This window comes from Ruegeria sp. G2, from assembly GCF_056533505.1.
In genome coordinates, this window is sequence record NZ_JBQFON010000006.1 from 165063 (window position 1) to 222733 (window position 57671).

General features: G+C 56.7%; 49 protein-coding genes and 2 pseudogenes (2 of these 51 cut by a window edge). 35 read left to right on the plus strand and 16 right to left on the minus strand.

All coding sequences use genetic code 11. From position 1 onward, the window contains the following. From ACR0DU_RS12945 to nusG, 7 genes are all read left to right on the plus strand, one after another. Positions 1-658 carry the 3' portion of a LysR family transcriptional regulator gene (locus tag ACR0DU_RS12945; RefSeq protein WP_480875088.1) on the plus strand. The gene continues 218 nt to the left of window position 1, outside the view, so only the last 658 of its 876 coding nucleotides appear in the window; its start codon lies beyond the left edge, outside the window; its stop codon occupies positions 656-658. 102 nt (positions 659-760) lie between these two features. Further along, positions 761-2188, plus strand: coding sequence for a cytochrome c oxidase accessory protein CcoG (ccoG, locus tag ACR0DU_RS12950; RefSeq protein ID WP_480875091.1), 1428 nt, complete (start codon positions 761-763; stop codon positions 2186-2188). A gap of 2 nt (positions 2189-2190) precedes the next feature. After that, on the plus strand, positions 2191-2649 hold the full coding sequence (locus ACR0DU_RS12955) for a FixH family protein (RefSeq protein ID WP_480875092.1): 459 nt from the start codon (positions 2191-2193) through the stop codon (positions 2647-2649). Between the two features lie 4 nt (positions 2650-2653). Continuing rightward, a complete protein-coding gene (locus ACR0DU_RS12960; RefSeq protein ID WP_480875094.1) occupies positions 2654-4831 on the plus strand; it encodes a heavy metal translocating P-type ATPase in 2178 nt (725 codons plus the stop codon). A gap of 5 nt (positions 4832-4836) precedes the next feature. Continuing rightward, on the plus strand, positions 4837-4995 hold the full coding sequence (gene ccoS, locus ACR0DU_RS12965; protein WP_010440972.1) for a cbb3-type cytochrome oxidase assembly protein CcoS: 159 nt from the start codon (positions 4837-4839) through the stop codon (positions 4993-4995). Positions 4996-5074: 79 nt separating this feature from the next. Next, positions 5075-5272, plus strand: a complete 198-nt coding sequence (secE, locus tag ACR0DU_RS12970; protein ID WP_010440974.1) for a preprotein translocase subunit SecE — start codon at positions 5075-5077, stop codon at positions 5270-5272. A 199-nt stretch (positions 5273-5471) separates the two neighbouring features. Further along, entirely contained in the window at positions 5472-6005 is a 534-nt protein-coding gene (gene nusG / locus ACR0DU_RS12975; RefSeq protein WP_010440977.1) for a transcription termination/antitermination protein NusG, read from the plus strand. 53 nt (positions 6006-6058) lie between these two features. Here the strand turns inward: nusG and ACR0DU_RS12980 are convergent, their stop codons facing one another. From ACR0DU_RS12980 to ACR0DU_RS12990, 3 genes are all read right to left on the minus strand, one after another. After that, positions 6059-7243 (minus strand): adenylate/guanylate cyclase domain-containing protein, encoded by a 1185-nt coding sequence (locus tag ACR0DU_RS12980; RefSeq protein WP_480875097.1) that lies wholly within the window; start codon positions 7241-7243, stop codon positions 6059-6061. Positions 7244-7511: 268 nt separating this feature from the next. Further along, complete coding sequence (locus tag ACR0DU_RS12985; RefSeq protein ID WP_170780781.1) at positions 7512-8387, minus strand: alpha/beta fold hydrolase; 876 nt, start codon at positions 8385-8387, stop codon at positions 7512-7514. Between the two features lie 303 nt (positions 8388-8690). Then, the gene (locus tag ACR0DU_RS12990) at positions 8691-9908 is read right to left on the minus strand and encodes a peptidoglycan-binding domain-containing protein (RefSeq protein ID WP_480875100.1); all 1218 of its coding nucleotides are present in this window, start codon (positions 9906-9908) and stop codon (positions 8691-8693) included. A 381-nt stretch (positions 9909-10289) separates the two neighbouring features. Here ACR0DU_RS12990 and rplK point away from each other — a divergent pair, with 381 nt between their 5' ends. The 4 genes from rplK (at position 10290) to ACR0DU_RS13010 (ending at position 15352) form a co-directional block, all read left to right on the plus strand. Continuing rightward, a complete protein-coding gene (gene rplK, locus ACR0DU_RS12995; RefSeq protein WP_010440985.1) occupies positions 10290-10739 on the plus strand; it encodes a 50S ribosomal protein L11 in 450 nt (149 codons plus the stop codon). Position 10740: 1 nt separating this feature from the next. Then, entirely contained in the window at positions 10741-11439 is a 699-nt protein-coding gene (gene rplA, locus ACR0DU_RS13000; protein WP_010440987.1) for a 50S ribosomal protein L1, read from the plus strand. Between the two features lie 172 nt (positions 11440-11611). Continuing rightward, the gene (locus ACR0DU_RS13005; RefSeq protein ID WP_480875102.1) at positions 11612-13252 is read left to right on the plus strand and encodes a glycosyltransferase family 32 protein; all 1641 of its coding nucleotides are present in this window, start codon (positions 11612-11614) and stop codon (positions 13250-13252) included. Between the two features lie 243 nt (positions 13253-13495). Next, the gene (locus tag ACR0DU_RS13010) at positions 13496-15352 is read left to right on the plus strand and encodes an SLC13 family permease (protein WP_480875247.1); all 1857 of its coding nucleotides are present in this window, start codon (positions 13496-13498) and stop codon (positions 15350-15352) included. A 9-nt stretch (positions 15353-15361) separates the two neighbouring features. Here ACR0DU_RS13010 and ACR0DU_RS13015 read toward each other — a convergent pair whose 3' ends face one another. Then, positions 15362-16462, minus strand: a complete 1101-nt coding sequence (locus tag ACR0DU_RS13015; RefSeq protein WP_480875104.1) for a Gfo/Idh/MocA family protein — start codon at positions 16460-16462, stop codon at positions 15362-15364. A gap of 12 nt (positions 16463-16474) precedes the next feature. Continuing rightward, positions 16475-17185, minus strand: coding sequence for a GntR family transcriptional regulator (locus tag ACR0DU_RS13020; protein WP_480875107.1), 711 nt, complete (start codon positions 17183-17185; stop codon positions 16475-16477). A 105-nt stretch (positions 17186-17290) separates the two neighbouring features. Here ACR0DU_RS13020 and ACR0DU_RS13025 point away from each other — a divergent pair, with 105 nt between their 5' ends. Genes ACR0DU_RS13025 through ACR0DU_RS13050 form a run of 6 tightly spaced genes read left to right on the plus strand, consistent with a single transcriptional unit; the run spans position 17291 to position 22863 of the window. After that, positions 17291-18445, plus strand: coding sequence for an LLM class flavin-dependent oxidoreductase (locus ACR0DU_RS13025; RefSeq protein ID WP_480875109.1), 1155 nt, complete (start codon positions 17291-17293; stop codon positions 18443-18445). After that, a complete protein-coding gene (locus tag ACR0DU_RS13030; RefSeq protein WP_319545358.1) occupies positions 18445-19335 on the plus strand; it encodes an aldo/keto reductase in 891 nt (296 codons plus the stop codon). Before ACR0DU_RS13025 ends, ACR0DU_RS13030 begins: the two co-directional genes overlap by 1 nt. Next, complete coding sequence (locus ACR0DU_RS13035) at positions 19335-19850, plus strand: flavin reductase family protein (RefSeq protein WP_480875112.1); 516 nt, start codon at positions 19335-19337, stop codon at positions 19848-19850. The genes ACR0DU_RS13030 and ACR0DU_RS13035 overlap by 1 nt, the downstream gene beginning before the upstream one ends. 53 nt (positions 19851-19903) lie before the next feature. After that, the gene (locus ACR0DU_RS13040) at positions 19904-20491 is read left to right on the plus strand and encodes a TRAP transporter small permease subunit (protein WP_170780772.1); all 588 of its coding nucleotides are present in this window, start codon (positions 19904-19906) and stop codon (positions 20489-20491) included. After that, positions 20492-21781, plus strand: a complete 1290-nt coding sequence (locus tag ACR0DU_RS13045) for a TRAP transporter large permease (RefSeq protein WP_170476074.1) — start codon at positions 20492-20494, stop codon at positions 21779-21781. Positions 21782-21801: 20 nt separating this feature from the next. Beyond that, on the plus strand, positions 21802-22863 hold the full coding sequence (locus ACR0DU_RS13050; RefSeq protein ID WP_480875116.1) for a TRAP transporter substrate-binding protein: 1062 nt from the start codon (positions 21802-21804) through the stop codon (positions 22861-22863). A gap of 30 nt (positions 22864-22893) precedes the next feature. On the opposite strand, the gene ACR0DU_RS13055 is transcribed toward ACR0DU_RS13050, so the two are convergent. Further along, complete coding sequence (locus tag ACR0DU_RS13055; RefSeq protein ID WP_480875248.1) at positions 22894-23364, minus strand: tetratricopeptide repeat protein; 471 nt, start codon at positions 23362-23364, stop codon at positions 22894-22896. 84 nt (positions 23365-23448) lie between these two features. On the opposite strand from ACR0DU_RS13055, the gene ACR0DU_RS13060 reads away from it, so the two are divergent. Both ACR0DU_RS13060 and ACR0DU_RS13065 read left to right on the plus strand, forming a co-directional pair. Then, positions 23449-24648, plus strand: coding sequence for a cytochrome-c peroxidase (locus ACR0DU_RS13060; protein WP_480875118.1), 1200 nt, complete (start codon positions 23449-23451; stop codon positions 24646-24648). A gap of 210 nt (positions 24649-24858) precedes the next feature. Next, positions 24859-26031 carry an acetate/propionate family kinase gene (locus ACR0DU_RS13065; protein ID WP_480875120.1) on the plus strand — a complete coding sequence of 391 codons (1173 nt, stop codon included), beginning with the start codon at positions 24859-24861 and terminating at the stop codon, positions 26029-26031. A 219-nt stretch (positions 26032-26250) separates the two neighbouring features. Here ACR0DU_RS13065 and gph read toward each other — a convergent pair whose 3' ends face one another. Further along, on the minus strand, positions 26251-26919 hold the full coding sequence (gene gph, locus ACR0DU_RS13070) for a phosphoglycolate phosphatase (protein WP_480875122.1): 669 nt from the start codon (positions 26917-26919) through the stop codon (positions 26251-26253). 220 nt (positions 26920-27139) lie between these two features. Between gph and hemP the strand changes: the two genes are divergently transcribed. Then, entirely contained in the window at positions 27140-27307 is a 168-nt protein-coding gene (hemP, locus tag ACR0DU_RS13075) for a hemin uptake protein HemP (RefSeq protein ID WP_010441016.1), read from the plus strand. Then, positions 27304-27780, plus strand: coding sequence for a hypothetical protein (locus tag ACR0DU_RS13080; RefSeq protein WP_480875124.1), 477 nt, complete (start codon positions 27304-27306; stop codon positions 27778-27780). Before hemP ends, ACR0DU_RS13080 begins: the two co-directional genes overlap by 4 nt. Before the next feature lie 46 nt (positions 27781-27826). Here the strand turns inward: ACR0DU_RS13080 and ACR0DU_RS13085 are convergent, their stop codons facing one another. The 5 genes and pseudogenes from ACR0DU_RS13085 to ACR0DU_RS13105 form a co-directional block, all read right to left on the minus strand. After that, on the minus strand, positions 27827-30892 hold the full coding sequence (locus ACR0DU_RS13085; protein WP_480875125.1) for an aminotransferase class III-fold pyridoxal phosphate-dependent enzyme: 3066 nt from the start codon (positions 30890-30892) through the stop codon (positions 27827-27829). Between the two features lie 105 nt (positions 30893-30997). After that, positions 30998-31870, minus strand: coding sequence for an NAD(P)-dependent oxidoreductase (locus ACR0DU_RS13090; RefSeq protein WP_010441022.1), 873 nt, complete (start codon positions 31868-31870; stop codon positions 30998-31000). 101 nt (positions 31871-31971) lie between these two features. Beyond that, positions 31972-32361: pseudogene (gene cueR / locus ACR0DU_RS13095) on the minus strand (Cu(I)-responsive transcriptional regulator). After that, positions 32358-34614: pseudogene (locus tag ACR0DU_RS13100) on the minus strand (heavy metal translocating P-type ATPase); the annotation flags it as partial. The pseudogenes ACR0DU_RS13100 and cueR, both read right to left, overlap by 4 nt. A 135-nt stretch (positions 34615-34749) precedes the next feature. Beyond that, positions 34750-35382 (minus strand): pyridoxamine 5'-phosphate oxidase family protein, encoded by a 633-nt coding sequence (locus ACR0DU_RS13105; protein WP_480875126.1) that lies wholly within the window; start codon positions 35380-35382, stop codon positions 34750-34752. A 211-nt stretch (positions 35383-35593) separates the two neighbouring features. Here ACR0DU_RS13105 and ACR0DU_RS13110 point away from each other — a divergent pair, with 211 nt between their 5' ends. Further along, positions 35594-36751, plus strand: coding sequence for an acyl-CoA dehydrogenase family protein (locus ACR0DU_RS13110; protein ID WP_480875128.1), 1158 nt, complete (start codon positions 35594-35596; stop codon positions 36749-36751). Between the two features lie 216 nt (positions 36752-36967). Continuing rightward, the gene (locus ACR0DU_RS13115; RefSeq protein ID WP_480875129.1) at positions 36968-37720 is read left to right on the plus strand and encodes a nuclear transport factor 2 family protein; all 753 of its coding nucleotides are present in this window, start codon (positions 36968-36970) and stop codon (positions 37718-37720) included. Between the two features lie 7 nt (positions 37721-37727). Here ACR0DU_RS13115 and ACR0DU_RS13120 read toward each other — a convergent pair whose 3' ends face one another. Further along, positions 37728-38627, minus strand: a complete 900-nt coding sequence (locus ACR0DU_RS13120) for a LysR substrate-binding domain-containing protein (RefSeq protein ID WP_480875132.1) — start codon at positions 38625-38627, stop codon at positions 37728-37730. Between the two features lie 191 nt (positions 38628-38818). On the opposite strand from ACR0DU_RS13120, the gene ACR0DU_RS13125 reads away from it, so the two are divergent. The 3 genes from ACR0DU_RS13125 to ACR0DU_RS13135 are packed head-to-tail and all read left to right on the plus strand — an operon-like array spanning position 38819 to position 43355. Next, on the plus strand, positions 38819-41011 hold the full coding sequence (locus ACR0DU_RS13125; RefSeq protein ID WP_480875135.1) for a dehydrogenase E1 component subunit alpha/beta: 2193 nt from the start codon (positions 38819-38821) through the stop codon (positions 41009-41011). Next, the gene (locus ACR0DU_RS13130) at positions 41008-42042 is read left to right on the plus strand and encodes an ACP S-malonyltransferase (protein ID WP_480875136.1); all 1035 of its coding nucleotides are present in this window, start codon (positions 41008-41010) and stop codon (positions 42040-42042) included. The genes ACR0DU_RS13125 and ACR0DU_RS13130 overlap by 4 nt, the downstream gene beginning before the upstream one ends. Before the next feature lie 41 nt (positions 42043-42083). Continuing rightward, complete coding sequence (locus tag ACR0DU_RS13135) at positions 42084-43355, plus strand: NAD(P)/FAD-dependent oxidoreductase (protein ID WP_480875138.1); 1272 nt, start codon at positions 42084-42086, stop codon at positions 43353-43355. Between the two features lie 3 nt (positions 43356-43358). Here ACR0DU_RS13135 and ACR0DU_RS13140 read toward each other — a convergent pair whose 3' ends face one another. Continuing rightward, the gene (locus tag ACR0DU_RS13140; RefSeq protein ID WP_170780758.1) at positions 43359-44060 is read right to left on the minus strand and encodes an SDR family oxidoreductase; all 702 of its coding nucleotides are present in this window, start codon (positions 44058-44060) and stop codon (positions 43359-43361) included. A 103-nt stretch (positions 44061-44163) separates the two neighbouring features. On the opposite strand from ACR0DU_RS13140, the gene ACR0DU_RS13145 reads away from it, so the two are divergent. Beyond that, positions 44164-45015 carry a LysR substrate-binding domain-containing protein gene (locus ACR0DU_RS13145; RefSeq protein ID WP_480875141.1) on the plus strand — a complete coding sequence of 284 codons (852 nt, stop codon included), beginning with the start codon at positions 44164-44166 and terminating at the stop codon, positions 45013-45015. Here the strand turns inward: ACR0DU_RS13145 and ACR0DU_RS13150 are convergent. Beyond that, the gene (locus tag ACR0DU_RS13150) at positions 45006-45908 is read right to left on the minus strand and encodes a LysR family transcriptional regulator (protein ID WP_480875144.1); all 903 of its coding nucleotides are present in this window, start codon (positions 45906-45908) and stop codon (positions 45006-45008) included. The genes ACR0DU_RS13145 and ACR0DU_RS13150 overlap by 10 nt on opposite strands. A 77-nt stretch (positions 45909-45985) precedes the next feature. Between ACR0DU_RS13150 and ACR0DU_RS13155 the strand changes: the two genes are divergently transcribed. The 5 genes from ACR0DU_RS13155 (at position 45986) to ACR0DU_RS13175 (ending at position 53162) form a co-directional block, all read left to right on the plus strand. Next, entirely contained in the window at positions 45986-49198 is a 3213-nt protein-coding gene (locus ACR0DU_RS13155; protein ID WP_480875147.1) for a reductive dehalogenase, read from the plus strand. 127 nt (positions 49199-49325) lie between these two features. Beyond that, the gene (locus tag ACR0DU_RS13160; RefSeq protein WP_480875149.1) at positions 49326-50192 is read left to right on the plus strand and encodes an FAD binding domain-containing protein; all 867 of its coding nucleotides are present in this window, start codon (positions 49326-49328) and stop codon (positions 50190-50192) included. After that, on the plus strand, positions 50189-50668 hold the full coding sequence (locus tag ACR0DU_RS13165; protein ID WP_170771392.1) for a (2Fe-2S)-binding protein: 480 nt from the start codon (positions 50189-50191) through the stop codon (positions 50666-50668). Before ACR0DU_RS13160 ends, ACR0DU_RS13165 begins: the two co-directional genes overlap by 4 nt. Continuing rightward, complete coding sequence (locus ACR0DU_RS13170) at positions 50668-52920, plus strand: xanthine dehydrogenase family protein molybdopterin-binding subunit (protein WP_480875152.1); 2253 nt, start codon at positions 50668-50670, stop codon at positions 52918-52920. Before ACR0DU_RS13165 ends, ACR0DU_RS13170 begins: the two co-directional genes overlap by 1 nt. Beyond that, the gene (locus ACR0DU_RS13175; protein ID WP_010441051.1) at positions 52917-53162 is read left to right on the plus strand and encodes a MoaD/ThiS family protein; all 246 of its coding nucleotides are present in this window, start codon (positions 52917-52919) and stop codon (positions 53160-53162) included. The genes ACR0DU_RS13170 and ACR0DU_RS13175 overlap by 4 nt, the downstream gene beginning before the upstream one ends. Positions 53163-53173: 11 nt before the next feature. On the opposite strand, the gene ACR0DU_RS13180 is transcribed toward ACR0DU_RS13175, so the two are convergent. Beyond that, on the minus strand, positions 53174-54052 hold the full coding sequence (locus tag ACR0DU_RS13180; RefSeq protein WP_480654210.1) for a LysR family transcriptional regulator: 879 nt from the start codon (positions 54050-54052) through the stop codon (positions 53174-53176). A gap of 100 nt (positions 54053-54152) precedes the next feature. Here ACR0DU_RS13180 and ACR0DU_RS13185 point away from each other — a divergent pair, with 100 nt between their 5' ends. The 3 genes in view from ACR0DU_RS13185 to ACR0DU_RS13195 are tightly spaced (each overlapping or abutting the next) and all read left to right on the plus strand, a layout consistent with a single transcriptional unit that may run on beyond the window. Next, complete coding sequence (locus ACR0DU_RS13185) at positions 54153-55595, plus strand: aldehyde dehydrogenase family protein (RefSeq protein WP_480875154.1); 1443 nt, start codon at positions 54153-54155, stop codon at positions 55593-55595. Further along, positions 55595-56572, plus strand: coding sequence for a membrane dipeptidase (locus ACR0DU_RS13190; protein ID WP_260023193.1), 978 nt, complete (start codon positions 55595-55597; stop codon positions 56570-56572). Before ACR0DU_RS13185 ends, ACR0DU_RS13190 begins: the two co-directional genes overlap by 1 nt. After that, positions 56569-57671, plus strand: the 5' portion of a protein-coding gene (locus ACR0DU_RS13195; RefSeq protein WP_480875157.1) for a hypothetical protein. It continues 583 nt past the right edge of the window; only the first 1103 of its 1686 coding nucleotides appear in the window; it begins with the start codon at positions 56569-56571; its stop codon lies off the right edge, out of view. The genes ACR0DU_RS13190 and ACR0DU_RS13195 overlap by 4 nt, the downstream gene beginning before the upstream one ends.

Here is a 57671-nt window from a genome sequence, read left to right on the forward strand (position 1 = left end):
CTTGCAACTTGGCTTTGGTGCGATCGAGGCTGCGGTCGGCGATCTGTCCAGATCCGGCCTGGATCGCCCAGTTCATGTATCACTGACATCCTCTTTCGCGGCCTCATGGCTGATGCCACGCCTTCCGGCGTTTCGCGAATCCCACCCCGAGGTGAATCTGATCCTCGACCCGTCCGCCGAAGTGGTTGATTTGCGCCCAGGCGGAGTGGACATTGCGATCCGCTACGGCCCCGGAGGTTGGTCGGGGGTACATTCAGAAATGCTGTTGCAATCGCCGGTGGTGATTGTCGCCGCGCCGAAACTTCTGGGGGGTAAGACGTCATTGACCCCGTCGGAGCTGGCGCAGCTGCCGTGGTTGGAAGAGGTTGGCACCACCGAGGCAACGTCTTGGTTGGCCGAGCACGGCGTCGGTCCAGAACGCGGTGCAGGTCGGACTCAGCTGCCTGGCAATCTGGTTCTGGATGGTTTGCGCGCCGGGCAGGGGGTCACGGTGACCGTGCGACATTTCGTCGAGCAAGACATCAAAGCTGGGCGCATTGTGGAGCTCTATGCAGAGCCCGATGCGCGCGGATACCATATTGTGACGGCAAATTCGGCACTTAGGCCTGCTGTCAGAACTTTTGCCGGCTGGCTTAGACGTCAAGCACGTGAAACGTGATAAAAGGTATCTGTACGATGCGCGTTTTGACCCATGTCAAAGTCCCTATGCTTGTGATCTGGAAGAACGCACACTCAGAAGAGCCAGTCCCGGAGCCAGCCTGTGAGCGATTCCAACCCGACCCCCAGCCTTTACGCCGCCAGAGAACCAATTTTCCCAAGACGGGTATCCGGTCCATTCCGGAACCTTAAGTGGATCATTATGGCGGTGACACTGGGCATCTACTATGTAACGCCGTGGATCAGATGGGATCGAGGGCCAAGCCTTCCTGATCAGGCTGTTTTACTGGATCTGGCGAACCGACGTTTTTATTTCTTCTGGATCGAAATCTGGCCGCACGAGTTCTATTTTGTTGCCGGGCTTTTGATCATGGCGGGATTGGGGTTGTTTCTTTTTACCTCGGCACTGGGTCGGGTCTGGTGCGGATATGCTTGCCCTCAGACGGTGTGGACCGACCTCTATATTCTTGTTGAACGCTGGATCGAAGGCGACCGCAATGCGCGTCTGCGCCTGCATCGCCAAAAGAAGCTGGATTTCCGCAAAGCGCGTCTGCGACTGACCAAATGGTTAGTTTGGTTCTTTATCGGGCTGGCAACCGGCGGCGCGTGGGTTTTCTATTTTGCGGATGCCCCAACACTGGCGCGTGATTTGGTCACCGGCAATGCGCATCCCGTCGCTTACACGACAATGCTGATCCTGACAGGTACAACCTTCTTCTTTGGAGGCTTCGCGCGCGAACAAATCTGCATCTATGCCTGCCCATGGCCGCGCATTCAGGCCGCGATGATGGACGAGGATACCCTGGTCGTCGGCTACCGTGAATGGCGGGGTGAACCGCGTGGCAAGGGCAAACGCACCGCTGACAGCGAGCTGGGCGATTGCATCGATTGTATGGCTTGCGTCAATGTCTGTCCGGTAGGGATCGATATCCGCGACGGTCAGCAACTGGAATGCATCACCTGCGCTCTTTGCATCGATGCCTGCGACGACATGATGGCCAAGATCGGCAAGCCACGTGGCCTGATCGATTACATGGCGCTGAGTGACGAAACGCGTGAACGCGAAGGTCATCCGCCCAAGAATGTGTGGAAACACATCCTGCGTCCGCGCACGATCCTTTATACCTCTTTGTGGTCGCTGGTTGGTTTCGCCTTGCTCTTCGCCCTGTTCATCCGGTCGGATATCGACCTGACTGTGGCTCCGGTACGGAACCCGACTTTCGTAACCCTTTCCGATGGTACGATCCGCAATACCTATGACGTACGCCTGCGTAACAAGCATGGCGAGGAACGGGCCTTTAAACTGTCGCTTGCCGGTGATCCGTCGCTGCAGGTCGAAATCGAGGGCGTCGAAGGTGACACTGTAAATGTCACGGCAGATACGGCACAATTGACGCGCGTTTATATTACAGCAGCGAAAGACACCGGGCCCGCAGCGGTTGACAGCACATCAGTTCGCATCTGGGTCGAAGATCTGGAAAGTGGTGAGCGCGCATACAAAGACACCACGTTCAATGGGCGAGGAAACTGACAATGGCAGAGCGTCAATTCACTGGCAAACACGCACTGGCGGTATTTGTCGCGGCCTTTGGCGTGATCATCGCGGTAAATCTCGTACTGGCCTATAGCGCGGTAAAGACGTTCCCGGGTTTGGAAGTCAAGAACTCCTACGTTGCCAGCCAGGAGTTCAACGAACGCTTGCAGGAACAGCAGGCGCTGGGCTGGGATATCAGGGCTGAGTTGACCGGTGGTTTGCTGGTATTGCGTATCACCGATCAGACTGGTTCACCAGTTGAGGTGGCAGAATTGCAAGCCGTAGTCGGGCGCGCTACCCACGTCAAAGATGACTTCTCACCTGACTTCACCTTTGACGGTATCACCTATGCCGCCCCAGCTGCGCTGGGTAAAGGAAACTGGAATATTCGCCTTGTGGCTAAAGCGAAAGACGGTACCGAGTTTGCGCAACGCGTGCCGCTTTATGTGAAGGGTTAGAGGGATGACAGCGCAAGTTACTCCAGCTCGGGCAGCTTGTCCCGGTTGTGTCGCGACCGCGGCGGAACCGGCCCGGCCAATCCCCGAGGACGTGCAAATCGCGCTGTCGCTGCCAGGTATCCATTGCTCGGCCTGTATCTCCACTGTCGAACGCGAGTTGAATGCTCATCCCGGTGTAGAGGGTGCGAGGGTCAATCTGACGCTGAAACGCGCGATGATTAAAGCGACACCCGATACACGTGCGGTTGATCTGATACCAGTGCTGGAACGTGCCGGTTTTGAAGCACACGAACTGGATCCGGGTGCCCTGTCGGCCACGCAATCGGATAAGGCTGGGCGCGATCTTCTGATGCGGCTCGCGGTTGCGGGGTTTGCCTCGATGAACGTGATGCTGTTGTCGGTTTCGGTCTGGTCTGGTGCCACCGATGCGACGCGCGACATGTTCCACTGGATATCGGCTGCGATTGCCTTGCCTGCAATAGCGTTCTCGGCCCAACCTTTCTTTGCCAACGCCTGGAGCGCGCTGCGCGTGCGCCGGTTGAATATGGATGTGCCGATTGTTTTGGCGATCCTGCTGGCGCTGGTCACCTCACTTTGGGAAACCGCGCTCAGCGGTGAACACGCGTATTTTGATGCGGCCTTGACGCTGACATTTTTCCTGCTGGCGGGTCGGTATCTAGATTATCGCACTCGTGCCGCTGCGCGATCGGCTGCCGAAGAGCTTACAGCACTGGAAGTCCCCCGCGCCATTCGTCTGGAGGATGGTTCAGAACAGGAGGTCGCCGTCGCTAACCTGAGCGTAGGTGATCTGATCTTGGTTCGTCCCGGCGGGCGTATGCCGGTGGATGGCGAAATTACCTCGGGCCGGTCCGAGCTGGACCGATCGCTGCTGACCGGGGAAACCCTTCCTGTCTTTGCCGAAGCTGGGCTGCGTGTCAGCGCAGGTGAGGTCAACCTGACCGGCCCTTTGACCATCCGTGCGACCGCCGTCGGCGAGGATACCTCGCTGCACCGTATGGCCGATCTGGTTGCCATCGCAGAGTCGGGCCGGTCACGCTATACCTCGCTGGCGGACAAGGCGGCCAATCTTTACGCGCCGGGGGTGCACATCCTTTCGGCGCTCAGCTTTTTAGGATGGTATATCTATTCCGGTGATATTCGCACCGCGCTGAACATCGCAGCGGCGGTTTTGATCATCACGTGCCCCTGCGCATTGGGGCTGGCGGTGCCAGCAGTAACCACAGCGGCCTCGGGCCGGTTATTTCGGAACGGGATGCTGATCAAACACGCCACCGCCCTTGAACGCCTTGCCGAGGTGGACACGGTGGTGTTCGACAAGACCGGCACGCTTACTTCAGGGACGCCCGAGCTGACCAATCTCGGCGATCATTCCCGCGCTGATCTGGAAGTCGCGCTGGCATTGGCTGCGGCCTCTTCCCATCCGCTGTCGATTGCTCTTGCAAAGGCGGCGCGTGGGGTCGGGATAAAGCCTGCGATATTGCGTGATGTGGTTGAGGTGCCGGGCTATGGCACCGAAGGCATGTATCAGGAACAGCGCGTCCGGCTGGGTCGTGCAGCCTGGGTCGGAGGCAAAGATTGTGAGCAGACCGCAGCTTGGCTGGCCATAGGGTCGCAAACCCCGTTGCGCTTTACATTCACGGATAGCCTGCGCGCGGGTGCCGCCGAAGCCATCGCCGCGTTTCGGAAGGCGGGAAAAGACGTCATCCTGATATCCGGCGACACGCACCCCGCAGTTCAGGCCTTGGCTGACAAGCTTGGCATCCAGAACTGGATCGCACAGGCCTTGCCTCAGGACAAAGCCGCCAAGGTGCAGGACCTGAGCGATCAGGGTCGGCACGTTCTGATGGTAGGCGATGGGCTGAACGATACGGCCGCACTGGCGGCAGCGCATGTATCCATCTCTCCTGCCAGCGCATTGGATGCCGCACGGGTGGCGTCGGATATCGTGCTGCTGGGCAACGATCTGTCTCCGATTGCCGAGGCCTGCGAAACTGCTGTCAAGGCGACGCGCCGGATTCGCGAGAACTTCCGCATTGCCACTGTCTATAACGTGATCGCTGTCCCGCTGGCCGTCGCCGGATTGGCAACCCCTCTGATCGCAGCCTTGGCGATGTCGACCTCGTCGATTACGGTGTCACTGAACGCCTTGCGGCTGAGGTAACCCCGATGGAAGTGCTTGCTTATCTGATCCCGATTTCGCTGCTTTTGGGCGCAGTTGGTCTTATCGCCTTTATCTACACCGTGCGCTCGAACCAGTATGAAGATCCCGAAGGTGATGCGCGCCGCATCCTCAGCGACGAATGGGATGACAAGCCCAAGCCCTGACGCGGTGCCAACAGCCCTTGAAATTGCCGCAATGCCCGGCTATGTCCGGCCCATCCGCAAGCAGAGAGATTGTAGCCTCATGGCAACCACAAACCCGATCCAGTTCATTCAGCAGGTCCGAGCCGAAGTTGCAAAGGTCGTCTGGCCGACCCGTCGCGAGGTGCTGTTGACCACGGTCATGGTGTTCATCATGGCAGCGCTGACTGCTGTGTTTTTTGCACTGGTCGATCTGGGCATTCGTGGTGGTCTGCAACTGGTCCTAGGCGCGTTCAGCTAAGCCCGTTCGGGGCGGGTGGAAACGCCATTGCCCCTTGCACAGCGCGCTGTGTCAGAGTAGGTGACACGGAACTATTCGGAATGGGCGTGCGGCGATTCGAGCTGCGCGCCGCTTTTTATTCCGGGTGACGTGATAGAATTTCAATGACGGTGCTTCGCCTGGTTCGAACGCGCCAAAGGCAAACAAGGACGACAGGTTCATGGCGAAACGGTGGTACTCGGTCAGCGTTCTTTCGAATTTCGAAAAGAAGATCGCAGAGCAGATCCGCACGTCGGTGGCTGAACAGGGCCTTGAGGACGATATCGACGAAGTTCTGGTGCCCACCGAAGAGGTGATCGAAGTGCGCCGGGGCAAGAAGGTTACCACCGAACGCCGGTTCATGCCCGGTTACGTGTTGGTGCATATGGAAATGTCGGATCAGGGCTATCATCTAGTCAACTCGATCAACCGTGTCACCGGTTTCCTGGGCCCGCAGGGCCGCCCGATGCCGATGCGCGATGCTGAGGTGAACCAGATCCTCAACCGCGTTCAGGAAGGCGAAGAAGCGCCCAAGCTGATGATCACCTTCGAGGTTGGCGAGAAGGTCAAGGTCAACGACGGCCCGTTCGAGGATTTCGACGGCATGGTCGAAGGTGTGGACGACGAGGCGCAGAAGCTGAAGGTGTCGGTCTCGATCTTTGGCCGCGAAACTCCGGTCGAGCTGGACTTCACTCAGGTGACCAAGCAGAGCTGATTGGTTTCTTTGAACCACTGGATGGGGTGCCTTATCGGCACCCTTTTTTGCGTTTACGGGCCACTCACCTGCCAAACGGTTTGATCTTCGCCAAACCCCTTAAGTGACACGGTCCCGACCGGTTCGCAGAGTTTTGGCAAAAACGCAGCGGCGGTTTCGGATAGGACGTGATCACAATTCAGTTCTGTCGCCGCCGACACAAGTCTGGCTGTTAAATTGACATCGGGGCCGATGGCCGTGAAGTCCAGCCGATCACCGCCACCTATATTGCCATAGTGGAAACGACCGTGATGGATTGCAGTCCGTACGCCAAGCTTGTGCTGGAAGTCGGCATTGGTCAGCGACGCCAAACCCTCGCGGACTGCTGTAATGGCGGCTGTGATCTGAGTGCTCGGGGTAAGGTCCGAGTTGGTTGGGAAGATGGCAAAAAAGCCGTCGCCCATGAATTTCAGAATCTCTCCTCCCTGATCCATCACCGAAGGAACAAGGCAGTCAAAGCTGTCATTCAGCAGCCTAACCAGTGCATCTCCGGAAACAGAATTTGAAAGATGTGTGAATCCCTTGAGGTCTGCAAACAGAATAACGGCATCGATTGTGCTGCCATCACCGCGATGCACCTTGCCATCGAGTATCTGCGCGCCGCTGTTACGGCCAACATAGGTCGACAGCAGGTAAGTCGCGTCGAGCCGCAGCATATAGGTCTCGGTCAGGCGCGCGAGCGGACCGCGAACCCGGTTCAGGATCGCCAGATCTCGCTCTGAAAACCCACCGGGTGTAGCACTTGACCAAGTGCAGACATGGGTATCGCCATTTAGATAGATCAGCGGCTGCGCCAGGTAGTCCGTGAATCCCTGCTCGCGCAGTTCGCTGACGATAATGTAGTCTTGAGGGCAGTTTGGATCTTCCAGATGGCGACGGATGGATTGCTGACGCTCGATCACGTGCGGCAAAGGGTTATCGGTATAAACAGCCGTAGTAAACAGTTGCGACGGCGCATCGACCCTGTCGACGCTAGCGCCTGCTTTCCACAGGAAACGCCGGCCCATCAGATTGGGGTGCAGCGTCCAAATGAACAAACCGAACCGATCAATGGCCACATCAGCTTCCAGCAGACGCGTGCAGATACCTTCAATAATCTCGACCGCATTTCCAGCTGGTCGGGCTCCGTCAACCATCCACTCGATCAGAGCATCAACCTTGTTCTGTTGCTGGTTCGCTTCGGATGCTGGGGGCAACATAAGCCTCTCGCGATAGAATGCTGGGTCAGGTTCGTTCCGCGTTAGATATAATTGTGGCGGTCTTAGTCCGAGACCGCAAGTAGCACGCGAAGATAGTGCTGTGACTAATGGAATCGACTATCAGGGACTGGTACGTGATCGAACGGGTCTCAAAATCGATCTTTGACCAAATAACCCAAACATATTTGGGTCTCCGTAGGCTGCCGCGCCTGTTCGGGCTCTGCCTGAAAAAATCAAAAGCGGTGCCCGAGGGCGCCGCCTGTTTCTGCTATCGGTTCAGCCATTCGTTCAGACTGGCAAAAAAGGCATCCTGCTCTTCTATGAATGGGTAATGGGCAGATTCTTCGAAAACTACGACTGTGGCGTTGGGCATCAATGCGCCAATTCTTTCGGCCCCAGGACCGGGAGGCGTAATGCCATCATGCTGACCAGCCATGGCAAGAGTCGGCACAGTCACATCAGGCAGTTTATCCAGCATGTTGAATGTGCCCAGAAGAGGGCCAGCGGCATTCCAGGCCTGATACTCATAGACGGTTCGATCATCCAGATCCGCGCCAGTATCTTCAGGATATTGCTTGAAGTAGAGCTTGACGACTTCACCCCAGGTAGACCGCCAATCATCATTGTCGGCCATGGGCTGGCTGAACAACTTCCCAAAAGCCGTCATTTGCTCGTCTGGCCCGGAAATCGTTGGCGCATAGTCAAACGCGGGGACCGTATCGATCAATACAAGCCCCTCCAGCCGATCCGCATTTTGAGTGGCAAAATCCTGGGCAATAAAACCGCCGTAGGAATGGCCGATCAGCGTGAATTTTTCATGCCCCAGGTGATCCATCAGCCCGGCGGCATCTGATACCAGGCGGTCAAAGGTCATTTCAGAATAATCGTCGGGTCTGCCCGAGCGACCATTGCCAAAATGGTCATAGTAAATAACCGTATGCGTATCGGACAATGTATCGAAATAGGGTCTCAGGTAATCATGGCTTAGGCCGAGACCGCCGTGCATCATCAGAATTGGCGGCCCGTCTCCGACGGTTTCATAATAGATATCAGACCCATTGATCTCGGCGGTTTCTCCGTGCGCGGTGCCGACCGACGCTACCAGCACGGCAATTGCCATTGCTCTGCCTGTCGTATTCATCATTGATTTCCCCTTTTTAGGCGGTTGTCGGTTCAGCACTTTGGATGGGCAATCGATAGCACAATATTCCACAAAAGACGCTTGGCTATTTGAAAAACGGGTGAATGTATCAAAACTCCGCCCCAAGGTATTCAGCGTTAAGCGTAGTTGCGGTCACAATATTTGGGGAGAGGCTTTCATCCCAGATTGAAAGGCGCGCGATCACGGGATGAGCCATGCTACGCGACCGGAATAAACGCCGCAACGCAGCTAGCGACGCGGCGCGTTTTGAAACCTACAGGGGCCGATACCGAATTGCGTATCGTCTTATTGCGACTGGATCATAGCCGCCCGCAAAAGTTGTGGACGGTCGGTCTGGGACGGCAGGAAGACAGCCTGTGAACCGGCATCCAGTGCCGAAAGGCTCGCATCATACCACTGCATCGCAAGATCGCGACGCTCCTGCACGCCAAATCCTTCGCGTAAGTGGTGGCCCACCAGCTCTCCATAGGCGGGTTCACCCATCGCAACCAGCATGAGCGCAGAGCCAACGGCGGTATCCATGTTGTCCTGACGGTAGCCCATCGCCAGACAGACCTTGCTCGTCGCAGCGAGATCCGCGGGGCTCAATCCAGAATCCAGCGCCATTTTGCGAACCTGCGTTTCAGCTTCTGTTTTCGAACTGATGGAAAGGGCGTCAACTTGGGGTGCCAGCATCTCACCATACGAGGCACATTGGGCAGATACCTGATCGGGTGTCAGGCCCTGGATATCCTGCATCAGATCCTCACCGCGCGCCATCGCATAGCTGCGGGCAAGGCAAAACTGCTCGCTGAGTGCAAAGTCGGCATCCGTCATGTTCGAAAGCGTTGTGTAGCCTCCGTTGGTCGAGGTTTGCAGCATGACCCCGCTGCAACGATTTGCCAGCGATGGACCTCCGGTGCCGCCGGAAAACAGAGTCGGCAGGCTCGCAGATGCTTTTTCAGTGGTGTTCGCTGCGGCTTCGGTATCTTGGGGCTTGATAACCGGAATAGCCTGAGCTGGAGCCTGAGGTGCCGCAGCCAGAGAAGATCCTGATTGAACCTGTCGGCGGTACTCCATCAACAGCGGTTGACCCGAGAGCTGCGTGGCTGCCTGTCCACCGCTTGTCGCCCAGTAATAAGCCTGCTGCAGGAAGTCATATTGATAAGGCTGAAAGTCATGCCCATTTACGGGATAACCCATTGAGGCCTGATAACGTTCGATGGCGGAGCGGGTGCCTCGCCCGACCTGACCGTCAACACGACCGGCATTGTAGCCAAAGTAATTCAGTGCCGTTTGGGTTTGCGCCCCTTGAGTGGTGGATGGGATACCTTGCCGGTAGGTTCGGGTCGCTGTCGATGACTGTGTCTTCTTTTTTTGCTGATCTTTGCCAATAAGATATCCAGCGACCCCTCCGACGACAGCACCGCCGATGAAATCCCCAGCGTCAGCGCGCGCATTCTGAGGGGCTATTGCTGCAATAGAAATAGCGATACCCAACGATAGAATAAAACGAATGATCATAATCAACCTCCACTCAAAAATCACTAATTTCGCTGAGTATAGCACAGCTAAGCACGCGCGGGTGAAACCGGCGACAATTGGCTGATTGTGCGCGGAGTATCTGGAATTTCTGTCGCGCTATGGGATAGTTAGCTGTTCACGCGACGTTGGTGGCGAGACCGCTCATCCATAGAACTCACTCTCGATGCTGCGAAGCGCGATTCGATATGGCCCAATTGGTCGTCGGCCACTTGCCAACGTCTTCGTTCCACTGTAAACGCCGCCACTATCGTCTTCGGGCGAGATTCTCTCGTGGGAGGTTACTGAGATCGCGATCTTGGGCCGGACCACGCAACATAATCTGGGTGGGACGCGTCCCGCCTAAGTTGAAAGGAAAACCAAATGGCCAAGAAGCTTGCTGGTACAATGAAACTGCAGGTTCCTGCAGGTCAGGCGAACCCGTCGCCGCCAGTTGGTCCGGCGCTGGGTCAGCGCGGCATCAACATCATGGAATTCTGCAAGGCGTTCAACGCCAAGACCGCAGACATGGAGCCCGGCGCTCCGTGCCCGACCGTGATCACCTACTATCAGGACAAGTCCTTCACCATGGACATCAAGACGCCGCCCGCGTCTTACTACCTGAAAAAAGCGGCTGGTTTGAAGCCGGTTGGCAAGCGTAACCGCCCCCGCGGTGCGGAAAACCCAGGTCGCGAGACCGTGGCAACCGTGACCTCGAAGCAGGTTCGCGAAATCGCCGAAGCCAAAATGAAAGATCTGAACGCCAACGACGTCGAAGGCGCAATGCAGATCATCCTGGGCTCGGCCCGCTCTATGGGCATCGAGGTGAAGTAAGATGGCAAAACTCGGTAAACGTACCCGCGCTGCGCGCGAAGCTGTCGCTGGCAAGGAAAACCTGTCGGTTGAAGAAGCAGTTTCCCTGGTCAAAGGCAACGCAACTTCGAAATTCGATGAGACCATCGAGATCGCTCTGAACCTGGGTGTTGACACCCGTCACGCAGACCAGATGGTTCGCGGCGTTGTTGGCCTGCCGAACGGCACCGGTAAAGCGATGCGCGTTGCTGTTTTCGCTCGCGGCCCGAAAGCTGACGAAGCAAAAGAAGCTGGCGCAGATATCGTTGGCGCAGAGGACCTGATGGAAACTATTCAGGGCGGCACCATCGAATTCGATCGCTGCATCGCAACCCCGGACATGATGCCGATCGTTGGCCGTCTGGGTAAAGTGCTGGGCCCCCGCAACCTGATGCCCAACCCCAAGGTTGGCACCGTGACCATGGACGTGAAAGCGGCCGTGGAAGCAGCCAAAGGTGGTGAAGTTCAGTTCAAGGCGGAAAAAGGCGGCGTTGTGCATGCTGGTGTTGGCAAAGCGTCTTTCGACGAAGCCAAGCTGGTCGAAAACGTTCGTGCCTTCATCTCGGCTGTGGCCAAAGCCAAGCCGTCGGGCGCTAAAGGTACATACATGAAGAAAATCGCACTGAGCTCGACGATGGGCCCGGGTGTAACTTTGGACGTGGCGGCTGCTGCGGGCGAATAAGTTCTTCGAAATACTCTCAGAAAACCCGGCCAACAGGTGTTGGTCGGGTTTTTTTGTTCCGCGTTGCCGCTGCATTGATGTCACAAATAATGCCGACAAGTTGGGAGATGGTTTCGCTATTAGACATTTGCGCTAGAAAAGGTCCAAATTTCGGTTCTATCAAGAGCGTTCCATGCGTCCGAGCAAATCTCCAAAAGAATTGCGGCAGTTAAAGCGTCAGATCGTCCAGTATCGGAGGGACATAGGTAACCAACTATTTAAGGAACGTGGTGGATACGTCATGGGCGGCTGCCTTCGCGATTTCCGGTTGCTTGAAGAAAGCAGTTGGGGGCAAGCAGATTTGTTCACGAAATTGCTGGGGATCTACGAACAACAAAATCAACCTATTTTCGTGGAAAGCACAAAGCCGATACTCGTCGATCTTGGGGCGGCAGATGGCTATTGGGGCGTTGGTTTGGTGCAAGCGGGCCATTTCGAGCGAAGCCTATGTTTCGAACAAAGACGCAAAGCTCGACAGATCATCCGAAAGACCCTGCACGCGAATGGTGTTCGCGACAGGGTCGAGATTGCTGCCACCGCTACGGACACTTCAATTCGCGAACTGGTGTCTAGTAGGTATCAGCCTCAGGATTTGTTTTTCTTGATTGATATCGAAGGCGGTGAGTTCGAACTTTTAACCTTCGAATTTCTTAGTGAATTCAAGTCTTCAGAGTTTCTGATTGAGTTGCACTCCAGTGGCGTTTGGTTGGGCAACGAAAAAGAAGAAAGGCTAATTCGCGACGCACAGATCTTATTTGATGTCGAATTGGTTGACGATACAAAACGCGATCTTTTGCAGCTTCGGAATGAGTTGCATATGCCAGATGATTTGACTTGGGTGCTTGCATCCGAGGGACGTAGATACCCAATGCGTTGGCTGCACTTAAAGCCAAAGAAAAAGCTAAAGAATGCCGCGTTGCCCAAGAAGCGAAGCGAGCAAAAGAAGGACCAAAAATTTGGGACACTCTGGATGGGGGGAGAGCCGGGAAAACTGGAACGTTCTTGCCTCAATTCCATGAAGGACTTTGGTTATAATCCTATTGTCTTTTCTTACGAGCCGATCCGAAACCTGCCAGAAGGGGTGGAGTATTTTGATGCGAGAGAAATATATGAGCCAGGCAGGGTCATTCGGCATGTAAGGCACAAAAGCCCAGCGATACACGCAGACATATTCAGGTATCATTTGGTTAGTAAGACCGGCATGATCTGGCTTGATACCGATATGTACATGGTCGCTTCGGCCGAGAGGCTCATGGCTTCGGCTGAATCTCGTGCAGGTTTTTGTGTTGGATGTGTTTTGCCGGATCTTCCAAGGCATCAAACGTATCATTCACTCGTGAATAATGCGGTTTTTGGGCTTCCGGCGCATAGTAAATCGCTAGCTCTGTTGGGAGAGGTGTTCGAGGAGGACCGTTTGGCCTCTGAGGCCTGGAAGGATTCGCCGGCACTTTTGGGATTGAACGCGGCGGTTGAGGCGCAACGAGAGAAACCTTTTGGGCGCTTGCGTTGGGGGTCAACTGGCCCAAGAGCTTTGACGACTGCATTGAATATGTCAGGCGAACGCAAATACGCTCATGACAGCACCGCATTTTACTATATTTCCAGTCGAGAAATACCTACGTTGTTTCAAGCAGGAACCCGGCTTTCAGATTTGGTGACACCCACCACATTTGGGTTCCATTTGTGGGGTCGAGATTTCCGCTCTGCTTTGGCCGAGCTTGATCCAAATGTTCAACAGTGCGCTGCCCGCGACATACTGGAGTCAGCTGTTTGACGAAACGATTAGCGACCATCCACGCTATTCTACAAAATGGCGATCTGCCTTTGGCGCTAATTGCGGGGTGTTTGTATGTTCAGGTCTCTTGATATGGAGGTGGGTAGAACCTGATAATGGTTTTGATTTTGCACAAGGATCACAAATACCATGACAGACACCGGGCAATTGCCTAGAAATGTTAATTAAGTTTACGATTTAAGCCCGGTGATCCCAGTGGAGCAATTGGCATTTACCTATGAGATGGCCGTGGTGTCGGGGCTTTTGGCGTTCACGGTTTTCTTGTTTGTGTCTGAAATCGTCCGGATCGATCTTTCCGCTATTCTCGTTTTGGTCGTCGTCGGTTTGCTGAGCTATGCGCCCGGCCTTGAGAATCTGGCAGATGTACCGCATCTGTTTGACGGATTTGCGTCGAATGCGGTCATTTCGATCATTGCAGTAATGATCGTTGGTGCGGGGCTGGACAAGACAGGGCTGATGAACAAAGTCGCCTCTGTTATCCTGAAATATGGTGGCAAGTCGGAAGGACGGGTTTTACCCATCATTTCAGGCACCGTCGGTGTGATCTCGTCATTCATGCAGAATGTCGGTGCCGCGGCTTTGTTTCTTCCTGTGGTTAGCCGGATCTCATCTCGATCAGGGATCCCGCTGTCGCGATTGCTAATGCCGATGGGGTTTTGCGCCATATTGGGTGGCACGATGACCATGGTGGGCTCTTCTCCTCTGATCCTTCTGAATGATTTGATTCAAACTGCGAATGAAGGTTTGCCTGAAGCACAGCGTATGGAGCCTTTTGGGTTATTCTCGGTCACGCCCATAGGTGCGGTGCTGATTTTGACGGGTATCGCGTATTTCCTGTTGCTGGGGCGATGGGTTTTGCCGGGTGATTCAGGTTCGGAAAGCACCGGTACCGGGCGCGGGACGCAGGAATATCTTCAGCGGGTTTATGGGCTGAAAGCCGACGTGTTTGAGGTTGTTGTACCGGCCGACAGCCCTCTGGTTGGGCAAATTCTGGCCGACATCAACTTTGAAAATCACCTCTATATCATCTCGACCTTTTATCGCGGCAAGACCTCGATGGTTCAGGTGCTGACAGCCGAGATCGCCGCGCCATGCCGATTGGCGATTGTGGGGCGGCGTTGGGTTGTCGAAGAATTTGCTGAAAAGTACGGGCTGACCGTTCTGCCGGATCTGGATGTGTTTGTCGAAGAGTTTGCACCCACAAATGCCGGGGTCGCAGAGGTGGTCGTGACGCCCGAGAGCAAGCTGATCGGCAAATGCCCGAGGGAGTTGCTGTTTCGAAAAACTTACGGAATGTCTCTGCTCGCCATCCATCGGGGGGAGGAAACGCTAAGCCATGTCGAAACAGAGACACACGAATCCACGCAAATCGGTCTTGAAAAGTTCAAGGCCGGTGACATGTTGGTTGCCCATACCCGTTGGGACAACCTGATGCGGATCAAGCGTGACCCGGATTTTGTTGTGGTCACGTCTGATTTCCCGCAAGACGAATTACGCCCGCAAAAGGTTGGCTGGGCGCTTTTGTTTTTCGTGATTTCTTTGTCGCTAATTCTATTCACAGATGTCCGGTTGTCACTTTGCCTGCTGACGGGTGCTGCGGGTATGATGCTGACCCGCGTGTTGAGCGTGGACGAGGCCTACCGCGCGGTCGGGTGGAACACGGTCTTTCTCTTGGCCTGCCTGATCCCATTGGGGCAAGCGGTGCAGAATACGGGAACTGCAGCATGGATTGCGCAACAGATCATGATCATCCTGGACGGATGGCCGATCTGGGCGCTCCAGGCCGGTGTAGCCATTCTGGCGACAGCGTTTTCGCTGGTGATGTCGAATGTCGGGGCCACAGTTCTGCTGGTGCCCCTTGCGGTTTCAATCGCGGTTGCCGCCGGTGGCAACCCCGCTGTCTTTGCGCTGACCGTCGCGATTTCGACCTCGAACAGTTTCATTATCCCGACCCATCAGGTCAACGCGCTGATCATGGGGCCCGCAGGGTACAAGGTTATGGATTTCGTGCGTTCCGGCGGCGTCATGACGATCATATTTCTGATCGTCTCGCTGTTGATGCTGAACGTGATCTTCTAACCCTGATGACTATCCAGACAGGTTGATTGTTTGGCCCTGTTCGGATGCTTGCTGCGCCGCAAGACCGATGCGTACGGCCCAAATCCCATCACCCAGAGAGACCTCGGGTTTGGCGCGCTCACCCCGGATCAACTCCAGAAAACCTTTGTGCTGATAATAAGTGGAGCCATTGTGGTCGCCAGCCGCCAATAACTCGGGATCAACCGGGATCTCTCTCTGGATTGGACCTTTAGGTGCGCGGGGGCTGATGATCAGCTGTGGTACCGGCGCGTCGCCCAGATGTTCGGGCCAGAACCGGGCCGGGCCGGGCACAAGCGCTTCGATCTTAGCATTGGGCCCAATGGCCGTGATTTCTTCCTGATACCGCGACCCCTCGGCGAACATGCAAAGCTCGAGCATCGCGCGCGCGCCTGAGGCGAAATCGACAATGACATAACCGTGGTCCAGAATATCCGGCGTATTGCCGTTATAATCCTCATCCAAATGATTGACAGCGTGGCCGCCGCTCGCCGAAACCCGAACCGGGTCGGATTGCAGGATCAGGCGCATGAGGTCGAAGAAGTGGCAACACTTTTCAACGAACGTACCGCCGGTGTTGCGGTTGAACCGGTTCCAGTTGTCGACCTTTTCAAGAAACGGGAAACGGTGTTCGCGGATCGAGAGCATTTTGATCCCACCACTGGCGGTTGCTGCTTCATCGATCAGCGCCGTAATAGGGGGCATATAGCGATATTCCATCGCCACCCAGATCGGGTGAGGGTAGCTGCGTTCCAGTTCCTCAAGCCGGGCAAGATCTGTGGGGTTGGTGAACAACGGTTTCTCGATCAACAGGGGCAGGGGGCGGGTTTCCGCAATCTCGGCCAGTTGATCGACATGCAGGTGGTTGGGGCTGGCGATGACCAGACAGTCTAGGTCACTGACCGACAGAAGGTCCTGAATGGAAGACACCATCTTCGCATCGGGCGCAATCGCCTGCGCCTTTTGCGCCATCTCCGGGTCAGGTTCGAAGATTGCGGCGACGCGTGTGCCCTCAAGCAGAGCAATGTTGTGCAGGTGTTCCTGCCCCATCATGCCGCATCCGATCAGCCCGTAGTTGGTGGTCCGGGTCATGCGCAGTTCCTTTTACTTCAGGCGTTGAACGTATTTGGCCCGATTCGGATCGAACCATGTTTTTGAAAACTCGACAGGTTCGGCTTTCTCAGACCAGCTGAACCGTTCGATGTAACCGACCGTATGTCCGGCAGGTTTGGTGAAGCCTTCAGGCGTCCAGCCGGGCAATGAACCGATGGAAACGCGATCCTCAGCCCGAGTAATCCAGAAGCCAAGCTGTTGCTGGTAATAGCGATAAAGTGAGTCGGACAGCAGGTTCTGGTCGATGGTCCCAGCCGATTCGTCCAGCCAGATTTCCTCGACCGCGATGATTGTGTCATTCAAATAGCGCATCCGGCGCACCCGCGAACCGTGATCAGACAGGCCGAATTCCGGCAGGTCTGCGGGCTTTTGCAGATGATCAACCGATAGGATATCAGCGCGCGGCAACCCGCCGCCTTCGGGTAATTCCAGCCGGAACATCGCATAGACGCTGTTCTGCGTTCCAGTCTCGCGGATGTAGTTGCCCGAACCCTGAATACGCTCCAACATGCCTTTTTTCTCAAGCTCGGCGAGGGATTTCCGCAAGGTCCCGACCGAGACATTCAGGTTGGAGGCCATGTCTCGTTCGGGCGGAAGACGCTCACCATCAATCAGGCGACCCGCCGCGATATCGCGGATCAGCAGCTCTGAGATCTGGACATAGATCGGCAGGGCATTTGGGTTGCGGCTGTTGGAGGACATTGAGGGCGCTTCACTCGGTCGCAGGAAAAATTGATACACTATTGATCTACATCAATGCGCTTGCTACGCAAGAGGAAAGTCAAAGATGTACGGAGCGTGAATCAAATGACCATCGTCCCCATCACATCCCCCGACCTGGATGCGGCCGAGGTTTCGTGGTTTGCAGCGCTCTGCTCGGATGACTACCAGTTTCTGGGTGTGCCCGATGGTGATCTGCGATCCAGTTGGGAGCATTGCTCGGGCATCGTTAAAGAGGCCGAGGAGCAAGGTTTTCGCAACATCCTTTGCCCATCGTCATATCAGGTCGGACAGGACACCCTGAGCTTTGTCGCAGGGTGCGCGCCGATTACCGAAAAAATCAACCTACTGGCCGCCGTGCGCTGTGGTGAGATGCAGCCCATCATGCTGGCCCGTACCATCGCGACGCTGGACCACATGCTCAAGGGGCGGTTGACGGTCAACATCATCTCGTCCGATTTCCCGGGCGAGAAAGCCGACAGTGCGTTTCGCTATCAGCGTTCGCGCGAAGTGGTTGAGATTCTGAAACAGGCCTGGACGCACGATGAGATTAACCATGCGGGCGAGGTCTACAATTTTTCGAGCCTGACTACGGACCCGGCCCGGCCTTACCAGGCTGGTGGCCCACTTCTGTATTTTGGCGGCTACTCCCCGTCTGCTTTGGACCTGTGCGGCGAGCATTGCGATGTCTATCTGATGTGGCCAGAAACCAAGGATCAGTTGGCCGAGAGGATGAAAGCCGTTCATGCCGTTGCCGAGAATTACAATCGTACTCTGGATTACGGTCTGCGCGTCCACATGATTGTTCGCGATACCGAGGCTGAGGCACAGGAATACGCCGACTACATCGTTTCGAAACTGGATGACGAATACGGTCGCGCGATCCGCGAGAGGGCGTTGGACGCGACATCGTTGGGTGTGGCGCATCAATCCAAGAACCGTGATCTGGCGGATGAATATGGCTATGTCGAACCCGGCCTGTGGACCGGTGTCGGTCGCGCGCGTTCGGGCTGTGGTGCTGCGCTGGTCGGTTCGACCGATCAAGTTATGTCTAAGATTGAAGAGTATCAGAAGCTGGGCATCCGCGCCTTCATCTTCTCGGGCTATCCGCACATGGACGAGGCCAAGCATTTTGGCGCCCGCGTGATGCCCAACCTGAAAACCTGCTCGCTTCCCGAAGCCTACGGACGCGTGCCAGCAACCACCCCGGCGACCCCGCTGGGCAACGGAGTTCGTCGCTAATGCAACGTGTGAAACTATCTGACACGCTGGAAATGAGCCGCCTTGTCTATGGCATGTGGCGCTTGGGTGATGACAGTGACACCTCGACAGCGCATGTCGAGGCCAAGATACAGGCTTGTCTGGATCAAGGGATCACCACCTTCGACCAGGCAGATATCTACGGTGGATACGCAGCCGAAGCTGTTCTGGGCAACGCCTTGCGCGCCAATCCCAGCCTGCGCCAGAAGATGGAGATCGTCACCAAATGTGACATCGTCGCGCCAATGGGTCGCTATGCGGATGCCAAGGTCAAATACTACGACACGTCGCGCGCGCATATTCTGAAATCGGTGGATACGTCTCTGTCGGAAATGGCGATTGACCACATCGACCTGCTATTGATCCACCGCCCTGATCCAATGATGGACCACAATGAAACCGGTGCAGTGCTGGACGAGGTGGTTGCCAGTGGCAAGGTCGGGGCTGTAGGCGTGTCAAACTTCCGCCCTTGGGATTGGTCTCTGCTGCAGTCGGCAATGAAAACCCAGTTGGTCACCAATCAGATTGAAATCTCGCTTGGAGAAATCGGCCCGTTCACTAACGGTGATCTGGCGTTCCATCAGCAGCATGGACATCCGCTGATGGCGTGGTCCCCGCTTGGCGGCGGCCTTTTGATGGCCGGGAACCCTCCGGTCGGTGTTGTAGCGGATGAGATCGCCGCAGAATTCGGCGTGGACCGAGCGGCAGTGGCCGTTGCCTTCCTGCTCGCGCATCCGGCAAACATCCTGCCGGTTCTGGGCACAAATAATCTGGGCCGCATCAAGCGCGTTTCGGATGCTTTGAAGGTCAAGCTGGATCGTGAAAGCTGGTACCGCCTGTATGAGGCGGCGCTGGGACATGAGGTGCCATGATGAATGCAATCTCACGCGATATGAACCACACATTCATCCCGCATAAAGACGACACGCGAACCCTGCGTGATGCCTTCGGCCGCTTTGCCACCGGTGTTACCGTCGTGACCTGCGACAGCGAAGATGGCCCGATCTGTATTACTGCCAACAGCTTTTCGTCCCTGTCGCTGGACCCAGCCTTGGTGATGTGGGCCGGAGACCGCAACTCGCGCCGGTTCCGCTATTTCCAAGAGGCACGTCATTTCAGCGTGCATGTTCTGTCTGCCGAACAGGCCGAGCTATGCTTTGGGTGTTCGAATGACGCCCACGCGCTGCGTGATATCGAGCATGACCGGTGTGAAAATGGCACCCCGTTGTTGCCGGGCAGTCTTGCCCGGTTCGAGTGCGAGCAGCACGCTTATCACGATGCGGGCGATCATGTGATCGTGGTGGGCAAAGTTCTGAAGGTCAGCATGGCGGATGGAGACGCGCTGACTTTCTTTGCCGGAAAACTCGGCCAATTCGCGCAGCGCTAAGCGCGATATGACGATTGCGGGGCAAACCCGCAGCTGAACAAGGGAGGATCCGCATGGGCGGACTGGCATCGGCGCTAGCGCCGATTGCATTCGTGAACGAAACCGTGCTGCGATTGGGCCGCGCGGTTGGTGTCGTTGCGATTGCAGTCATGGTAATCGCAATCCTGATCCAAGTGTTCTTTCGATACGTTCTGGGCAACGCCCTGCCATGGCCGGACGAGGCTGCGCGGTTCTGCATGCTCTGGATGACGGGGCTGATGGCCCCCACCGCTTTCCGTCGCGGAGGGTTTGTCGCCATCGACATGCTTGCGCGTTTCCTGCCGCGTGCGCTTGGCCTTTCGCTCAATCTGTTCCTGCTGCTGATATCGCTGGTCGTGCTGTTGGTTGCTGTCAATATTGGCTGGTCCGAGGTCACAGGTTTTGGCGGCAAGTTTGCCACCGCGGCCCTGTATCTGCCCACGTCTTTTGGATTCGATGAATGGTACCGCATCCCGCGCAGTTGGATGATGGCTTCGCTGCTGGTGGGGATCATCCTGCTGATCTCGGTGAATATCGAACTGATCTTGCGATCCATAGTGACCATGCTGGGCGGAGCACATCTTTTGCCCGAAATTCCCGAAGCTGCGGTGGGGGCTGAATAGATGCTGATTTGGTTTCTGCCTACATTCCTTGTGTTCCTGCTGATCGGCCTGCCGGTCTTTTTCGCGCTACTGGCTGCACCCGGTATCTTGCTGTGGCTGAGTGGCCAAACCAACGACATCACGCTGCTCTATCGCAATGTCTATAACGGAATGGACAGCTTTCCGCTGATGGCCATTCCGTTTTTCATGCTTGCCGGAGAGCTGATGAATCGCGGCGGCATAACCATCCGCCTGGTCGAGTTCAGCCAGGCCCTGATGGGCCACCTGCGGGGTGGCCTTGCGCATGTGAATGTGCTTAGCTCGATCCTGTTCGCGGGTCTGTCCGGCTCTGCCGTCGCCGACACATCGGCGCTTGGATCTATGCTGATCCCGGCGATGGAGAAGCAGGGCTATACCCGCAAATTCGCCGCAGCGATCACGGCGGCCAGTTCAGTGATCGGGCCGATCATCCCACCCTCGGGCATCATGATCATCTATGCCTATGTCATGGGCGAAAGCGTGGCGGCCCTGTTCCTAGCAGGTATCGTGCCCGGTGTGATGGTTGGCGTTGGCCTGATGCTTATGATCAAGGTCATGGCCGATCGTTATGACTTCCCTGTCGCGAGCCGTAAATACACTTGGCCCGAACGCCGTCAGGCCAGCCTTAAGGCCTTCTTTCCGCTGATGACACCAGTGATCATTCTGGGTGGTATTCTCGGCGGTATTTTCACCCCCACCGAGGCCGCCGCGGTGGCCGTGGGATACGCTTTCATCATCGGTTTCTTTGTTTTGCGCACACTTACTTTGAAGGAAGTTCCCGAAATACTTAGCAACGCGGGAATGACCTCGGCGGTCGTCTTGCTGTTGGTGGGCGCGGCAATGGCGTTTAAGACGGTGGTCAGCCTCAGCCATGCGCCGGAACAGTTGGCTTCGCTAATCCTCAGCCTATCGGAAAACCCGCTGATCCTGCTGTTCCTGATCAACCTGCTTTTGTTCATCGTGGGTATGTTTCTGGACGCAGGTCCGGCGATCATCATCCTTGGCCCGATCCTTGGTCCGATCTTCACCAGCCTCGGTGTGGATCCGATCCATTTCGCCATCATCATGAGCGTCAACCTGACCGTTGGTCTGGCCACACCGCCAATGGGCCTGGTTCTGTTCGTAGCCGCCGCAGTGTCGCGGGAGCGGGTAGAAACCATCGCCAAAGCCATCCTGCCGTTTTTGGCAGTCGAAATCATTGTGATCTTCCTGATCACATACATCCCCGCACTATCCATGACGATCCCGAGGATAACGGGATTTGCAAACTGAGTTTCACAGGGAGGAAACGCATGCTCAGAAGAATTATCAAAACCGCAGCGGTGGCCACATCGTTGGTGGCTGCATCCGCGATTGCCGCGACAGCCGCCGACTACACGCTACGCGCCACAGCAAACTCGAATGAAAACGACGAAGACTATGACGGTCTGGTCGTTTTCAAAAACTATGTCGAGGCGGCCTCGAACGGAGCCATTGAGGTTGAGCTGTTCATCGGAACGCAGCTTTGCTCGAACGGTGCCGAGTGTCTGCAGGGCGTGGCGGATGGCACCATCGACATCTACATCTCCACCTCTGGCGGCGCGTCGGGCATCTTTCCTTACGTGCAGGTTCTGGACCTGCCATATCTGATGGCCGATGACCGCATTGCCGAACACGTGTTGTCAGGCGATTTCACCCGCAAAATGCGCGACATGGCACTGGAAGATTCCGGCGGCGCGATCCGCTTGATGACCATTGGCAACACCGGTGGCTGGCGCAACTTCGCCAATACGCAGCGTCGTGTGGCCGAGCCTGGCGATATGGAAGGTCTGAAAATCCGCACAGTCGTTGCCGACCTGCCACAAGAACTGGTTAAGGCCCTTGGTGCCTCGCCGACCCCAATCCCGTGGCCGGAACTGTTCACCAGCTTCCAGACCGGTGTGGTTGAAGGATCCAAAAACGGCATCACCGACATCATGGGCATGAAATTCCCCGATGCGGGTCTGCAATACGTCACGCTTGATGGTCACGCTTACATGGGTGCGCTGTGGTGGATGAACAACGCCAAATTCCAGGAAATGCCCGAGGACATGCGTCGCGTTGTCGTGGATGGTTTCTATGCGCTGCAGCAGGCCACCTTTGCCTCGCCCAAGCGCAAATCGATTCAAGCATACGAAGATTTCGTTGCTGGTGGAGGTGATCTCTACGTACCTACACCCGAGCAGAAAGCCGCGTTCAAAGAGGCTGCAACGCCGGTCTATGCCTGGTTCCAGTCCAACGTGGCACGCGGAGATGAAGTGTTTAACGCATTGACCGCGGCCGTTGCAGCGGCTGAGGCGGATGTAAACGCCTCGCGTGATGCGGACCTGAACTAAATTGTTGGGTCGGGCCTTTGGGCCCGGCCCTCACCGAAACGGGTACATCCACCCTTTGTAGTCGTTGACCAGAACATGCGCCCTATCGATCTGCTCCGGCGACATCTTCTTGACCACTTCCTCAAGGCTGATCGCCGCATCGGGGTCGCCGCCGATCGCGCTGAGCGTGTACCACATGTAGGCTCGCACCAGATCAGGCGCAGGCATGCCCAGACCCAGCTCATAATACCAGCCGATGCCGGATTGCGCCCCCGGATGCCCCTTCATCGAGGCGCGCAGATACCATTCGAACGCGCGCTCATAGTCTTGCTCGACCCCAAGACCCAGCCCGTACATCACACCGATCAACTCTTCGGCTTCGGCATTGCCGGATCGCGCCGCTGGCAACAGTTCTTCGCGCGCGGCCTTAAACTCCCCGGCTTCCATCAAATCACGCGCCTGTTCCAACTCGGCCAGCGCCGGAGTCGCAATCAGATAAAGGGCAAATACAAACTGACGCATGGGGTTGCTTTCCTCTTGGCCGGGGCTGCGGCGGCTCAGGATTTGCCGCGCCCGCTGACGGATGCTGATTTCATTCCCTTTGATATGAAACAGGCCGCTATCGGTCATCAACTGTTTTACGATCCTATCCTGTCGGGTAACCAAAACATTGCTTGCGCTCATTGCCATCACCCGGATTTTGGCACCTCGGACGGGCTGTCTCTGGGCATCGGCGAAGGCGGGCAAGGGCTAGGCCCGGACCGCACGCCCGGCATCGGGGCGGATAAGATCCGCAAGCGAATTCCGCGGAACTCGCCGGGCTTGTGGAATCTGGGGGCCAAGGAGATCCATACGGTCTTTCACGACGGCCGCCTGAGTATCTCGGACGTTTACGGCAACGGCTTCAATTCACCTGCACAGGAGTGGCTGCCGGAAGGATTGAACTCCCTATTGGCCGCACAAGCATTGTTCCCGCTGACCTCGCAGTTCGAGATGGCTGGTAATGTCGCCGAAAATCAGGTGACGGGCGCGGTGCATGACCGCATCGACAAAGGTTGGCCGATCCTCGCGAAGCGCGTCCGCACCGACCCTCTCTATGGCCCAGCCATGGTCAGTGCGTTTGATGAAATCGACACGACCGAAGACATCACGATTACCCAGATCGCCAACGCGCTGGCCGCGTTCATGGCATTGGAATGGCGCAGCACAGACAGTCCGTTTGATCAATTTCTGGCCGGCGATCGGTTGGCCCTGACGCCACAACAAAAAGAAGGGATGTCCCTGTTCTTTGGCGACGCGGGCTGTTCTGCCTGCCACTCTGGCCCATTGCTTTCGGATCAAAGTTTCCATGCATTGGGGTTGCCTGCGTTTGGTCCGGGGAAAACCCGTCAGTGGGATCCTTATGCGCGCGACGTGGGCCGTGTGGGTGAAAGCAATCGCCTGGAAGACGCCTATCGGTTCCGCACGCCAATGCTACGGAACGTCGCCAAAACGGCGCCCTATGGTCACAACGGTGCGTTTCCCGATCTTGAAGGTATTGTGCGCCATCACCTGAACCCGCAGGAAAGCCTTGCGACATGGACCTCAGATATGGCTGCCCTTCCCGAAGTGCCGTGGCTGGAACGTGTCGACTTCATCGTCTGGGAAGACAGTTTGGAGATGGCTCGCCAGCGCCGCAAAATCGATATTACCCCGCAAAATCTGACGGATGATCAGATCGCCGACCTAGTTGCCTTTCTTCATGCTCTGACGGGAACGACGCTTGATACGCCGCTCTTTGGTGTGCCCGAGGGCTTTGAACCCTAGAAGAGCTTGGCCATGTCATTGGACATTTGCTTGAAATCTCATAATGCTCCGGTCAAATCCACCGCCGAGAGATTCAATGCATTGCCACTACAAACCAAATGATCAGTTAAAGAATTGCGATATTGCAGATCTGACGCGGTGCTTCACAATACAGGATGCAGCTGCCTTGGATGCGACTCTGCAACGGGAACGTATGTCGGGTAGATTCTGATGGACCATATCATTACTCTGAATTCGGGTTCGTCTTCACTCAAGTTTGGGTTGTTCACAACCACCGGAGACGATCCGGTGCTGATCTGCTCGGGTGAGGTTGAAAGCATTGGCAGTGCAGCGGCACATATCAGCGCAAAGACCACGGATGGCCGGGTACTTGTTGATACCACGTCCGAGGCTCTGCACGATCAGGCTAGCGCACTGGATTACATTCTGGATTTTCTAGAGCGAGAGTTCCCGGCTGCACGTGTGGCAGCCGTTGGGCACCGCATTGTGCACGGCGGGCCGGACAATGATCGACCGATATTGCTGACCCTCGATAGTTTGCAGGTGCTTGAAAAGCTCGAGCCTTTTGCGCCGTTGCACCAGCCTTACAATCTGCATGGTGCACGCGCGGCAATGGAAAGGTTCCCAGATGCCAAGCAGGTTGCCTGTTTCGATACGGCTTTTCACCGCCATCACCCCTGGGTCAATGACACCTTCGCATTGCCGAGCGAGTATTACGACATAGGCGTTCGGCGTTATGGTTTTCACGGGTTGAGCTATGATTACATCTCGGACCACTTGGCCAACACCGCCCCACTAATTCACGGCGGGCGCGTGGTTGTAGCCCATCTTGGCAACGGTGCTTCGATGTGTGCCATGATCGCAGGCCGCTCGGTCGGGTCGAGCATGGGATTTTCGGCCATGGATGGTTTGCCTATGGGCACGCGCTGCGGTCAGTTGGATCCGGGGGTTGTGCTGTATCTCATGGATCAACAGGGCATGAATGCGGACGAGATATCGGATCTTCTTTATCGCAAATCCGGGTTGCTGGGACTTTCGGGTATGACCAATGACATGCGCACACTCGAGGCGTCGAATACGCCGGGTGCGCGTAATGCAATCAATTATTACACCTTCCGGATACGCCGCGAACTAGGTGCATTGGCCGCCGTGCTGGGTGGGCTGGACGCGGTCGTGTTTACCGGTGGGATCGGAGAGAACTCGACCTACATCCGTGATCGCATCTGCACCGATATGGGATGGTTGGGCATCGAGCTGGACCATGATGCAAACGCTGATAACAGGCGGGATATTTCCACCGATTTGTCGCGCGTGAAATTGATGGTCATTCCGACAAATGAGGAATTGGTAATAGCGCGGGCGGCGGCTGCGCAGATCGGTTGAATCTTCCCTTACGAAGCGCGCCGGTTTGAAGTTTTTTTCTGGGATCAGACAAAAATGTTTCGACACTACGGGAATCCCCCAATTTCGCGATTCCCATGGATGCGTTAACTTTTGATTAACTACTGGGCCAGTGTGCCCAACCACTTTCACTAATTTCCCCCGATGAGGGGCTGGCTTCCTACCCCCTTGGCCGGCCCCTCAACTTTTTTGGGACTAGGCTCACACCGTATCGTTTTGAAGGATTTGCCGAACGAGTGCAGGCAGCTTGGCGCTGTCTTGATAGCTGAGCGTGTGCGGCAGGTCCGAAATAGGTGATTTGCGATAGCCTTGTTCAAATAGCAAAAACGGTACCCCTGCACGCTGGGCTGTTTCGGCATCAACCTCGCTGTCACCGACAAAGATGTGCGGGCCGGCAGCCCGCAGTGCCTCAAAGCTGGCGTGCAGATGCGCTGGGTCGGGCTTGCGGATATCCAAGGTGTCGCCGCCAAATACCGTGTCGAAATAAGGCTGCAGCTTCAATTCGCTCAATACATGCCTGGCCGGCGCTTCGGGTTTGTTGGTGCAGACCCCAAGAGCACAACCCATTTCACGAAGTTCTTCCAATGCCTCAAAGACTCCGGGGTAAACGACGGTCTGGTCGCACGCGCCGGCATTGTAGTGCGCTAAGGTAAGCTGCGTCAGTTCCGCGTGCCGATCCGGCTCTATCCCGCAATGGGTCATTACACGCTCGACCAATTTAGGCAGACCGTTTCCGACGAATCTACGGATTGTGTCATTAGGCAAGGCCGGATGCCTTTGATCATCAAGCATTCGATTTGCTGCAGTAGCGATGTCGGCAAGGCTGTCTACCAAGGTGCCGTCCAGGTCAAATACAACGACTGCCGTCATCTGCGAATCCACCTATAACTATTGATGATTAGTGCCTAGGTCGCAATTCGTGACGACGCAATGGAGAGCCGAATAAGTGGCTTCAAAACTGTGGCTTGACAAACCTTACTATTTTTATCAGATTAATCTTACGAACAGATAGCCAACCCCTTCAGGGTCAGCCAGATCAAGCGAATCAAACCGACAGGCCACGTGCCAAAGACGCTCTGGAGATGCCCCGATGAACATGCAAACCCCCTCCTCGACGCAAAGTTATGCTGTTTCAATGCTGCCGGCTCATAAAGCAGAAGACCTGACAAACGGTGGCAATCTGGCCCATATCGAGCTGGGCGATCAGCTTTATACACTGCGCATCACCCGCGCGGGCAAACTGATCCTGACCAAATGAGCGCACCTTCTTCGCGCGGCGGGGCGGCCGTCGGTCGTCTGACCGACCTGAGCCCCATTGAGGCCGGTGCCGTCATGTACCTGCGCCTCTGGGGTGATGGTGACAAAGGCCGCGCCAACGCTGCTAGTGATTTCGACATCGCGCTGGGCGCAGATCAGGGCCATGCCACGATGCTGACTTTGGATCGGCTGTGTTCACTGTGTACGCATCATGGTCGCCGCCCGCTGGTGCGCCATGGCTTGGGATGCGCCTGTCTGGGGGCTGATGAGAACTGCTTTGCCCAGATGATCGGCGCCGCGTCCGAGGGCGCGCGCGAGGACGCGATGATGATGGCCTCGCTGATTGTGCGACCTGATTTTGCCCCAGCATTGGCCTCATTGTCCGAGGAACTGGGGCTGGCTCTACGCCGGATGTTTTTAGCGGTACCTTTGCCGACGACAGGGCACCAACCCCCAAATGCGGTGCTCCACTGATCGGTGGTAGCAAAACCCCGGCCATTTTGCCGGGGTTTTGTTTTACTCAGCAGCAGCTACAGCCTGCATGGTGATGGTCGTGATCGCATTCGAGGGCGGGGCTATAGTCCCCAACCTCCGCAAGTACTTCCCGCAACGCCCAAAGGATCATGTCCACATCTTCCGCTTCGATGGTTAGCGGCGGCCGTATTTTCAGGATATTGTCCTTCGGCCCCTCGCTGCCAATCAGGATGCGGTGATCGCGCATCCGGTTCTTAACGTAGCTACAGATCTCGCCACTTTCCGAGCCATCTGGGTTGATCAGTTCTACGCCCAGAAAAAGGCCCATACCGCGCACATCGCCAACGCAGGAAAAGTCTGCTTCAATCTGCATGAGGCCCTTCATCAGGCGAGCCCCCATGACGCGGGCATTTTCTTGCAATCCTTCGTCGTCGACAATGTCCAGCACCTCTTTCCCGATCCTGCAGGACAGGGTTGAGCCGCCAAAAGTAGAAAAGAACTCGATCCCGTTGTCGAAGCTTTGGGCGATTTCTTTGGTGGTGACCAGCACGCCCAGTGGGTGGCCGTTGCCGATGGGTTTTCCCATGACCACGATGTCAGGCAGCGCGCCCTGATGTTCAAAGCCGAAGTAATGTTCACCCAATCGCCCAAGACCAGTCTGAACCTCATCTGCGATACAGACCCCGCCGGCAGTGCGGATTTTCTCGTAGACAGCAGGCAGATAGCCCTTTGGTGGGATGATCTGCCCGCCGACCGACGGGAAGGTTTCTGCGATAAAGCCCGCAAGGCCGTGGCCTTTCGCCTGTAATGCCTCAATCGCCGGATTAACCAGATCCGCGAACCTCCGGGCACGGTCGGGATCGTCACGGCGGAACGAACCGCGATAGTCATCTGCGACCTCAACCAGTTCCACCCAATCGGCTTGCCCAACCCCTCGGGGTTTGTTGAACTTGTAGGCCGAGATCGCCACCGCTGCGTTTGTGTTTCCGTGATAGCCGTGATCCGGCGTCACGATACCCTTCGCCCCGGTATGCGCGCGCGCCAGCCGCAAGGCCAGTTCGTTGGCTTCGGTCCCCGAGTTGACAAAGAAACAGACCTCAAGGTGATCTGGCAGTTTCGACAAAATCTTGTCAGCAAATGCGGTCTGCGCAGGATGCAGATAGCGGGTGTTGGAGTTCATCCTCTTCAGTTGATCCGCCGCGACCGCTTGAATGCGCGGATGTGCATGGCCCACATGGGGCACGTTATTGTATGCGTCCAGATAAGGCCGCCCCCATTCGTCGAACAGGTGATGCTTCCAACCGCGCACCAGCATGACCGGATCGTCATATGTTAGGCTGAGGTTGCCGCCAAAGTGATCGCGTCGGTCTTGCAGGATAGCTTGCTTGTCGGTTGGGTGATAGAAAACCTTCTCATCCGGCAGGTTCAACAAAGCCGCCGGGTTGGGGCACACCGCGTTCCACAGTTCCATCTCATCCGGGTCGGCAACTCCGGGCCAGTCGGCCTGCATCCCGTCGGTCGTCAGTGCCAGTTGGAAATGCACATGCGGTGCCCAGCTACCATTCTGGCTGGCATTGCCCAGCCGGGCAAAAGCCGCACCCTGAGCCACCGGATCACCGGGTTTCAAACGCTCGCTTACTTCGGGGTCCAGATGGCCGTATAGCGTATAGAACGCGTCCCCCTCGGGTGTTTCGTGATGCAGGATCACCACCCCACCGTAATCGAGATGAGCGTCCCGGTTCTCAACCACCTCGACCCGACCACTCAGCGGCGCATGAAGCACCGTTCCGGCGGGTGCAAACACATCCACCGCCAGATGCACAGTGCGCCGATCCGACGCTTTCCACGGACCCTTGCGGAACCCTGGCTCCGCATAGATCAGGCGGGGTTCATTGTAATAGCCAAGCCAGAGGCCCTCTCCGAATTCCTCTCCGACTCGTGCCGCCTCAGCAAGCGGCATGTGGAATGGATTTTGTGGCCATGTCGAATTTTCCACAGACAACGAGCCCATCGGCGCATCGCATAAATCCTGCCCGAACATCTGTGCGAAATGCCCGCGATGGCTGGATAGGTAGGTGTGGACACGCTCGGCTCCGTCAACTACCGGCAGGCCACAAGCGGCGCGCAGGCGGGCTGGCATGAGCGCGCCATTGATCTTCGCGTCTTCCAGGAATCGCCACGCCGGAGCCTGGCTGATTGTCACATAAGGGTCGTCCGGGTTCTCGGCCGCCATCAGAGTCGAGTTCACCACCGACACTGCCAGCCGCATCTGCAGAAGGGGCCAGATCAGATCGATTTCATCAGGTCGCAAACGGTTGGCGGCGTGATAGCCACGCACCAAAGCGGCCAGTGCGCGTTCGGGTTTTGGGTGGTCCAGAACGACATAGGCCCCGGCAATGGCCAGTTCGCATACACGCGGTGCCGCACACATATCACCAAGGTCGATCAGGCCCGAGACGCTTCGACGTTCGCTCAACTCACCTTCAACAAGGATATTGTAGTCATTGGCATCATTGTGGATCGCCTGTTTAGGTAAGCCGTTCAGCTGATCACCGATGGCATCAAATTCCAAGGCTATCTGTTGCAGTCGCGCGCGCCGTGCCGGATCAGAAATTGCCCCCAGTTGATCAACAATCCAACCAGCTTGGGTCAGGTCCCATTTGAAATCTGCACGACTTAAGCCCTTGTGCTTGAACGCCTCCAGCGCCCGGTCCGTTGCCCCTAGAACACGCCCCAGCTTGAGGATCAGGTCCTCGTTTTTTGGCACACTGCGGGCAAAGCACTGCCCTGGCAGTCGTTCAAGCAGCCAGACCAGCCGCGGCTGCCCGTCCGCGTCAGCAATTTCAGGCAACATGGTTCCGTTCAAATCAGAAACAACGTCAGGAAACGGCAAGCCCGGAGCCTCGGCATCGAGATGCTTTAGTGTTTTGATCTGCAAATCCACCAGATCGGCGTCACATCCGGCCCGCATTACTTTGAGCACATAGTCCTGCCCATTCGTGGCCTCGACTAGAAAGTTGAGGTCATATTCCCCATCCAACCGCGTTAGACGGGCTTCCAGCCCCCAGTTCTGACGCAGCTTTCCAGCCCAATATGCATTCAGATCGCCCATGCATTACCCCATGCCATTCCCAACTTGATCCCCTTCATCTGGCCAAAAATACTCTCCGGGGGGATCGCGCCCCGGTGCGATGGGGGGCAGACAGCCCCCCTGCCGTCAGCTCAAAGCACGCAGGCGTTTGAACAGCGAGGACGTATCCCACCGGCCGCCGCCCAGCTTCTGCACATCCTTGTAGAATTGATCGACTAGCGCGGTAACGGGCAGCGATGCGCCGGTCTCATTTGCTGTATTCAGGCAGATCCCCAAATCCTTGCGCATCCAATCCACGGCGAAGCCATGTTCGAAGTGGTCATCCAACATGGTCTCGTACCGGTTTGCCATTTGCCAACTGCCCGCAGCGCCCTGGCTGATTACCTCGACGACAGCACGGCCATCCAGACCGGCCTTCTCAGCAAAATGCAGCGCTTCGCTGAGGCCTTGCACCAGCCCAGCAATGGCGATCTGATTGCACATCTTCGTCATCTGGCCTGCACCGTTGTCGCCAATGCGGCGGCAGATCTTGGAATAGACCTGCATCACCGGTTCAGCTGCGTCATAGGCCTCCTGATCGCCACCACACATGATCGACAATACACCATTCTCGGCCCCGGCCTGACCGCCCGAGATCGGGGCATCCACAAAAGCGATCCCATCAGCTTTGCCAGCTTCGTACAACTCGCGCGTCACTTTGGCGGATACCGTAGTGTGGTCCACAAAGATTGAACCTTTGGCCATTCCGTGAAAGGCCCCATCCTCACTTGTGCACACCATGCGGAGATCGTCGTCGTTGCCGACACAGGCCATCACGAATTCTGCCCCTGCTGCGGCTTCACGCGGGGTGAGCGCCATGGTTCCGCCATGCTGGGCAACCCAGGCCTCTGCTTTGGATGCGGTGCGGTTATAGACTGTGACGTCGTGACCGGCGGCCTGAAGGTGCCCGGCCATCGGGTAGCCCATGACGCCCAGACCAAGGAAAGCGATTTTTGCCATGTGATGATCCTCTTTGTAATCCGTCCCAGGCCTCGACGGCACAACAGGGCGAGATGTTCAGCAGAGACAAATCAAAGGTTGGGCTAAAGGGCAACCCTGCGTCACAGTTTGCCGCCCAAGTCTTTCAGAATCGGGCAATCAAGACGGTCGTCCCCGGCACACGCATCGATGAGATGGCTAAGCGTTTCGCGCATACCTCTGAGATCGGCAATTTTGGCGTCAATCTGCGCCAGATGATCCCGCGCAACGCGTTTTACGTCAGAGCTGGCCCGGGTCTCATCCTCGTAAAGGGCCAGCAATGTGCGGCAGTCTTCGATAGTGAACCCGAGCGTTCGGGCGCGACCCAGGAAATTCAGTTTGTGAATGTCCTAATCGCGGAAACGACGATACCCATTGTTGCCGCGCAGCGGTTTGATCAGGTTGATATCTTCATAGTAACGGATGGTTTTGACGGGCAAGCCCGTATGGGTCGAAACCTCTCCGATGTTCATGCTACAGCCTCCCGTCGAAGTGAATTGTCGCTGCCCCCCGGCACGCTGGTCCGGATGCGCCGCAGCCGCAGAGCATTGGATACGACAAAGACGCTGGACAAGGCCATGGCCGCGGCGGCCAGTGCGGGGGACAGTAGATAACCGCCTAACGGATATAGTGCTCCGGCTGCGACCGGGATCAGCAGCGTGTTGTATCCGAAAGCCCAACCGAGATTCTGGCAAATATTGCGCATCGTGCGCTGGCTGATTTCGACCGCGTTTGCGACACCGCGCAGATCGCCCGACATCAGCACGACATCCGCGGTTTCGATTGCCACGTCAGTGTCGGTTCCGATTGCCACACCTATATCAGCCCTTGCCAGAGCAGGCGCGTCGTTGATGCCAACACCAACAAAGGCGAGCGTTCCAAACCTGGTTCGCAACTTTTCGATTGCGTCAACCTTCCCCTCCGGCAGTACCTCGGCGGTGACGTGGTCAATGCCCAGCTTGTCGGCCAGCGCCTGTGCGGTTTGCGCGTTATCGCCGGTGACCATGGCGAGGGTCACACCCATCTCATGCAGTCGGGTCAGTGCCTCGGGCGTGCCCGGTTTGAGTGGGTCTGAAACTGTCAGCGCAGCAGCGGCTTGTCCGTCAATCGCTACATAGATCGGTGTAGCCCCTTGGGCTGCACGTATCTGCGCATCAGGCCGCAGGCTACCAAGGTCGATGCCGGTTTGTACCATAAGGCGGTCAGACCCAATCAATACAGAATGCCCCTCGACCTGCGCGCGCAAGCCCAACCCTGTCAGGGAGTTGAATTCCTTCACGTCAGGCAAATTGTCAGGACATGCACGCGTGATTGCGGTAGCGATAGGGTGTTCCGATTGCGCCTCAGCCACCGCGGCCAGGCGTAGGACTTCGGCGCAGTCAAAGCCGTTTGTTGTCGCAATCTCTTCCAGTTCTGGCCGACCCAGAGTCAGCGTGCCAGTTTTATCCAGGGCGATGACTTTGGCTTGTTGTAACTGCTGTAATGCATCGCCCTTGCGGAACAGCACGCCCAATTCAGCTGCACGCCCGATACCCACTATGATCGAGGTCGGCGTAGCCAGACCCATCGCACAAGGGCAGGCGATGATCAGCACCGAAACCCCGGCCACCAGTGCCAGCGGTAAAGCCGGGGCGGGCCCAAAAATCAGCCACGCAACAACCGTCAATAAGGCCACACCTATCACCGCAGGTACAAAATAGTAGGTGATTCGATCCACCAGCGTTTGAATGGGTAGCTTTGCCCCCTGTGCCTGTTCGACGAGTCTGACAACCTGCGCCAGCACGGTATCCGAACCTACATACGAGGCCCGAATGCGAAGGGCACCTGTTCCATTCACCGTTCCTCCGACCACCGGATCGTTCTTGGCTTTGCCGATGGGTATGGGCTCACCGGTACTCATACTCTCATCGACATACGAGGTTCCGTCCAAAACGTTGCCGTCCACGGGAACGGGCTCACCCGGGCGGATCTGATTGATGTCACCCACAATGATCTCGGCGATAGGCTGGTCTTGGGTTGTTCCATCCCTCTCGACCCGAGCTGTTTTGGGTTGGAGTCCGGCCAGTTTGCGAATTGCTGCACCTGTTCGCCCTTTTGCGCGGGCCTCCATCAGACGGCCCAGCAGGATCAGTACAACGATGACTGCCGCAGCCTCGAAATAAACGTTAGCTGTGCATTGCGGCAGAACCTGCGGCGCAAATGTCGCGAGGACCGAGTACAGATATGCCGCGCCTGTCCCCAAAGCGACCAGCGCGTTCATATCGGGGGCGCCCCTCAGCAGTGATGGGATACCTTTGGCGTAGAACACCCGGCCAGGACCGACAAGCAGCGCTGAAGCTAGCGCAAACTGGATTAGATAGCTTGTTTGAAGGCCGATGGTAGAATGAACCCAATGGTGAAATGCAGGGATCATATGCCCGCCCATTTCCAAAACAAAAAACCGGCAAGGCCAACATGGCCGCAAACACCGTCGCGCGCCGCTGTCCCGCAAACTCATCTATTTTGCAATTACGATCGGCGTCGTCCTCGGCCTCCGGGCGCGCCGGATACCCCGCCTCGGTCAAGGTCTTCGCAAGCATTGCCGTTTCGGTCACACCCTCGGCATAGGTCACTGTGGCGCTTTTCGTGGCAAGATTGGCTGCCACATCTGACACGCCCGTGCTTGCCTGCAAAATACGCTCGACCCGGCCAACGCACGAGGCGCATCCCATGCCCGTAATCCTGATCTGCGTATGTTGTAACTCGGCCATTCGTGGCGTCCTGGCAATATACTTTGGTCTCGATATGGAGACTCCAGTCACTGGAAGGTCAAGACACTGTTCTCAACTGCGCGCCACCGTCGCACCTAGATTGAAGTTGATCTACGCGCCGGAAGCCTTGAACTCGGCTAACTCGCGTTGCAGCCGCTGATTTTCTGTCTGTAAATCAGCCAGTTGCTTGCCCAGAGTGTTTAGGTGGGGCCGTAGCTCGGCCTCGGTGAAGCGGGGCGTGATGTGGCGCGGGCAGTTCCAATCGAGCGCCTCAACTTTGATGATGGCAGCACGCTCTGCCTCGGTCTCCGAGCCGTCAATATAGAGATTGGTTGCGGCCTCAACACCCTCGGAAAATGTCATCCGCCCTAGGATCTTGAGGCGACGCTGGTTCGCGTAATCCATCAGAATCAACGCTACGCGGTCATTTCCATCAAGATTTCCGCGCGAGATGTACTGCTTGTTTCCCGACAGGTCAGCGTAACCGATAGTTTGCGGGTCCAGCACTTTCAGGAACCCGACCGGTCCACCGCGAAACTGAACATACGGCCACCCTGTTTCTGATACGGTGGCTTGATAAAATCCGTCGCGTGCGTGAATGAACGCCTCTTCTACCGGTCCGATTTGATGGCCTTGCCGTGGCCCGGATTCGAGGAATTTTGAGTAGGTTTTGGCTGATCCCGTCCGCTCTTGATGGGTGCGCACTGCGGGCGTGAAGGTCAGTTCAGAAAAGGCGCGGGGCATTTTTGCGGTCTCCTGGGTCTTTCGCGGATTGTCTTCAATATGGATGACAAATGCGTGGGCTGTCAGATTTGGGAACGCAGAAGTGAACAGGGCCGGAAACTGGACCAAAGACGTTGCGTAGCAACGCTTTTCGACGCCACGTCACATGGATTGGAAGGAATCGCACACGCAAGTAGCCTTAGGTCAAACACCTGATCTGGAGAGCTTATTGATGTCGCTTTTTACCAGCACCGCGGCCTGGGTTACTGACGAACACCGGATGTTTGCCGAGATGGCCGGCCGTTTCATGGACGATGCTTTGGTTCCCAACACAGAGAAATGGGCCGAAAACGGTGTGGTCGATCGGGACTTTTGGCTGCAGGCGGGTCAGACGGGTCTGATGGCTGGTTCGATTGCCGAGGAATATGGCGGTGTTGGCGGTGGAATGGGCTTCGATTCTGTCACCCTGTACGAACAGACCGCACGCGGTGATTCTGGATGGGGATATGGCATTCAGTCCATCGTGACCCATTACATCACCACGTATGGCAGTGAGGATCAGAAACACAAATGGCTGCCAAAGCTTGCCTCGGGCGAGATGATCGGAGCGCTTGCTATGACCGAGCCGGGTACTGGATCGGATGTGCAGGCAGTGAAGACTACGGCTGAGAAGGATGGCAATTCGTATCGGCTTAATGGCTCCAAGATATTTATCACCAACGGGCAATCGGCTGATCTGGTCATCGTGGCGGCGAAGACTGACAGGTCCCTTGGGGCAAAGGGTGTCTCGCTGATCGCTGTCGAAACCGAAGGAACCGAGGGATTCCGCCGGGGACGGAACCTCGAAAAGCTCGGGATGAAGGGCAACGACACGGCAGAATTGTTCTTTGAGGATGTCAAAGTTCCAATGACTAACCTGCTGGGCCCAGAGGAGGGGCAAGGGTTCTATCAGCTGATGAAACAGCTGCCGTGGGAAAGGCTGACCATCGGGATCATGGCGCTGGGCGCGATCGACTTCGCAATATCTGAGACAGTGAAATATGTGCAGGAACGCAAAGCCTTTGGCCAGAGGGTGATGGATTTCCAGAATACCCGTTTCAAGCTGGCCGAGTGTAAGACCAAGGCCGAAGTCCTGCGCAGTTTTGTCAACGACTGCATTGGCAAACTAGAGGCCGGTGAGCTGGACGCAGCGACAGCATCGATGGTGAAATACTGGGGTTCAGAGGTGCAGAACGAAATCATGCATGAATGCCTGCAACTGTTCGGCGGCTATGGCTTCATGATGGAGTACCCGATTACGCGGCTCTACGCGGATGCGCGGGTGCAAATGATCTACGGTGGCACCAATGAGGTGATGAAAGAGCTTATCGCCCGTTCGCTGGACACCTAAGGCGAGACACTCCCGCCCGTCGTCGACATTCCTTGCAGAACGTCTCCTCCCGTTGGGCCAGGCAGGCGCGGGCGCAGCCCGCGCCTGCCTGGCCCCTGCCGTCCGCAGGACGCAAGGCCGGAGGCCGCGTAGGTTTGCGGCACTCATTGCCATTGAAGCACTGAATTCTGCCTGCCATTGTGATTGAGGGATATTCTGTCCGAGAGGAACCTCGATATGGTTGCGTCTAACAAAGATCGCATTTGCGCCCTGCTCAAGAGTATTGAGACGGGCGATCCGGGCCCGATTTCAGTGGTGAACGAAGCGCGGTATATCCAGCACAATCCACAAACTCATGAAGGCAGTGAGGGCCTGGCGGCGTTGTTCAAGCGGCTGTCTGATACCTCTCCACGCGTGAACATTGTGCGCGCGTTTGAAGATGGAAACTTTGTCTTTGCGCATACCGAATATGATTTCTCGCGCCGAAACATTGGATTTGAAGTATTCCGCTTTGAAGACGGGCAAGCGGTCGAGCATTGGGATAATATTCAGAAACGACTGGGTCCAAATGACTCGGGGCGAAGTATGGTGGATGGCCCCACAGAAAGCCGGGACATCGAGAATACAGAAAAGAACCGGACGCTTGTCCGTTCTTTCGTCGAAAATGCCCTGATCGCAGGAGACCCAGATCAGATAGGAGCTTTTGTTAACACAACTGCCTTTGTGGAACACAGCCCGGGTTTCTCAGACGAGTTAACAGCGTTGCGCGCCGCATTGTCCGACATAGAGGCCATAAACTATCAGCATCTTCACCGGGTTCTGGCGGAAGGCGATTTTGTTTTGACCGTTTGTGAGGGCGAGCGAGCAGGCAAGCATAGCTCTTTCTATGATCTGTTCCGCGTATCTGATGGCAAGATCACTGAACATTGGGATACGGTTGAGACCATTGCACCGCACAGCGAATGGAAGAATGACAACGGCAAATTCTAAGGGAGTTCTAAAGGCTGGTATCAGGCTCCAATTGTTCACTGATCCAGCCTTGGAAAGATCGCAGCGGCTCGGGGGTAGACCGGTCATTCGGCCATACGAGATAATAGCTGCCAAGACTCACATACGGACCGTCCCACGCCTTAACAAGTCTCCCGGCGCGCAGATCATCCTGAACCAGATATGAAGGCACCAAAGCTACGCCTAATCCGTGGATCGTGGCTTGGATCATGGTCGAGAACTGATCGAACATCATACCTCGCAGACCGGTGACTGATTGGCCCTGCATCTCGAACCAGCGCTCCCAGGCGTCTGGTCGGGAATCCAGGTGCAACAGCGGCGCGGCGCAGAGGGTATCCAAGGTGTCGGAATTGACGTTGGTAAGTGCAGGGGCACAAACGGGCAGGACCTCTTCCCTCATGATCGGCAGATACTGAACACCCGTCCAATCCTGCTGACCAAAATGGATCGCTGCATCAAACGGTTCAGAGGCAAAATCAAATGGCCTGAGGCGGGTACCCAGATTGACTGTGACCTCAGGATGGCGGCGGGCAAAATCCTGCAGGCGCGGTGCAAGCCAGTGCATCCCGAAAGCGGGAAGGATCGACAGGTCAAGCGACCCGCCAGCCGGGTTGGCTTTGAGCTTCAATGCCGCACGCGCCAGTTCCTGCACTGCAGACCTTGCGGTCTGGACATAATCTTTGGCGGCGGGCGTGAGGTGCAGCCGCATTTGGCTGCGTTCGATCAGTTGCACGCCCAACTGGTCTTCCATTGTCTTCAGTTGGCGACTGATTGCGCTTTGGGTCAGTGACAGTTCAGCTGCCGCAGCCGAAGCGCTGCCCAACCTGTCAACAGCCTCGAGCGCGAGCAGTGATGAGATGGAGGGAAGAAACCGCCTGGGCGTAATCATATGACTTATCCTCATACCTTCTGAATGCAATAACACTGGTTTTTTTCAACCACCAGAGCGATGAAAGCTGGAACGCACCGCCAATTGTGATCTTGAAACGCGCGCCTGGGCGCGGGAAAATCGAGAGGCTGGGCGAACCCGCGCCGAGATCGGTCAACGCCGATGATACAGACCAAACAAAAGCGAGAACCATGGACCGCGCCCAGATCGTACATGAGAATTTTCTGACCCGCGTTGCAGATCGCGATTTTCCCGACGGTGTGCCGCCGTGCTCCGGGTTGAGCGATGCAGACGCGATTTCGCTGTTCCGGTCGCAGGTTCTGAGCCGTGCATTGGACAGGACCAGCCGAGCGATGCAAAAGGCCGGGCAGGGGTTCTATACGATTGGCTCGTCCGGGCATGAGGGGATGGCGGCCGTTGCGCATGCCCTGCGCCCGACTGATATTGCGTTCCTCCATTATCGGGACGCGGCCTTCCAGATCGCGCGGGCGGAACAGGTGCCGGGTCAACAGATCACATGGGACATGCTGCTCAGCTTTGCGTGCTCAAGTGAAGACCCGACCTCGGGCGGACGGCATAAGGTTCTGGGGTCAAAAGCACTGATGATCCCGCCACAAACCTCGACCATCGCCAGCCATTTACCCAAAGCAGTAGGTGCGGCTTATGCGCTGGGGGCTGCACGCAGACATGCGCCTGAACACCGCGTGTTGCCGGAAGACGGGATTGCAATGTGTTCTTTTGGGGATGCTTCAGCCAATCACTCCACCGCGCAGGGCGCGATCAACACGGCAGGTTGGACAAGTGTGCAATCGACACCGTTGCCTCTGCTGTTCGTGTGTGAAGACAACGGAATCGGGATTTCGGTCAAAACGCCTAAAGGCTGGATTCAGGCGTCGATGGAGCACCGTCCGGGGATCAGGTATTTTCAGGCAAACGGGTTGGATATCTATGAAACTCACGCCGTCGCAAAAAAGGCTGCCGACTATGTCCGCAGGCGTCGAAAACCAGCTTTCCTGCATTTGAAAACAGTTCGCCTGTATGGCCACGCAGGTGCGGATGTGCCGACAACTTATCTGCCAAAGTCTGAAGTTGAAGCAGATGAGGCAAACGACCCGCTATTGCACACCGTACGGCTGCTGGATCAGGCAGGTGCGTTGTCGCCTGACCAAGCGCTGAGCATCTACCGCGACACTTGCGCAAGAACCGATCGCGTGGCGACCGAGGCCGCCAGTCGTCCTCATCTGGCGAATGCGGCCGAGGTTATGGCAAGCCTGATCCCGCCCAAACGTCCCTGCAAGCCGACAAATGGCCCGAGTGCCAAAGTGCGGACTGAAACTTTTGGCGGCGATACGCGTGCGATGGATGAGCCCCAGCCGATGAGTCGGCTGATCAACTGGGCGCTGACCGATCTGATGCTGGCGCATAGTGAGATCGTGTGTATGGGCGAAGATGTAGGACGCAAGGGTGGCGTTTATGGCGTGACACAGAAGCTACAGCAGCGTTTTGGCCCGGACCGGGTGATTGATACACTTCTGGACGAGCAATCTATTTTGGGGCTCGCTATCGGCATGGGTCATAACGGCTTCGTGCCGATCCCCGAAGTCCAGTTTCTGGCCTATCTGCACAATGCCGAGGATCAGATCAGGGGGGAGGCAGCAACTTTGCCGTTCTTCTCGAATGGACAATTCACTAATCCGATGGTCCTGCGGATCGCTGGTCTGGGGTATCAGAAGGGATTCGGCGGGCATTTTCACAACGACAATTCTCTGGCCGTTTTGCGGGACATACCGGGGGTGATCATCGCCTGCCCCTCTACTGGTACGGATGCGGCAAAAATGCTGCGCGAGTGCGTGCGGTTGGCGCGAGAGGAGCAACGGGTTGTGGTGTTTCTTGAACCGATCGCGCTCTATCCCATGCGCGATCTGCACGGGGCGCAGGATGGAGGGTGGATGACCACCTATCCGACACCGGATCAAAAGATCGCGCTGGGCGAGGTTGGCGTACATGGTGGCGGCACAGATTTGGCGATCGTGACCTACGGCAATGGGCACTATCTTTCGAGACAGGCTTTGCCCGAGCTTGAGGCGGCAGGGTTGAAAACCCGGATCATTGATATGCGCTGGCTTGCTCCACTACCCACTGACGCCCTGCGCGAGGCCACCAACTCATGCGCACATGTATTGATCATTGATGAATGCCGCCGCACCGGCAGCCAGTCTGAGGCGTTGATGACTTTCTTCGCGGAAGACAGCCCCGCAATACCAACTGCTCGTGTTGTGGCCGAGGATTGCTTTATAGCGACCGGACCGGCCTATGCTGCTCCACTCCCTTCGAGGGACGGAATTGTTGACGCTGCTTTGGCGCTGACCGGAGGAAAATCATGACCCGCACTGCTGTTGTGATCTGTCCTGGTCGGGGTACTTATAACAAGCCTGAATTGGGCTACCTGCATCAACATCATGCGGGTCGGATGAGCCAATTTCACAGTTTCGATGAGATCCGTGCTGAAGCGGGGCAGGAGACGGTTACGGCGCTGGATGGTGCTGGCCGTTTCAGCGTTGGTAAATATTCGCGTGGCGATGTGGCCTCACCCTTGATCTATGCGGCGTCATTGGCGGATGCGCAGGCACTTGCCAAGGATATTGAGGTAGTCGCCGTCACCGGCAATTCGATGGGATGGTACATCGCGCTGGCCGTCGCTGGTGCATTGACCCCAGAGAACGGCTTTCGTGTGGTCAATACGATGGGTGCGCTAATGCAAAAGCAACTGATCGGTGGCCAATTGGTGTACCCGTTCGTCGACGAAGAATGGTCGAATGATGTTGAACGCAAATCAGCGTTGTTAGACGCGGTTGCACGGATCAACACATTGAAAGACCATACTCTGGCGCTTTCGATTGATCTGGGGGGGATGCTGGTACTTGCAGGGAATGAGGCAGGGCTAAATGCATTTGAAACCGCCAATCCAGTTGTGCAGGATAGGTTTCCTTTGCGACTGGCGAACCACGCTGCCTTCCACACCGGGCTACAGGCACCAGTGGCGACGGAAGGTCGGGCGCTACTGGGCGCTGATCTGTTTGGCCAACCAGAGCGCCCCATGATCGATGGCCGTGGAAAAATCTGGTGGCCAGGAGCGACAGATACCGGGGCACTGTGGGAGTATACACTTGGCCATCAGGTGACCGAGACCTATGATTTCACCCATGCCATCCAGACGGCGGCGCGCGAGTTCGCTCCGGACCTCTTTATTGTGACAGGCCCGGGTGCAACGCTGGGCGGATCCGTCGCGCAATCTCTGACTTTGGGGAACTGGCGCGGTATGACGGACAAGATGTCGTTCCAGTCGCTGCAGGAAGCGGACCCGTTTCTGATTGCCATGGGGCGGGCCGATCAACGCGCCCTTGCAACTGGCTAGATCCGGCCTGATGATCGACGAAAATTTGGCGAGGCTTGGGAATGCCTGACTATGATCAATCGTTGTGGCGGCAGACCTGCGGCGAGAGTGTCAAAACGCATAAGCTCTCCGGTGACGTAACCGTAGACATTGCAGTTATAGGAGGCGGGTACACGGGGTGCTCTGCCGCCTTGACCGCAGCAAAGGCTGGGGCTTCGGTTTGCCTGCTCGAAGCACATGAGATTGGGCATGGCGGCTCGGGTCGAAATGTCGGGTTGGTCAATGCAGGGCTCTGGCTGCCGCCTGATCAAATTCGATCGCACTTGGGGCAGGTGCCAGGTAATCGTCTGATCGATCTGCTGGCGAATGCACCATCTGAAGTCTTTGGGTTGATTGATGCGCATGAGATCGCCTGCGAGCCGGTGAGGCATGGCACGTTACATTGTGCCCATTCGGCCAAGGGCTTTGAGGATTTGCATACACGCCATAGCCAGTTGAGCGTTTCTGGGGCGCCGGTCGAGCTACTTGATGCAAACACCTCACGCAAGCGCACAGGTAGCCCCGCGGTCCATGGCGCTTTGTTCGACCCCCGTGCTGGCACAATTCAACCGCTGGCCTTTGTAGTCGGCCTGGCACGCGCTGCGCAGGATGCGGGGGCGCTGATCTATACCGAAAGCCCAATCCAATCCCTGCGACAGGAGGCGGGGGTGTGGGTTTTGCACGGAGAAAACGGCACCGTGCGTGCCAAATCGATCATTCAGGTGACCAACGCCTATCATCAAGGCATCACCGATACCGCGCCCGCTTACGTACCTGTGTACTATTTCCAATACGCCACTGCTCCGCTGTCACATTACCTACGAGCCAGCATACTGCCCGAGGGTGAAGGGTGTTGGGATACAGGGCTGATCATGACATCGTTCCGGCTGGATCAGGAGGGACGACTTATCATCGGCGGAATGGGTGATCTGAACAGCGTCGGAGGCTTTGCGCACAAAGCTTGGGTCAGTCGCAAGTTGGTGGCGCTCTATCCACAACTGGCGGATCAACCGCTGGTCGAAGGTTGGCACGGACGTATTGCGATGACTTCAGACCACATCCCCAAGATCATTCAGATCGGCCCGAATGCGCTTGCCGCCCATGGGTTCTCGGGGCGCGGGATCGGACCGGGCACCGTGTTCGGTCGCTTAATGGCCGAAAGCCTGCTGAGCGATGATCCGTCGCTGCTGCCTGTGCCGCCGGTAAACGAATACAGTGAAAACTGGACGGGTCTGCGCCGTGCTTTTTTCGAAACCGGAGCGGCCCTGACGCACCTCGTCAAAGCCCGGTTTTGAAGTTTAGACAGACCGAGTAATACCGCCGTCCACACGGATATTCTGGCCGGTGATATATCCACCACCTTCGGAAGCCAGCAGCGAGACGACCGAGGCGATCTCATCATAGCTGCGCCCATAACGGCCCATCGGAATGCGTGCGCGGAACTCTTCCTTCTCGGGAAGGCTGTCGATGAACCCCGGCAAGACGTTGTTCATGCGGATATTGTCGATGGCATATTTGTCCGAGAACAGTTTTGCAAAGGCCGCCAGCCCCGCGCGGAATACGCCCGAAGTCGGAAACACCGGGTCAGGTTCGAAGGCGGCAAAGGTCGAGATGTTGATGATCGATCCACCACCCTGCGCCTGCATGATAGGGGTAACCAGACGTGTGGGCCGCACCGCGTTCATGAAATAGACATCCATACCAGTGTGCCAGTCCTCATCCGTAAGCTCGAGCACCGGTGCGCGTGGGCCATGACCAGCCGAGTTGACCAATACATCGATGCGCCCCCAATGGTTCATCGCCGCATCCACAAGTTTTTGCAGGTCATCAGTTGACTGGTTCGAACCCGTAATACCGACACCGCCCAATTCATGCGCCAGCGTCTCACCCTTACCCGAAGAGGATAGGATGCCAACGTTGAATCCGTCCGCCGCCAACCGGCGCGCGCTATCCGCGCCCATACCGCTGCCGCCTGCAGTGATCAATGCAACTTTTCCCATCTTCGCGCCCCTCTGCGATATCTGATGTGAAGATGGCTGACCCGTATCAATTTGACCAATCAGTTCTGTTGCGCAGTAGCAGTAGAAAATCTACAGTCTTTGAATGCCTGCTCTTCCACCTCTCAACGCGATGCGCGCCTTCGAGGCCTCGGCGCGTCACTTGAACTTTCGCCTTGCAGCGGAAGAAATTGGGGTCACTCAAGGGGCTGTTGCTCAGCAAGTGCGTGGACTTGAAGCGCGATTGGGGACTGCTCTGTTTGAACGCCTTCCGCGCGGGTTGCGGCTAACCGAAGCGGGACGCAGGCTACAAGCGCCACTACGTCGGGCGTTTCGTCTGATCGAAGATGCCTTCGATGACCTATCCAATAATAGGCAGATCGCAATATCGGTCACGCCCAGTTTTGCATCTAAATGGCTGGTGCCGCGTTTGAATGATTTTCTGACCAGCTATCCCGATATTTCAGTTCAGGTTGATGCACGCGAGCGGTTGGCGGATTTCAGATCGGATGGGATCGACATCGCAGTACGTCAAAGCCGTTCGCCGATTGCGCAGGACCTGAATGCCATACCGCTATTCTCGACCGAGTTCGTTGTTGTCAGCTCTCCAAAATTGGCGTCACAAATCTCCAGCCCAGATGATCTGATGGAGTACGTTCTACTCAGCGATTCCCACGGACTTTGGCCTCTGTATCTGGAACGTGCAGGGGTAGAGGGGAAACCCCGGACGATAAGCTTCAGTCAGACAAGCCTGGCGATTGACGCCGCAATCTCAGGTCAGGGGTTTGCGCTGGCCAATGCCCCGCTTGTTTCGGATGAACTGGCCTCGGGGCGCCTATCGCAACCATTATCCGAGGTGCTGGTTGATGATCTGAGCTTTTTTATCGTCACCCCTAAGAAGCCACGCCAACCAGAATTAGTAGGACACATGCGCGACTGGCTTCTGTCTCAGGTCTGAAGATTGGCGGAAATGCTCTCGATCCGTGTGCGTAACCAGCGATGCGCGGGATCGTTGGTCGAGCGCTGGTGCCAGACCATGTAAATCGACACTGGGTCACACTCAAATGGTAATGGCGCAAAGTCCAGTGTCGCCAGCGGGCCGCGTTTCATCAAAGCTGTATCGGTCGAGATCAGGTCGCTGCCTTTCACGAAAGTCGGGATTGCGTTGAAATGCGGCAAGGTAACAACAGGTGGTCTGATCTGGCTTTGGTCCACGCCACGCATTACGGCACGGGCATTTCGTCCATCGGCGAAACGCACCTCGACATGATCGCTGTCACAATAGGCGGACCAGTCCCTGGGCGGTTCACGGTGGGCGGCGTCATAAAACACCATCAGCGGGCTGGTGATCAGGCGCTTCTGAAAGATATCCGGCCCATCTGGCGGCAATGGGGTCAGCATCAACTGGCACCGGTCACTGCGTAGTAAGTCCGGGTCCGGAACCCCCGAAGGGATGAATTCCAGTCGCAACCGGACGCCTTCCTTGCGCGTTTTACGCAGCAATTCAGGGAAGATCAGCTCGCGCGGCATATCATTGGTGGCGATCTGGATGCCCATCTGTTCAGACACAGGATCAAATGGACGGCCGACGGTCAGGGCGCGCATGTTGTCCAACACCTGTTGCACCGGCTCTTTGAGGGCAAGCGCGCGTTCAGTCGGGGTCAGCCCTTGACCGGATCGAACGAACAGCGGATCACCAAGCACTTGCCGCAACTTTCCCAGCGTATGGCTGATGGCCGATTGCGTCACCCCGAGCCGGTCGGCTGCCTTCGAGACTGAACTTTCTTCGAGTATTGTCAGAAATACCCGAAGGACTTTGCCATCAAGATCAGTGAAATCAATTTTTTTCATACTGTATATGATTATTCATGAATGGATTTGGTGTCCATGCCGGGATAGGGGGAAGGGCAGCAAGCAGGAGGCACACGATGGGGATCCGCTTTTTCTCGGACAAGAACCGACCCGTTCATATGGGCTCGTACCCGTTGGAACGGCTGGCTCGGCAAAACCGGACGCCCGACCTGACACAAGTCTCACCAATGCGTGCGCTCAGCTTTCACCGTTCTGATCGGCCCGAAAGCATCGTCAATGCAATGGGAGAATTCCAGGCAATGCTGGATGCGATCCGGGACGGTTTCGTGAATCCAGTCGCGTCTGAAATTCCAGCCGATCCCGTTGATCGCGTCAACCACCTGAAAGCGTTCGGCTATTTTAACGACGCGTCGATGATGGGCTGCGGACCTCTGCTGCCAGATGCAATGTTGGCCGAACCCCGGCGCAACCCGGATATCGATCGCTTGGCCCATGCCCTTCGAACCCGTCAGACCAAAACCCTGGCCTCGGGCATCGATGTGATCATGGCTGATCTGAAAGAAAGCATGGAAGCCGCGCCCAAGCCCATCGACAGCCATCGCCATGCACTTGTGTTTCTTTATGAATTCAACCGTGATCCTGACCCTGCTGAGCCGGGGGCCGAATGGATTGCGGATGCACAGGACCACCGCGCCTGCCTGTTGGCGACCGAGAATGCTGTTGTGATAGCCAACTACATCCGATTGTTGGGTTTTGATGCGCGGGCACACTCGGCAATGTCATCCGAGGTTGATCTGGGCAAACTCGCCGTGGCCGCAGGCCTGGCTTCACTTGAGGACGGCGAAGTCGTAGTGCCCTGGCTTGGCAAACGCTTTGGTCTGGCTGCGGTAACCACCGAAATGGAACTTGCTCATGACCTCCCGCTTTGCCCGATGGCAGAACAACCCTGGTTCCGGACCCAGGGTCCGGCGTGGTGGTTGGGTACCGGTTTTGCGAAGAATGCCATGAACCGTGATCCGTATGCTAAGCGTCGATATGTCGATGGTGCGCATCCGTTCGAAAACCTCAAACGCGTGGACAACCCCACCACATATATCGACGAAGAGAATGTCGCCCGCGTTCCCAAACGGGCGGATATGTTCGCGCGCGCACAGTTCGGCGACATGGGCAAAAACCTGCAGGACGCAGCCAAAGGCGGCTATTATGTCCGCAAAGCGGCCCCAAGCTTTGCCCAACGCCGTGCGTTGGGCGCGTTTGTTCTGCTGCAGGATGGCGACAGCGCCAAGGTCGAAGGACCTACAGATTCCGACCGAAATGCCGCGAATATCAAGGCTGCGACTTACTTCCTTGGGGTCGACGCGGTGGGCCTCAGCCGGTGCCCGGAATGGAGTTGGTATTCCCACGACGCCACTGGTGAAGAGATAAACCCGCCACATGATCAGGCAATCAGCATGATCATTGATCAGGGTTACGAGACAATGGAAGGTGCCAGCGGTGATGACTGGATCAGCGTGGCCCAGTCGATGCGTGCATATCTGCGGTTTTCGCTTTTGGGCGGCGTTATCGCGCAACAAATCCGCAACCTCGGCTACAAAGCCAAGGCCCATACGGTGATGGATGGAGAGGTGCTGCAACCCCCTCTGTTGCTACTGTCGGGAATGGGCGAGGTCAGTCGGATCGGAGAAGTTATTCTGAACCCATATCTCGGCCCCCGATTGAAATCGGGTGTCGTGACAACCGACATGCCGATGACGCATGACAAGCCGATCGATTTTGGCTTGCAGACTTTCTGTGAGAACTGCAACAAATGCGCGCGTGAGTGCCCATCGGGTGCGATCACCGCCGGGCCGAAGCTGATGTTCAATGGCTACGAAATCTGGAAGTCCGATAGCCAGAAATGCGCGACCTACCGGGTCACCACTCCGGGCGGCGCCATGTGTGGGCGTTGTATGAAAACCTGCCCTTGGAACCTGGAAGGTATATTTAAGGAACGCCCTTTCCGATGGGCCGCGATGAATATCCCTCAGGCTGCGCCTGCCTTAGCAAAACTGGATGATGCCGTCGGCAATGGCGGTCTGAATGACACCAAGAAATGGTGGTGGGATATAGAGCTGGAAGCTGACGGTGCCTATCGCCCTACGCAACATCCCCTGAACCGGCGCGATCTGCAAAAGGACCTCGACCTGAAATACGAGGATCAGACGCTTGCGGTTTATCCGGCCTATCTTGCGCCGCATCCGTGGCCCTATCCGTTTGCGATGGACCGCGAGGCCGGGATCGCAGCGTATGAAGCGATGCTGACTGCCGATGAATACAAAGCCCGCAAGGCTGCAGGCGATATGTCGGTCATTCATCGTTATCAGATCGCAGGCGATGCTCCGGTCATGAGGGTGGAGCTGACCAAGGTCGACAAGATGACGGCGGATGTCACGAAGTATGAATTCTCGACGCTCAATGGTGCCCCACTGCCCGAATGGACCGCTGGTGCGCATCTGGACGTGCTGGTCGCACCTGAATTTTTGCGGCAATACTCTATGTCCGGCGACCCGTCAGATTGCTCGACCTATCAGATCGGCGTTCTGCGTGAAGACGAGGGGCGGGGTGGATCAGCCCTATTGCATCGGATTTTCAATGAAGGTCGTAAGGTTTTCATTTCCAAACCGATCAACCACTTTGAGCTGAAAGAAGATGCATCAAAAACCTTCCTGATGGGGGGCGGCATCGGGATTACTCCGATGATTGCCTTCGCGCATCGATTGCATGCGTTAGGCAGGCCATTTGAACTGCACTACTCCGCCAGCACGCGCGCCGGGGCGGGATATCTGGACGACTTGGCCACGATGCCCTGGGCGGATCACGTCCACTATCATTTCTCAGATGAGGGCACGCGTGCCGACCTAGATGCGATCCTTGGCGGTTATCAGGAGGGTTGGCATGTCTATACCTGCGGTCCGGATCGATTCATGGATGGCGTCATGCAAGCCGCCGAAGCGCAGGGTTTCCCAGAAGAAGCGCGGCATCTGGAGTATTTTTCGGTCCCTGAACAGCCGGAATACGAAAACCACGAATTCACCCTTAGGCTGGCCAAATCGGGTCGGGAACTGAAAGTGCCAGCGGACAAAGATGCTGCTCAGGTCCTGAATGAATCGGGATTACACGTTGATGTGAAATGCGCAGATGGCATCTGTGGTGTCTGCAAATGCGGAGTGATTTCGGGCGAAATCGAACATCGTGATTTTGTGTTGTCGAACAAACAACGAGAAGGGGCGATCATTCTTTGCCAAAGCCGCGCAGCGGAAAAAGACGGTGTGATCGAAATCGATCTCTGAGCGCAGTCTGAATGCGACATATTTAGATCAAAAAATAGGTCGTACAGGCCATGGACGAACTGGGGTCGCTGCACTAACGTCCCCGCAAAACCCAGTGAACCCTGATCAACAGGTGCGAGGTACTTTCATGGACTATCACAGCCCTGCCAGTTTTGCCGAAGCGTCGGCGCTGGCACAAAATGCAACGGGCATCACGCGGTTTCTGGCGGGGGGCACCGACGTTCTGGTGCAACTGCGCTCGGAACTGGTGACACCGGATACGCTGATCGATATCAAGAAGATCAACGGCGTACATGACATCACCCGTAATTCCGACGGCAGTTGGACATTGGGTGTAGCCGCAACCGGTGCAGAGATGAGCGAGCACCCTGAGCTTGGCCACGACTGGCCCGGCGTGGTCGAGGCAATGGACCTGATCGGATCGACTCAGGTACAGGGGCGCGCGACGTTGACCGGCAACCTTTGCAATGGCTCTCCGGCGGCTGATTCCGTTCCCGCCATGGTCGCGGCAGGTGTAACGGTCACAGTCACTGGCCCAGAGGGTGTGCGGGACGTGGCGGTTGAAAACATCCCGACCGGCCCCGGTAGAACTTCACTGGCTAAGGGTGAGGTAATCTCGTCTGTCAACATTCCGGCGCGTGGCGAAAACGGTGGGGATGCCTATCTGCGTTTCATCCCGCGTACCGAAATGGATATCGCCGTGGTCGGAGTGGGCGTAAACCTGCGACTGGACGGCGACATCATCACCGAGGCGCGCGTATCACTTGGGGCTGTCGCTCCGACCGTTCTTCTGGTCGAAGAAGCAGCCCGCGCGATCATTGGCACCACTTTGGATGACTCCGCGCTCGATGCCCTCGCCGCTGCCGCATCGGCCGCGTGCAACCCAATTGATGACAAACGTGGCACCATCGCGTTTCGGATCGAAGTTGCCGGAGTTCTTGCCAAGCGTACCGCCAAGATCGCCTATGCCCGCGCCAAGGGAGAGCAAGCATGAGTAAGCTGCACGTAACGACCACCGTAAACGGTGATGAAGTTGAATATCTCTGCGATCCGCGTGAAACGCTGCTGGATTGTTTGCGCGACAAGCTGAACTTGACCGGCGCGAAAGAAGGCTGCGGCACGGGTGATTGCGGCGCTTGCTCTGTGACCGTCGATGGTCGTCTGGTGTGTTCGTGCCTGATGCTGGGCGTCGAGGCTGAGGGCAAGCAGATCGAAACCGTTGAAGGGATCGCAGATGGCGATGTCCTTCATCCGTTGCAGAAGAAGTTCATTGAATATGCCGCCCTGCAGTGCGGTGTTTGCACGCCGGGCATATTGGTTGCGGCCAAATCCCTGTTGGAAAAGAACCCGGATCCAACCGAGGAAGAGGCGCGCTATTGGCTGGCCGGCAATCTGTGCCGCTGCACCGGTTATGACAAGATCATCCGCGCCGTGATGGATACGGCTGCTGAGCTGCGGGAGGCTTCGTAATGGCACTCGACGATCGTAAGTCCATCTTCAACTTCGTAGGCACGCGCCCCGACCGCCCTGATGGGCTCGACAAAGTGACAGGTCGTGCCAGGTTCGGGGCTGATGCCTACGCGCCGGGTATGTTGCACGGGGCAATCCTGCGCTCACCGCACGCACATGCGCGGATCGTCAGGATCGACACCTCAAAGGCCGAGGCGCTCAAGGACGTCAAGGCTATCGTCACTCGCGCAGATTTTGCCGTACTCCCGTTCAAGCCGGGTCTGGAAGGCGAGTTCTGGAATGTCCTGGAAAACGTCATGGCGGGCGAGAAGGCGCTGTATGACGGCCATGCGATTGCTGCGGTTGCCGCGACTTCAGCGTTGGCTGCACGTGATGCACTGAAACTGATCGAGGTGGAATATGAAGTGTTGCCTCATGTCACCGATGTAGACAAGGCGATGGCTGCGGATGCACCGGTGATCCGCGAAGGTGCGGCCGACTATTCGGTGCCTGAAGGCATGCATCCAAATGTCGTACGCTATCATGAAAGCGGTCACGGAGATGTGGAGGCCGGGTTTGGCGAGGCTGATCTGGTCATCGAAGACAGCTTTGTGACCGAGGCGACTCATCAGGGCTATATCGAGCCTCATGCCTGTCTTGCGTCGTTGGGCATGGATGGTAAGGGAGAATTGTGGTGCACCACTCAGGGTCATTGGTACGCCCAGAAATACTGTGCCACGTTGCTAGGCATCGAAACCGCGCAGTTGCGCGTGACAGCTTCCGAAATCGGAGGAGGTTTCGGCGGCAAGACCACTGTTTTCATTGAACCGGTGGCTTTGGCGTTAAGCCGCAAAGCCAACCGCCCGGTCAAGCTGGTGATGAACCGATCCGAGGTATTCCGGTCCACTGGCCCCACTTCATCCGCGTCGATGGATATTAAGATCGGGATGAAGAAAGACGGCACGATCACAGCGGCCCAAGGTATTTTTCGCCTGCAGGGGGGCGCGTTTCCCGGTGCACCGGGCGATTTGACTGCGATGTGTGCTTTTGCGCCCTATGACCTGACCAACGTGCGGCAGGTGGGGTATGACGTCATAGCTAACCGCCCCAAACAGGCCGCCTATCGCGCGCCGGGTGCACCAATGGGCGCGTTTGCGGTTGAATCTGTGCTGGATGAGCTGTGCAATCAGCTGGGTCTCGACCCTGTGGATGTGCGCCTAAAGAACGCGGCGGCTGAAGGTTCAAAAGCCAGCTATGGACCGACATATGAGCGCATCGGCCTTGTCGAAACACTTGAAGCCGCCAAGGCGCATCCGCATTATTCGGCACCGCTGAAACCGGGGCAGGGGCGCGGAATTTCCTGTGGCTTCTGGTTCAACCATGGTGGCGAGACCTCTGTTTCGTTGGCGTTGTCCGAGGATGGCTCGGCGCAAGTTATGGTTGGAACGCCTGACATAGGCGGTTCGCGTGCATCAATGGCCCTGATGGCGGCCGAGGTTCTGGGTATTCCCTATGAAAACATTCGGGTGACCGTCGCGGACACCGCTTCACTTGGTTACAATGATGTCTCTCACGGCAGCCGCGTGACCTATGCCAGTGGTCTGGCGACGATCAAAGCCGCAAACCACGCGGTTGAGAAACTGTGCGAACGCGCAGCAGCCAAATGGGGCATTCCGGTTGATGCGGTGAAATGGGAGGATGGTTGCGCAGTACCGTCGGGTCCGAATGCGGGCGATTTCGACCCGCTGCCGTTGGCCGACATCACCGCAGATATGGGCGCGACCGGAGGTCCGATCTCAGGTCATTTCGAAGCCACCCCTGAAGGCGCGGGTGTGTCCTTTGGCACTCATATAGTGGATGCCGAGGTGGATTCGGAAACCGGCAAAACAAGCATCGTCCGCTACACGGTCATTCAGGATGCCGGCAAGGCGATCCACCCGACCTATGTGGAAGGCCAATATCAAGGCGGCGCCGCGCAGGGCATCGGCTGGGCGCTGAACGAGGAATATATCTATGGCGAGGATGGTCGATTGCAGAACTCGATCTTCCTTGACTACCGCATCCCGGTCGCAAGCGATTTGCCGATGATTGATACGGTGATTGTCGAAGTGCCCAACCCCGGCCATCCCTTTGGCGTGCGCGGCGTGGGTGAAACCGGGATCGTGCCGCCTCTGGCCGCCATCGCCAACGCGGTATCCAACGCAGCTGGTGTGCGGATGAAGCAACTGCCGATGTCACCGCCGCGCATTCTGGCGGCGCTTAAGGAAAAATGATCCAGGTTCACCTTTGGTCCAGCCTCCGGTCTCTGACCGGAGGCCAGCAGGTGGTCGAAGTTGAGGCGGCTACCACGGGGGAGTTGTTGAAAGAACTGGTGCGCCATCATCCCAGATTACAGGCCCCAATTGACGCGGGCGTATCGGTTGCGGTTGACGGTCGCATCATCGCGACGGGTCTGTCCGAGCCGATCCCGGAAGGTGCCGAAGTTTATCTGATGCAGCGCCTGCGCGGAGGCTGAATTTGGGAATCCTATTTCTTGGCGAAATCGCATGACAATATGAAAGTGCTGCACTGTTCGGTCAGGTTCTGAAACCGCGACCGTTCGCGGACATACAGATAAACCTGCCTCTTGTCGTCAAGATCCACGATAGGGCGGAAAGCGACCGCCTCTGGCAGGAATTCCGCCACGGTTTGGGGCAAAACAGTGATCCAATTACCGGATCGAACCAGAGTGATCAGTGAATGTGTATTGTGGATTGTGATCGCGGCATTTTCGGTGGCTGACAGGAACGCTGGCGATTGAATGAGATCGCAAAGCCTATTTCGCACAAATGGCGCGGTTGGGATATCAGCGATGCTCAGCGGTTTTGCACTTGTGATCAGGTCATGATCTGAGGCGGCGACAAGTCCAAATGGATCCTGAAATAGTGGAAGAGCGCGAACACCATTCAATGGATGATATCCCGATGCAATGCCGATATCGGCCTGATCCTGCGCAATCGCGTCGAGCACCTGTTGCGTATCCGAGTCACGCAGTTCGATCTTAACACCTGGGAATTGGCTGGTCATGTATTCCAGCAGGGGCGGAAATATCAACGCCCCGACCGAAGGGACGGATACGATCCGGATCAGACCCTGTTGAGCCTGTGCCGCAGCATCGATGTTCTGGACTGCCTGGTCAAATTGGCGAATCTGCTTCAGGGCAAGTTCGAACACCTGCTCACCCAGCGGCGATAGCTGGTTTTTTCGCTCGCCTTCAAACAGTTTCTTACCCAGATGGTCTTCGAGCTGTTTCAGCGTCATTGAGATGGCTGATTGCGTTCGGCCAAGGCGATCGGCTGCCTCGACCAGATTGCCGGTCTGCGCGACGGTGCAAAAGCAACGCAACATTTCGATTTTGATAGCCAACCTTCAGCTTCCTTGAAGTTTGTTTAAGTTATTTGAGTTTGACTGATGCGCCCCCGAAAATCCATCCTGTGACAAACGAATTCTGACTCTGGGGCGCATTGTGACCAAACTGAACCTAATCGCTGGCGAATGGCTGGCAGGCGAAAGCGAAATTGAAAACCGGAACCCTTCTGATCTGACCGATCTGGTCGGCATGTTCGCGCAGGCCAGCGGCGACCAGCTTGAGGCGACATTGGATCAGGCACGCGTGGCGCAGGCGGAATGGGCCGCCTACGGGCTGGAGCGCAAGCAAGCAGTTCTTAACGCAATCGGCAATGAATTGATGGCGCGCGCTGAGGAACTGGGCACGCTGCTCAGCCGGGAAGAGGGCAAACCACTGGCCGAAGGCAAGGGCGAAGTTTATCGCGCCGGTCAGTTCTTCACCTACTACGCTGCAGAATGTCTGCGTCAGATCGGTGAGAACGCAGATTCTGTGCGCCCTGATATCGAGGTGGATGTGCGTCGCGAAGCGGTTGGCGTTGTTGCGATCATCAGCCCGTGGAACTTCCCAACTGCGACGGCCTCGTGGAAGATCGCACCGGCGCTGTGCTATGGCAACGCTGTCGTCTGGAAGCCTGCCAACATCACCCCGGCCTCGGCAGTGGCCTTGACCGAGATCATCGAGCGTCAGGATATTCCCAAAGGATTGTTCAGCCTCGTTATGGGGTCAGGGCGCTCAATCGGGCAGCGTCTTGTTGAAAGCCCCAAGGTCAATGCAATCTCGTTCACTGGATCGGTCCCGGTGGGCAAAGGCATCGCCGCAGCGGCCATACAGAATCTGACGAAGGTTCAAATGGAAATGGGGTCCAAGAACGCACTGGCGGTCATGGATGATGCCGATCTGGATCTGGCGGTTTCGCTGGCATTGGGCGGCGCGTTTGGTGGCACCGGTCAGAAATGCACAGCCTCGTCGCGGCTGGTGGTTCATGCAGGCATTCACGATGCCTTTGTCGAGAAACTGGTTGCAGGCGCGCAGGCGATGAAGGTCGGCCATGCACTAGAAGAGGGCGTTCAGATGGGCCCCGTCGTCAGCCAACAACAACTGGGCGAGAACCTCGCTTATGTTGATCTGGGCAAATCCGAAGGCGCGGAACTGGTCTGCGGTGGTCAGCGCCTTGAGATGCCGCACGATGGCTTCTACATGTCGCCGGGCGTGTTCCTGAACACCAATAATGACATGCGTATCAACCGCGAGGAAATGTTCGCGCCTTTGACCAGCGTCATCAAGGTCAGCAGCTATGACGAGGCGCTGAGCGTGGTCAATGACACCAATTTCGGTCTAACTTCGGGCATCGTTACTAAATCTCTGGCACGTGCCACTCACTTCCGCCGCAATGCCCGCACGGGTGTTGTTACTGTCAACCTGCCCACCGCAGGCACCGATTACCATGTGCCTTTCGGTGGGCGGGGTGACAGTTCTTACGGTCCGCGTGAACAAGGCAAGGCAGCGGCGGAGTTCTACACCACCGTCAAAACCGCCTATATCAGCGCAGGCCCTGTCTGATGCTGATCGATGGCCTGCAATATGCCAACTGGTCGGAGAAGATCTTCCGGCAACTGCGTGAAGGAGGCGTGGACGCGATCCACGTCACCATCGCCTATCATGAAAACTTTCGCGAAACCGTTCTGAACTTTGAAAAGTGGAATCGTTGGTTCGAGCAATATCCGGACCTGATCATGAAAGGCCGCTGGGCCAGCGATATCGACACAGCCCGCGAAACCGGGCGGACGGCAGTGTTCTTCGGTTTCCAGAACCCCAGCCCCATCGAAGACGATATCGGGCTGGTCGAAATCCTGCACGATCTGGGCGCGCGGTTCATGCAATTGACCTATAACAACCAGTCCCTTCTGGCGACTGGGTGTTATGAGGCCGAAGACACCGGCATCACCCGCATGGGCAAGCAGGTGATCAAAGAGATGAACCGTGTGGGGTTGGTGGTTGATATGAGCCATTCGGCGGACCGTTCGACCATCGAAGCGGCAGAACTGTCCGAGCGTCCCATCGCGATCACCCACGCAAACCCCCATGAATGGTCTCCAGCGCTTCGCAACAAGCGGGATGACGTGATCCGGGCGGTGACGGAAAAAGGTGGGATGCTGGGCTTTTCGGTCTATCCTCATCACCTGAGAGACAAGTCCGACTGCACATTGGAAAGCTTTTGCGAGATGATCGCCCGCACCGCTGACAAGTACGGGGCTCAGCATCTGGGGATTGGTACCGACCTGTGTCAGGACCAACCCGATAGCGTGGTCGAATGGATGCGGGTTGGGCGCTGGACAAAAGAGATCGACTATGGCGAAGGCTCGGCTTCTAACGCCGGGTTCCCGCCGATGCCAAACTGGTTCCGCGACAATCGGGATTTTGGCAATATCGAATCTGGATTGCGTGCCGTTGGCATGAATGCCGAGGAAGTCGCCGGAATCATGGGCGGCAACTGGTATCGGTTCTTTGCAGAGAACTTTGGACCTTGTAAACCATGAATACCGTGAACCCAAATATCGAACGCCGCGATCCCGCTACGGTGATGCGCCTTTCGCGTCTGGGCTCGCTTCATCAATGTCGGCTCAGTTTTATGCGCCAGCTCACCCGTCGCATGGCGGCCGAGCAGTGGGTTTTTAGCCGCCCCGTATTCGATATCGATGACAACGGGGTTGGCCACGCGGTCTATTCCGCACATGGACCCGATCGCACTTATTCACTGGTCGCATTCGCCCATGACCTGCCGCCCGAGCAACGCTCGGACCGTGTGATCGCCGAGGCCTGGGATGCCACCTTCACCTTGTTTGATGGCGTTCCCACCAAGGACGATATCCAACGTTTGTCTCGGAACGTACCACTGCAAGAGGCCGGGCGTGTCAGTGAAAACGAGTTGTCGCTGTCGCGTGCCAACCGTTCTGTTCGGTTGTGGGCTCATGTGGTCGACCAGCTGGCTGCGGGCCAGCAACCGGATCTCGCGCAGATCTACAAGGTTGGCTATCTGATGCGTACAACTGCGGTTTACGGATCGGGCAAGTTCGGCGCGGCGGATCGGGAAAAGATCGCAGACCGCCCCGAGGTCAGCGGCCCGTTTCAGGCCGAGATGCTGTCGGTATATCTGACGCGAATATTCGTCCGTGATCTGGTGCAGCATATGGCAAATGCAAAGGGTGGTACGCAGACCGCGCAGCTTGCCCCCGATATCGCCCGCTGGCTGGGGATCGGCAACTCGACCGGATTGGGCATGGCACCCTTCATCGTCAATCACCCAATCCTGTTCAATAACTGGATCATGGTCCGCGAAGAGGCCATCGCGCGCGTTCGGTCCCTTGATGCCGCAACAGACGCCGAAGTGGCCATGTTCCGCGAGATTTTCGAGCGCAGTAAATTGTCGATCTCGTGGTGGCGGTCCGAACACCCGATCCAGATCGAAAAACTCACCGCACTGAATGCCGATCTGGGCGCGATAGCCGCGCATCTCGATCAGACCGATCTGACGGAAAATCAGCCCTGGGATCGCCTGATCCTGTGGTCCCGGACCGCGCTTAGCGAAGAAGGGCAAGAGTTGCTGGCTTCTTTAATCCTTGAACCATATGGCGATTT

Coding starts and splice junctions, on each gene's coding strand:
- ACR0DU_RS12955 (WP_480875092.1), top strand. CDS start 2,191: ATGGCAGAGCGTCAATTCACTGGCAAACACGCACTGGCGGTATTTGTC.
- ACR0DU_RS12960 (WP_480875094.1), top strand. CDS start 2,654: ATGACAGCGCAAGTTACTCCAGCTCGGGCAGCTTGTCCCGGTTGTGTC.
- ccoS (WP_010440972.1), top strand. CDS start 4,837: ATGGAAGTGCTTGCTTATCTGATCCCGATTTCGCTGCTTTTGGGCGCA.
- secE (WP_010440974.1), top strand. CDS start 5,075: ATGGCAACCACAAACCCGATCCAGTTCATTCAGCAGGTCCGAGCCGAA.
- nusG (WP_010440977.1), top strand. CDS start 5,472: ATGGCGAAACGGTGGTACTCGGTCAGCGTTCTTTCGAATTTCGAAAAG.
- ACR0DU_RS12980 (WP_480875097.1), bottom strand. CDS start 7,243: ATGTTGCCCCCAGCATCCGAAGCGAACCAGCAACAGAACAAGGTTGAT.
- ACR0DU_RS12985 (WP_170780781.1), bottom strand. CDS start 8,387: ATGATGAATACGACAGGCAGAGCAATGGCAATTGCCGTGCTGGTAGCG.
- ACR0DU_RS12990 (WP_480875100.1), bottom strand. CDS start 9,908: ATGATCATTCGTTTTATTCTATCGTTGGGTATCGCTATTTCTATTGCA.
- rplK (WP_010440985.1), top strand. CDS start 10,290: ATGGCCAAGAAGCTTGCTGGTACAATGAAACTGCAGGTTCCTGCAGGT.
- rplA (WP_010440987.1), top strand. CDS start 10,741: ATGGCAAAACTCGGTAAACGTACCCGCGCTGCGCGCGAAGCTGTCGCT.
- ACR0DU_RS13005 (WP_480875102.1), top strand. CDS start 11,612: ATGCGTCCGAGCAAATCTCCAAAAGAATTGCGGCAGTTAAAGCGTCAG.
- ACR0DU_RS13010 (WP_480875247.1), top strand. CDS start 13,496: ATGGCCGTGGTGTCGGGGCTTTTGGCGTTCACGGTTTTCTTGTTTGTG.
- ACR0DU_RS13015 (WP_480875104.1), bottom strand. CDS start 16,462: ATGACCCGGACCACCAACTACGGGCTGATCGGATGCGGCATGATGGGG.
- ACR0DU_RS13020 (WP_480875107.1), bottom strand. CDS start 17,185: ATGTCCTCCAACAGCCGCAACCCAAATGCCCTGCCGATCTATGTCCAG.
- ACR0DU_RS13025 (WP_480875109.1), top strand. CDS start 17,291: ATGACCATCGTCCCCATCACATCCCCCGACCTGGATGCGGCCGAGGTT.
- ACR0DU_RS13030 (WP_319545358.1), top strand. CDS start 18,445: ATGCAACGTGTGAAACTATCTGACACGCTGGAAATGAGCCGCCTTGTC.
- ACR0DU_RS13035 (WP_480875112.1), top strand. CDS start 19,335: ATGAATGCAATCTCACGCGATATGAACCACACATTCATCCCGCATAAA.
- ACR0DU_RS13040 (WP_170780772.1), top strand. CDS start 19,904: ATGGGCGGACTGGCATCGGCGCTAGCGCCGATTGCATTCGTGAACGAA.
- ACR0DU_RS13045 (WP_170476074.1), top strand. CDS start 20,492: ATGCTGATTTGGTTTCTGCCTACATTCCTTGTGTTCCTGCTGATCGGC.
- ACR0DU_RS13050 (WP_480875116.1), top strand. CDS start 21,802: ATGCTCAGAAGAATTATCAAAACCGCAGCGGTGGCCACATCGTTGGTG.
- ACR0DU_RS13055 (WP_480875248.1), bottom strand. CDS start 23,364: ATGCGTCAGTTTGTATTTGCCCTTTATCTGATTGCGACTCCGGCGCTG.
- ACR0DU_RS13060 (WP_480875118.1), top strand. CDS start 23,449: ATGAAACAGGCCGCTATCGGTCATCAACTGTTTTACGATCCTATCCTG.
- ACR0DU_RS13065 (WP_480875120.1), top strand. CDS start 24,859: ATGGACCATATCATTACTCTGAATTCGGGTTCGTCTTCACTCAAGTTT.
- gph (WP_480875122.1), bottom strand. CDS start 26,919: ATGACGGCAGTCGTTGTATTTGACCTGGACGGCACCTTGGTAGACAGC.
- hemP (WP_010441016.1), top strand. CDS start 27,140: ATGAACATGCAAACCCCCTCCTCGACGCAAAGTTATGCTGTTTCAATG.
- ACR0DU_RS13080 (WP_480875124.1), top strand. CDS start 27,304: ATGAGCGCACCTTCTTCGCGCGGCGGGGCGGCCGTCGGTCGTCTGACC.
- ACR0DU_RS13085 (WP_480875125.1), bottom strand. CDS start 30,892: ATGGGCGATCTGAATGCATATTGGGCTGGAAAGCTGCGTCAGAACTGG.
- ACR0DU_RS13090 (WP_010441022.1), bottom strand. CDS start 31,870: ATGGCAAAAATCGCTTTCCTTGGTCTGGGCGTCATGGGCTACCCGATG.
- ACR0DU_RS13105 (WP_480875126.1), bottom strand. CDS start 35,382: ATGCCCCGCGCCTTTTCTGAACTGACCTTCACGCCCGCAGTGCGCACC.
- ACR0DU_RS13110 (WP_480875128.1), top strand. CDS start 35,594: ATGTCGCTTTTTACCAGCACCGCGGCCTGGGTTACTGACGAACACCGG.
- ACR0DU_RS13115 (WP_480875129.1), top strand. CDS start 36,968: ATGGTTGCGTCTAACAAAGATCGCATTTGCGCCCTGCTCAAGAGTATT.
- ACR0DU_RS13120 (WP_480875132.1), bottom strand. CDS start 38,627: ATGATTACGCCCAGGCGGTTTCTTCCCTCCATCTCATCACTGCTCGCG.
- ACR0DU_RS13125 (WP_480875135.1), top strand. CDS start 38,819: ATGGACCGCGCCCAGATCGTACATGAGAATTTTCTGACCCGCGTTGCA.
- ACR0DU_RS13130 (WP_480875136.1), top strand. CDS start 41,008: ATGACCCGCACTGCTGTTGTGATCTGTCCTGGTCGGGGTACTTATAAC.
- ACR0DU_RS13135 (WP_480875138.1), top strand. CDS start 42,084: ATGCCTGACTATGATCAATCGTTGTGGCGGCAGACCTGCGGCGAGAGT.
- ACR0DU_RS13140 (WP_170780758.1), bottom strand. CDS start 44,060: ATGGGAAAAGTTGCATTGATCACTGCAGGCGGCAGCGGTATGGGCGCG.
- ACR0DU_RS13145 (WP_480875141.1), top strand. CDS start 44,164: ATGCCTGCTCTTCCACCTCTCAACGCGATGCGCGCCTTCGAGGCCTCG.
- ACR0DU_RS13150 (WP_480875144.1), bottom strand. CDS start 45,908: ATGAAAAAAATTGATTTCACTGATCTTGATGGCAAAGTCCTTCGGGTA.
- ACR0DU_RS13155 (WP_480875147.1), top strand. CDS start 45,986: ATGGGGATCCGCTTTTTCTCGGACAAGAACCGACCCGTTCATATGGGC.
- ACR0DU_RS13160 (WP_480875149.1), top strand. CDS start 49,326: ATGGACTATCACAGCCCTGCCAGTTTTGCCGAAGCGTCGGCGCTGGCA.
- ACR0DU_RS13165 (WP_170771392.1), top strand. CDS start 50,189: ATGAGTAAGCTGCACGTAACGACCACCGTAAACGGTGATGAAGTTGAA.
- ACR0DU_RS13170 (WP_480875152.1), top strand. CDS start 50,668: ATGGCACTCGACGATCGTAAGTCCATCTTCAACTTCGTAGGCACGCGC.
- ACR0DU_RS13175 (WP_010441051.1), top strand. CDS start 52,917: ATGATCCAGGTTCACCTTTGGTCCAGCCTCCGGTCTCTGACCGGAGGC.
- ACR0DU_RS13190 (WP_260023193.1), top strand. CDS start 55,595: ATGCTGATCGATGGCCTGCAATATGCCAACTGGTCGGAGAAGATCTTC.